51 protein-coding genes and 1 riboswitch (1 of these 52 running past the window's edge) are annotated in these 56,675 nt (G+C 75.1%); of the genes, 29 read left to right on the top strand and 22 right to left on the bottom strand.

The window, feature by feature from the left end; translation table 11 throughout:
* The 4 genes in view from G8D98_RS12185 to G8D98_RS12170 are tightly spaced (each overlapping or abutting the next) and all read left to right on the top strand, a layout consistent with a single transcriptional unit that may run on beyond the window.
* On the top strand, positions 1–824 hold the 3' portion of the coding sequence (locus G8D98_RS12185) for a nucleotide sugar dehydrogenase (RefSeq protein WP_166103653.1). 478 nt of this gene lie to the left of the window's left edge; 824 of the gene's 1,302 nt are visible here — the last part of the coding sequence; its start codon lies off the left edge, out of view; it ends in the stop codon at positions 822–824.
* Complete coding sequence (locus G8D98_RS12180; RefSeq protein ID WP_166103637.1) at positions 824–1,423, top strand: acyltransferase; 600 nt, start codon at positions 824–826, stop codon at positions 1,421–1,423. Before G8D98_RS12185 ends, G8D98_RS12180 begins: the two co-directional genes overlap by 1 nt.
* Positions 1,420–2,508 (top strand): DegT/DnrJ/EryC1/StrS family aminotransferase, encoded by a 1,089-nt coding sequence (locus G8D98_RS12175; protein WP_166103635.1) that lies wholly within the window; start codon positions 1,420–1,422, stop codon positions 2,506–2,508. The genes G8D98_RS12180 and G8D98_RS12175 overlap by 4 nt, the downstream gene beginning before the upstream one ends.
* Positions 2,508–3,503, top strand: coding sequence for a Gfo/Idh/MocA family protein (locus G8D98_RS12170; RefSeq protein WP_166103632.1), 996 nt, complete (start codon positions 2,508–2,510; stop codon positions 3,501–3,503). The genes G8D98_RS12175 and G8D98_RS12170 overlap by 1 nt, the downstream gene beginning before the upstream one ends.
* 10 nt (positions 3,504–3,513) lie before the next feature.
* On the opposite strand, the gene G8D98_RS12165 is transcribed toward G8D98_RS12170, so the two are convergent.
* A complete protein-coding gene (locus tag G8D98_RS12165; protein ID WP_166103629.1) occupies positions 3,514–3,930 on the bottom strand; it encodes a cupin domain-containing protein in 417 nt (138 codons plus the stop codon).
* Positions 3,931–4,029: 99 nt separating this feature from the next.
* Here G8D98_RS12165 and G8D98_RS12160 point away from each other — a divergent pair, with 99 nt between their 5' ends.
* Together G8D98_RS12160 and G8D98_RS12155 are read left to right on the top strand one after the other, a co-directional pair.
* Positions 4,030–4,839, top strand: coding sequence for an aquaporin (locus G8D98_RS12160; protein WP_229661771.1), 810 nt, complete (start codon positions 4,030–4,032; stop codon positions 4,837–4,839).
* A gap of 96 nt (positions 4,840–4,935) precedes the next feature.
* Positions 4,936–5,925 (top strand): malate dehydrogenase, encoded by a 990-nt coding sequence (locus G8D98_RS12155; RefSeq protein ID WP_166103626.1) that lies wholly within the window; start codon positions 4,936–4,938, stop codon positions 5,923–5,925.
* A 34-nt stretch (positions 5,926–5,959) separates the two neighbouring features.
* Here G8D98_RS12155 and G8D98_RS12150 read toward each other — a convergent pair whose 3' ends face one another.
* Positions 5,960–6,826, bottom strand: coding sequence for a bifunctional methylenetetrahydrofolate dehydrogenase/methenyltetrahydrofolate cyclohydrolase (locus G8D98_RS12150; RefSeq protein WP_166103624.1), 867 nt, complete (start codon positions 6,824–6,826; stop codon positions 5,960–5,962).
* A 112-nt stretch (positions 6,827–6,938) separates the two neighbouring features.
* Here G8D98_RS12150 and G8D98_RS12145 point away from each other — a divergent pair, with 112 nt between their 5' ends.
* Complete coding sequence (locus G8D98_RS12145) at positions 6,939–8,105, top strand: acetyltransferase domain-containing protein (RefSeq protein WP_166103621.1); 1,167 nt, start codon at positions 6,939–6,941, stop codon at positions 8,103–8,105.
* Here G8D98_RS12145 and G8D98_RS12140 read toward each other — a convergent pair.
* Genes G8D98_RS12140 through G8D98_RS12130 form a run of 3 tightly spaced genes read right to left on the bottom strand, consistent with a single transcriptional unit; the run spans position 8,041 to position 11,776 of the window.
* Positions 8,041–9,447, bottom strand: coding sequence for a YlbE family protein (locus tag G8D98_RS12140; protein ID WP_166103619.1), 1,407 nt, complete (start codon positions 9,445–9,447; stop codon positions 8,041–8,043). The genes G8D98_RS12145 and G8D98_RS12140 overlap by 65 nt on opposite strands.
* Entirely contained in the window at positions 9,444–10,931 is a 1,488-nt protein-coding gene (locus tag G8D98_RS12135; RefSeq protein ID WP_166103616.1) for an FdrA family protein, read from the bottom strand. Before G8D98_RS12135 ends, G8D98_RS12140 begins: the two co-directional genes overlap by 4 nt.
* Positions 10,928–11,776 carry an oxamate carbamoyltransferase subunit AllH family protein gene (locus tag G8D98_RS12130; RefSeq protein WP_166103613.1) on the bottom strand — a complete coding sequence of 283 codons (849 nt, stop codon included), beginning with the start codon at positions 11,774–11,776 and terminating at the stop codon, positions 10,928–10,930. Before G8D98_RS12130 ends, G8D98_RS12135 begins: the two co-directional genes overlap by 4 nt.
* A gap of 34 nt (positions 11,777–11,810) precedes the next feature.
* Here G8D98_RS12130 and G8D98_RS12125 point away from each other — a divergent pair, with 34 nt between their 5' ends.
* Positions 11,811–13,169: a PucR family transcriptional regulator gene (locus G8D98_RS12125; protein ID WP_166103611.1), complete on the top strand. Its 1,359-nt coding sequence runs from the start codon at positions 11,811–11,813 to the stop codon at positions 13,167–13,169.
* Between the two features lie 25 nt (positions 13,170–13,194).
* On the opposite strand, the gene G8D98_RS12120 is transcribed toward G8D98_RS12125, so the two are convergent.
* Positions 13,195–13,587 (bottom strand): hypothetical protein, encoded by a 393-nt coding sequence (locus G8D98_RS12120; RefSeq protein ID WP_166103607.1) that lies wholly within the window; start codon positions 13,585–13,587, stop codon positions 13,195–13,197.
* Between the two features lie 293 nt (positions 13,588–13,880).
* Here G8D98_RS12120 and G8D98_RS12115 point away from each other — a divergent pair, with 293 nt between their 5' ends.
* From G8D98_RS12115 to G8D98_RS12090, 6 genes are all read left to right on the top strand, one after another.
* Positions 13,881–15,380 carry a uracil-xanthine permease family protein gene (locus G8D98_RS12115; protein ID WP_166103604.1) on the top strand — a complete coding sequence of 500 codons (1,500 nt, stop codon included), beginning with the start codon at positions 13,881–13,883 and terminating at the stop codon, positions 15,378–15,380.
* Positions 15,381–15,447: 67 nt separating this feature from the next.
* Positions 15,448–16,320, top strand: coding sequence for an FAD binding domain-containing protein (locus G8D98_RS12110; protein WP_166103602.1), 873 nt, complete (start codon positions 15,448–15,450; stop codon positions 16,318–16,320).
* Positions 16,317–16,856, top strand: a complete 540-nt coding sequence (locus G8D98_RS12105) for a (2Fe-2S)-binding protein (protein WP_166103599.1) — start codon at positions 16,317–16,319, stop codon at positions 16,854–16,856. The genes G8D98_RS12110 and G8D98_RS12105 overlap by 4 nt, the downstream gene beginning before the upstream one ends.
* On the top strand, positions 16,853–19,258 hold the full coding sequence (gene cutA / locus G8D98_RS12100) for an aerobic carbon-monoxide dehydrogenase large subunit (RefSeq protein WP_166103596.1): 2,406 nt from the start codon (positions 16,853–16,855) through the stop codon (positions 19,256–19,258). The genes G8D98_RS12105 and cutA overlap by 4 nt, the downstream gene beginning before the upstream one ends.
* The gene (locus G8D98_RS12095) at positions 19,255–19,914 is read left to right on the top strand and encodes an SRPBCC family protein (protein ID WP_166103594.1); all 660 of its coding nucleotides are present in this window, start codon (positions 19,255–19,257) and stop codon (positions 19,912–19,914) included. Before cutA ends, G8D98_RS12095 begins: the two co-directional genes overlap by 4 nt.
* Entirely contained in the window at positions 19,911–20,813 is a 903-nt protein-coding gene (locus tag G8D98_RS12090) for a carbon-nitrogen hydrolase family protein (protein WP_229661772.1), read from the top strand. Before G8D98_RS12095 ends, G8D98_RS12090 begins: the two co-directional genes overlap by 4 nt.
* Before the next feature lie 11 nt (positions 20,814–20,824).
* On the opposite strand, the gene G8D98_RS12085 is transcribed toward G8D98_RS12090, so the two are convergent.
* Entirely contained in the window at positions 20,825–21,703 is an 879-nt protein-coding gene (locus G8D98_RS12085) for an LLM class flavin-dependent oxidoreductase (RefSeq protein WP_166103591.1), read from the bottom strand.
* Positions 21,703–22,740 (bottom strand): aldo/keto reductase, encoded by a 1,038-nt coding sequence (locus tag G8D98_RS12080; RefSeq protein ID WP_166103588.1) that lies wholly within the window; start codon positions 22,738–22,740, stop codon positions 21,703–21,705. The genes G8D98_RS12085 and G8D98_RS12080 overlap by 1 nt, the downstream gene beginning before the upstream one ends.
* Before the next feature lie 129 nt (positions 22,741–22,869).
* On the opposite strand from G8D98_RS12080, the gene G8D98_RS12075 reads away from it, so the two are divergent.
* From G8D98_RS12075 to G8D98_RS12060, 4 genes are all read left to right on the top strand, one after another.
* The gene (locus G8D98_RS12075; protein ID WP_166103585.1) at positions 22,870–23,478 is read left to right on the top strand and encodes a TetR/AcrR family transcriptional regulator; all 609 of its coding nucleotides are present in this window, start codon (positions 22,870–22,872) and stop codon (positions 23,476–23,478) included.
* A gap of 34 nt (positions 23,479–23,512) precedes the next feature.
* Positions 23,513–24,211, top strand: coding sequence for a GH25 family lysozyme (locus G8D98_RS12070; protein WP_166103582.1), 699 nt, complete (start codon positions 23,513–23,515; stop codon positions 24,209–24,211).
* 181 nt (positions 24,212–24,392) lie between these two features.
* Positions 24,393–26,726 (top strand): hydantoinase/oxoprolinase family protein, encoded by a 2,334-nt coding sequence (locus tag G8D98_RS12065; RefSeq protein WP_229661773.1) that lies wholly within the window; start codon positions 24,393–24,395, stop codon positions 26,724–26,726.
* Positions 26,723–28,705, top strand: a complete 1,983-nt coding sequence (locus G8D98_RS12060) for a hydantoinase B/oxoprolinase family protein (protein WP_166103579.1) — start codon at positions 26,723–26,725, stop codon at positions 28,703–28,705. The genes G8D98_RS12065 and G8D98_RS12060 overlap by 4 nt, the downstream gene beginning before the upstream one ends.
* Here the strand turns inward: G8D98_RS12060 and G8D98_RS12055 are convergent.
* The 3 genes from G8D98_RS12055 to G8D98_RS12045 are packed head-to-tail and all read right to left on the bottom strand — an operon-like array spanning position 28,654 to position 31,503.
* Entirely contained in the window at positions 28,654–29,328 is a 675-nt protein-coding gene (locus tag G8D98_RS12055) for a TetR/AcrR family transcriptional regulator (protein WP_166103576.1), read from the bottom strand. The genes G8D98_RS12060 and G8D98_RS12055 overlap by 52 nt on opposite strands.
* Positions 29,325–30,590 carry a methyltransferase gene (locus tag G8D98_RS12050; protein WP_166103573.1) on the bottom strand — a complete coding sequence of 422 codons (1,266 nt, stop codon included), beginning with the start codon at positions 30,588–30,590 and terminating at the stop codon, positions 29,325–29,327. The genes G8D98_RS12055 and G8D98_RS12050 overlap by 4 nt, the downstream gene beginning before the upstream one ends.
* Before the next feature lies 1 nt (position 30,591).
* Positions 30,592–31,503, bottom strand: coding sequence for a hypothetical protein (locus G8D98_RS12045; protein ID WP_166103570.1), 912 nt, complete (start codon positions 31,501–31,503; stop codon positions 30,592–30,594).
* A gap of 161 nt (positions 31,504–31,664) precedes the next feature.
* Between G8D98_RS12045 and G8D98_RS12040 the strand changes: the two genes are divergently transcribed.
* Positions 31,665–32,876, top strand: coding sequence for a CaiB/BaiF CoA transferase family protein (locus G8D98_RS12040; RefSeq protein WP_166103567.1), 1,212 nt, complete (start codon positions 31,665–31,667; stop codon positions 32,874–32,876).
* Between the two features lie 37 nt (positions 32,877–32,913).
* On the opposite strand, the gene G8D98_RS12035 is transcribed toward G8D98_RS12040, so the two are convergent.
* The gene (locus G8D98_RS12035) at positions 32,914–33,861 is read right to left on the bottom strand and encodes a DMT family transporter (RefSeq protein ID WP_166103564.1); all 948 of its coding nucleotides are present in this window, start codon (positions 33,859–33,861) and stop codon (positions 32,914–32,916) included.
* Between the two features lie 202 nt (positions 33,862–34,063).
* Here G8D98_RS12035 and G8D98_RS12030 point away from each other — a divergent pair, with 202 nt between their 5' ends.
* Entirely contained in the window at positions 34,064–34,999 is a 936-nt protein-coding gene (locus G8D98_RS12030; RefSeq protein ID WP_166103560.1) for a carbamate kinase, read from the top strand.
* Positions 35,000–35,010: 11 nt separating this feature from the next.
* Positions 35,011–36,138 carry a barbiturase gene (gene bar, locus G8D98_RS12025; RefSeq protein ID WP_166103558.1) on the top strand — a complete coding sequence of 376 codons (1,128 nt, stop codon included), beginning with the start codon at positions 35,011–35,013 and terminating at the stop codon, positions 36,136–36,138.
* Positions 36,139–36,195: 57 nt separating this feature from the next.
* Here the strand turns inward: bar and purH are convergent, their stop codons facing one another.
* From purH to G8D98_RS12000, 6 genes are all read right to left on the bottom strand, one after another.
* A complete protein-coding gene (gene purH, locus G8D98_RS12020; protein WP_166103555.1) occupies positions 36,196–37,818 on the bottom strand; it encodes a bifunctional phosphoribosylaminoimidazolecarboxamide formyltransferase/IMP cyclohydrolase in 1,623 nt (540 codons plus the stop codon).
* Positions 37,819–37,849: 31 nt separating this feature from the next.
* A riboswitch (ZMP/ZTP riboswitch) is annotated at positions 37,850–37,924 on the bottom strand.
* Positions 37,925–37,970: 46 nt separating this feature from the next.
* Positions 37,971–38,546: a phosphoribosylglycinamide formyltransferase gene (gene purN / locus G8D98_RS12015; protein WP_229661774.1), complete on the bottom strand. Its 576-nt coding sequence runs from the start codon at positions 38,544–38,546 to the stop codon at positions 37,971–37,973.
* On the bottom strand, positions 38,543–39,787 hold the full coding sequence (locus G8D98_RS15525) for a cell division protein PerM (protein ID WP_223179082.1): 1,245 nt from the start codon (positions 39,785–39,787) through the stop codon (positions 38,543–38,545). Before G8D98_RS15525 ends, purN begins: the two co-directional genes overlap by 4 nt.
* Before the next feature lie 70 nt (positions 39,788–39,857).
* Positions 39,858–40,751, bottom strand: a complete 894-nt coding sequence (gene sucD / locus G8D98_RS12010; RefSeq protein WP_166103550.1) for a succinate--CoA ligase subunit alpha — start codon at positions 40,749–40,751, stop codon at positions 39,858–39,860.
* 31 nt (positions 40,752–40,782) lie between these two features.
* Positions 40,783–41,961, bottom strand: coding sequence for an ADP-forming succinate--CoA ligase subunit beta (gene sucC, locus G8D98_RS12005; protein ID WP_166103547.1), 1,179 nt, complete (start codon positions 41,959–41,961; stop codon positions 40,783–40,785).
* 188 nt (positions 41,962–42,149) lie between these two features.
* Positions 42,150–44,222 carry a M4 family metallopeptidase gene (locus G8D98_RS12000; protein ID WP_166103544.1) on the bottom strand — a complete coding sequence of 691 codons (2,073 nt, stop codon included), beginning with the start codon at positions 44,220–44,222 and terminating at the stop codon, positions 42,150–42,152.
* Positions 44,223–44,621: 399 nt separating this feature from the next.
* Between G8D98_RS12000 and G8D98_RS11995 the strand changes: the two genes are divergently transcribed.
* Positions 44,622–45,401 (top strand): M23 family metallopeptidase, encoded by a 780-nt coding sequence (locus G8D98_RS11995; protein WP_166103541.1) that lies wholly within the window; start codon positions 44,622–44,624, stop codon positions 45,399–45,401.
* Between the two features lie 73 nt (positions 45,402–45,474).
* Here the strand turns inward: G8D98_RS11995 and pcrA are convergent, their stop codons facing one another.
* Positions 45,475–47,913 (bottom strand): DNA helicase PcrA, encoded by a 2,439-nt coding sequence (gene pcrA / locus G8D98_RS11990; protein ID WP_166103538.1) that lies wholly within the window; start codon positions 47,911–47,913, stop codon positions 45,475–45,477.
* 259 nt (positions 47,914–48,172) lie between these two features.
* Between pcrA and ligD the strand changes: the two genes are divergently transcribed.
* Genes ligD through G8D98_RS11965 form a run of 5 tightly spaced genes read left to right on the top strand, consistent with a single transcriptional unit; the run spans position 48,173 to position 52,078 of the window.
* Entirely contained in the window at positions 48,173–49,162 is a 990-nt protein-coding gene (ligD, locus tag G8D98_RS11985) for a non-homologous end-joining DNA ligase (RefSeq protein WP_166103536.1), read from the top strand.
* The gene (arfB, locus tag G8D98_RS11980) at positions 49,159–49,599 is read left to right on the top strand and encodes an alternative ribosome rescue aminoacyl-tRNA hydrolase ArfB (protein ID WP_205859773.1); all 441 of its coding nucleotides are present in this window, start codon (positions 49,159–49,161) and stop codon (positions 49,597–49,599) included. The genes ligD and arfB overlap by 4 nt, the downstream gene beginning before the upstream one ends.
* A gap of 29 nt (positions 49,600–49,628) precedes the next feature.
* Positions 49,629–50,462 (top strand): uracil-DNA glycosylase, encoded by an 834-nt coding sequence (locus G8D98_RS11975; protein ID WP_166103531.1) that lies wholly within the window; start codon positions 49,629–49,631, stop codon positions 50,460–50,462.
* A gap of 40 nt (positions 50,463–50,502) precedes the next feature.
* Positions 50,503–51,090 (top strand): GNAT family N-acetyltransferase, encoded by a 588-nt coding sequence (locus G8D98_RS11970; RefSeq protein ID WP_187566742.1) that lies wholly within the window; start codon positions 50,503–50,505, stop codon positions 51,088–51,090.
* A 4-nt stretch (positions 51,091–51,094) separates the two neighbouring features.
* Positions 51,095–52,078, top strand: a complete 984-nt coding sequence (locus G8D98_RS11965) for a quinone oxidoreductase family protein (protein ID WP_166103529.1) — start codon at positions 51,095–51,097, stop codon at positions 52,076–52,078.
* Between the two features lie 34 nt (positions 52,079–52,112).
* On the opposite strand, the gene G8D98_RS11960 is transcribed toward G8D98_RS11965, so the two are convergent.
* Complete coding sequence (locus tag G8D98_RS11960) at positions 52,113–52,469, bottom strand: hypothetical protein (protein WP_166103526.1); 357 nt, start codon at positions 52,467–52,469, stop codon at positions 52,113–52,115.
* A 113-nt stretch (positions 52,470–52,582) separates the two neighbouring features.
* Between G8D98_RS11960 and G8D98_RS11955 the strand changes: the two genes are divergently transcribed.
* Positions 52,583–53,941, top strand: coding sequence for a short-chain fatty acid transporter (locus G8D98_RS11955; RefSeq protein WP_229661775.1), 1,359 nt, complete (start codon positions 52,583–52,585; stop codon positions 53,939–53,941).
* Positions 53,942–53,952: 11 nt separating this feature from the next.
* Here G8D98_RS11955 and G8D98_RS11950 read toward each other — a convergent pair whose 3' ends face one another.
* A complete protein-coding gene (locus G8D98_RS11950; RefSeq protein ID WP_166103523.1) occupies positions 53,953–54,672 on the bottom strand; it encodes a LuxR C-terminal-related transcriptional regulator in 720 nt (239 codons plus the stop codon).
* On the bottom strand, positions 54,669–55,925 hold the full coding sequence (locus tag G8D98_RS11945) for an ATP-binding protein (RefSeq protein ID WP_229661776.1): 1,257 nt from the start codon (positions 55,923–55,925) through the stop codon (positions 54,669–54,671). Before G8D98_RS11945 ends, G8D98_RS11950 begins: the two co-directional genes overlap by 4 nt.
* A gap of 114 nt (positions 55,926–56,039) precedes the next feature.
* On the opposite strand from G8D98_RS11945, the gene G8D98_RS11940 reads away from it, so the two are divergent.
* Positions 56,040–56,675 (top strand): PspC domain-containing protein (locus G8D98_RS11940; protein WP_166103521.1); only part of this gene is annotated, 636 nt, incomplete at its 3' end.

Below are 56,675 nucleotides of genomic sequence, written 5' to 3'. Positions count from 1 at the left end.
GGCGCGTGTTCGCTGACTTGCGCCGCTACCCGAAGCTGGTCGGCGGCCTGACCCCCCGGGGCGCTGCCCGGGCGGTGGAGTTCTACGAGCGGGTGATCGAGTTCGACGACCGGCCCGACCTCGCACGGCCCAACGGCGTGTGGGACCTGGGGTCGGCCGAGGCCGCGGAGATGGCGAAGCTCGCCGAGACGACCTACCGCGACGTCAACATCGGCCTGGCCAACCAGTTCGCACGCTTCGCCGCCGCCAACGGCATCGACGTCCACGCCGTCATCGAGGCGTGCAACTCTCAGCCGTATAGCCACATCCACTCCCCGGGCATCGCCGTCGGTGGGCACTGCATCCCCGTGTACCCGCGGCTCTACCTGTGGAACGACCCCGACGCCACCGTCGTGCGCGCGGCCCGCGAGGCGAACGCGGCCATGCCGGAGTACACCGTCGGCCTCGCCACCGCCGCACTCGGCGGCGACCTCTCCGGACGCCGCGTCGCCGTGCTCGGGGCCTCGTACCGGGGAGGGGTCAAGGAGACGGCGTTCTCCGGCGTGTTCGCCACGGTCGACGCCCTGCGCGCCCAGGGGGCGCACGTGGCCGTGCACGACCCCCTCTACTCGCACGACGAGCTCCGGACCCTCGGCTGGGAGCCCTACGATCTCGGCAGCCCTGTCGACGTCGTCGTGGTGCAGGCCGACCACCACGAATACACGGCCCTCGGCGAGGACGACTTCCCCGGGGTCCGGGCAGTCGTCGACGGCCGGGGGACGGTCGACCCGGCGCGGTTCCCCACCGCGCAATACCTGCGCGTCGGGCAGGCGGTGGCCCGCTGATGTCCGTCCGTGTCGCGCCGTCCGCCGACGTCTCCCCCGACGCGGCGATCGGAGACGGCTCCGCCGTGTGGCACCTGGCCCAGGTACGCGAGGGTGCCGTGCTCGGCGCTGGGTGCGTCGTCGGCCGCGGCGCCTACGTCGGCATGGGCGTGCGGATCGGCGACAACTGCAAGCTGCAGAACTACGCCCTCGTCTACGAGCCGGCGCTGCTGGAGGACGGCGTGTTCGTCGGCCCCGCAGCGGTGTTCACCAACGACCACCGCCCGCGCGCGATCACGCCCGAGGGAAGGCTGAAGTCGTCGGAGGACTGGGACGCCGTCGGCGTCACCTGCCGTGAGGGCGCATCCATCGGTGCGCGCGCCGTGTGCGTCGCGCCCGTGGTCATCGGCCGGTGGGCCATGGTCGCCGCGGGGGCGGTCGTCATCAGGGACGTACCCGACTTCGCCCTCGTCGCCGGGACGCCTGCTCGCCGGATCCGGTGGGTCGGGCGCGCCGGGGTACCTCTCGAGCCGGCGGGCGACCCCAGGGCCTGGCGCTGCCCGCGCACGGGCGACCGGTACCTGGAGCGTGACGACATGTTGACGGAGGTCTCTCGGTGAACGACTTCATCCCTCCCGCCAAGCCGTTGATCGGTGAAGAGGAACGGGCCGCCGTGGACCGGGTGCTGCGCAGCGGAATGCTCGCGCAGGGGCCCGAGGTGGCCGCCTTCGAGGAGGAGTTCTCCAGCCACTTCGGCCTGGGCCGTCCCTGCGTCGCCGTCAACTCCGGCACCTCCGGCCAGCACCTCGGCCTGCTCGCGAGCGGCGTGGGCCCCGGTGACGAGGTGATCGTGCCGTCGTTCACCTTCGCCGCGACCGCGAACTCCGTCGCCCTCACCGGCGCCACGCCGGTGTTCGCCGACATCCACCCCGACGACTTCTGCCTCTCCGCCGAGGCGGTCGAGGCCGCGGTCACCGACCGCACGGTCGGCATAATGCCCGTCCACCTCTACGGCCACCCCGCCGAGATGGGCGCGCTGTGCGAGGTCGCGCGGCGCCACGGCCTCCAGGTCTTCGAGGACGCTGCGCAGGCGCACGGGGCCTCCCTTGACGGCGTCCCGGTGGGCTCCTTCGGGACATTCGGGATGTTCTCGCTCTACCCGACGAAGAACATGACCTCGGGCGAGGGCGGGATGGTGTCCGTCGCCGACCCCGGGGTCGAGCGGCGGGTCCGGCTCCTGCGCAACCAGGGCATGGATCGGCAGTACCACAACGAGCTCGTGGGCCTGAACAACAGGATGACCGACATCCACGCCGCCATCGGACGCGTACAGCTGACCAAGGTCGCCCGGTGGACCGCACAGCGGCAGGAGAACGCCGCCTTCTACGACGCACACCTCGACGGGGTGACGACCCCGCCCGTCGCCACCGGCGCGGTACACGTCTACCACCAGTACACGGTGCGCGTGCCAGAGGACCGTGACGGCTTCGCGGCGGCCCTGCGCGAGGAGTACGCGGTCGGCTCGGGCATGTTCTACCCGGTGCCCAACCACCGGCTCGCGCCGTTCCGCGCCGATGTCGACCTGCCCGAGACCGAACGGGCGGCGCGCGAGTGCCTGTCCCTCCCGGTGCACCCCTCGCTGTCGCCCAACGACCTCGACCGAGTGGCGTCCGCGGTGAACCAGCTGGCCAAGGCTGGTGCCTGATGTCGGCGTTGCGCGCGGGGCTCATCGGTCTGGGGATGATGGGCCGCCACCACGCGCGGGTGCTTGGGAGCCTCGAGGGCGTCGAGCTCGTCGCAGTCGCCGACCCCGGGGGTGACGTGCACGGGGTCGCCGGGGGTCGTCCAGTCGAGTCAGCCGTCGATGCCCTGCTACACCACGGCCTCGATTACTGCGTGGTCGCCGTCCCGACCATGCACCATGAGGAGATCGCCCTGCGCCTCGCCGATGCCGGCGTGCACGCGCTCGTCGAGAAACCTCTGGCCCAGGACGTGGCGTCCTCCGAGCGCATCACCGAGGCGTTCGAGACACGTGGGCTCGTGGGCGCCGTCGGGCACATCGAGCGGTACAACCCGGCTCTCCAGCAGGCCCGCTCACGCATCGAGGCCGGCGAGCTTGGCACGGTCTTTCAGGTGGTCACGCGGCGCCAGGGCCCGTTCCCCGCGAGGATCGCAGACGTCGGCGTCATCAAGGACCTCGGCACCCACGACATCGACCTCACAACCTGGGTGACCCAGCAGGAGTACACGGCCGTCGCGGCGCGCACCGCGAACCGGTCCGGCCGCGAGCACGAGGACATGGTGAGCGTCGTAGGCCAGCTCTCCGGTGGGGCGATCACGAACCACCTCGTCAACTGGCTCACCCCGTACAAGGAACGGACCACAGTCGTCACTGGTGAGAAGGGGTCGTTCATCGCCGACACGCTCTCCGCCGATCTGACCTTCCACGCGAACGGCAACGTGCGCCAGGACTGGGAGGCGGTCTCCCGCTTCCGCGGGGTGTCCGAGGGCGACATGGTGCGCTACGCCATCGCCAAGCCGGAGCCGCTGCGCACGGAGCACGAGGCGTTCCGCGACGCGCTCCTCGGCAGGGGGGCGGACATCGTCACCATGCGCGCGGGTCTGCGCACGGTGCGCGTCGCCGAGGCGGTCCTGGAGTCGGCGCGCAGCGGCGCCACGGTGAGCCTCGACGACGCGTAGAGCGCTGGTGTCAGTGGGGGTGCTCGGCCTCCGCCGCGTCGGCCTCCTCCTTGGTGGCGTGCACGGTGCCGTGCGGGTGCTCCGGCGGGGAGTAGATCGAGTACAGCTTCAGCGGCTCGGCGCCGACGTTGGTGAGGTTGTGCCACGAGCCGGCGGGCACGAAGACCGCCCAGTCCTCGCTGACGGTCTCGTCGAAGGACAGGTCGTCCTCGGCCGGCCCCATCTGCACCCGGGCGGTGCCCTCCTCGACGCGCAGGAACTGGTCGTGGTCGGGGTGCACCTCGAGGCCGATGTCGTGGCCGGGCTCGATGGCCATCACCGTGAGCTGGAGGTTGCCCCCCGTCCACAGGGTCGTGCGGTAGGTGTCGTTGCCGAGCGTCGCCGCCTCGATGTTGGTGACGAACGGGGACGGGCCGTGGTCGGTCATCTCTTCCTCCTGGGGTCGGGCTTCTCTCCCAACGTACCGAGGCCGGCCAGATCGGCGCGCTCAGGTGTGCCTCACCCCGCGGCACGGCACACTGACCCCATGACACCCCCGATGCCGCGCCGGCTCGCCGCCGAGTTCCTCGGCACCTTCGTCTCCGTCCTGGCCGGGGTGGGCACCGCCGTGCTCGCCGCCTCCGCCGTCGCCCCGAACATCGTCAGCGGGGCCGCGGTCACCGTCGGGGTCGGCTACCTCGGGGTCGCCCTCGCCTTCGGGCTCGGGGTCATGGCGATGACGTACGCGCTCGGGCACGTCTCCGGGGCGCACCTCAACCCCGCGGTCACCCTCGGCGCGGCCGTCGCCCGGCGGTTCGGCTGGGCCGAGGTGCCCGGCTATGTCGTGGCCCAGGTGCTCGGCGGGCTGCTCGCCGGGCTCACGGTCTGGTCGGTCGCCCGGGGCCGGCTCGGCGGCGCGGACGGGCCGGTCGCCCCCACCGGCTGGGGCGAGGGGTCGCCCGGCGGGTACACGCTGCTCGCCGTGCTCGTCCTCGAGGTCGTGCTCACCGCGGTGCTCGTCTACGTCGTCCTCGGGGTCACCGACACCCGCTCCCCCGACGGGTTCGAGCCGCTGGCCATCGGCGGCACCTACGTGCTCGCCTACCTCGTCGCCCTGCCGGTCTCCGGCGGCGGGCTGAACCCGGCCCGCGCCACCGGGGTGGCCTTCTTCAGCGGCGGCGACGCCCCCGCGCAGCTGTGGCTGTTCTGGCTCGCCCCGCTCGCCGGCGCGGCCATCGCCGGGGCCACCTTCCACCTCGTCACCGGGGTCGACCGGCGCGACCGCGACATCACCGGCCACGTCCGCCCCGAGGACGCCCTCGTCGCCGACGGCGTCGACCCCGACGCGCCGCGCTGACGTAACCAACCCCACCCCTGTCCGCCCGCCCCGCGGCGGCGGGCCGCTGATAGCGTCGAGACGACACGATCCACGCTCGTCCGAAGGGGTACCACCGTGAGCAGCACGCCCGTCAAGGTCGCCGTCACCGGCGCCGCCGGCCAGATCGGCTACAGCCTCCTGTTCCGCATCGCCAGCGGCGCGCTGTTCGGTCCGGACACCCCCGTCGAGCTGCGGCTGCTCGAGATCACCCCGGCCCTCAAGGCGCTCGAGGGCGTCGTCATGGAGCTCGACGACTGCGCGTTCCCGACCCTGGCGAAGGTCGAGATCGGCGACGACGCGACGAAGGTCTTCGACGGCGTCAACCACGCGCTGCTCGTCGGCGCCCGCCCGCGCGGCCCGGGGATGGAGCGCGGCGACCTGCTCGAGGCCAACGGCGGCATCTTCGCCCCGCAGGGCAAGGCGCTGGGCGAGGTGGCGGCCGACGACATCCGGGTCACCGTCACCGGCAACCCCGCGAACACCAACGCGCTCATCGCGATGAGCAACGCCCCCGACATCCCCACCGAGCGCTTCTCCGCCCTGACCCGCCTCGACCACAACCGCGCCATCAGCCAGCTCGCCGCCAAGCTCGGCGTGCCGGTCACCGAGATCCGCAAGATGACGATCTGGGGCAACCACTCCGCGACGCAGTACCCCGACCTCTTCCACGCCGAGGTCGGTGGCCGCACCGCCGCCGAGGCCGTCGGCGACCAGGACTGGCTGGAGAACACCTTCATCCCCACCGTGGCCAAGCGCGGCGCGGCGATCATCGAGGCCCGGGGCGCGTCGTCGGCCGCGTCCGCCGCCTCGGCGACGATCGACCACGTCCGCACCTGGGCCCAGGGCACGCCCGAGGGCGACTGGGTGTCGATGTCGGTCCGCTCCGACGGCTCCTACGGGGTCGAGGAGGGGCTGGTCTCCTCCTTCCCGGTCACCGTCCGCGACGGCCGCTGGGAGATCGTCCAGGGGCTGGAGATCGACGACTTCTCGCGCGGCAAGATCGACGCCTCGGTCGCCGAGCTCGCCTCCGAGCGCGACGCCGTGCGCGCCCTCGGCCTCATCTGAGGTACCACGCCGCCGGGGCACCCACCGGTCGGGGTCAACCGGCGGCGGCGTGCTCCGCGGCCTCGACGACGTTGCTCAGCAGCATCGCCCGGGTCATCGGGCCGACGCCGCCGGGGTTCGGGCTGACGAACCCCGCGACCTCCCACACGTCGTCGGCGACGTCGCCGGCCACCCGGCCCTTGCCGGTCTCCGGGTCGAGCACCCGGGAGACCCCGACGTCGAGCACCGCGGCACCGGGCTTGACCATCTCGCCGGTGACGATGCCCGGCACGCCGGCGGCCGCGATGACGATGTCGGCCTGGCGCACCTCCGCCGCGAGGTCGCGGGTCCCGGTGTGGCACAGGGTGACGGTCGCGTTCTCCGAGCGGCGGGTCAGGATGAGCCCGAGCGGCCGGCCGACGGTCAGCCCACGCCCGACGACGACGACCTTCGCCCCGGCGATCGGCACGTCGTAGCGGCGCAGCAGCTCGATGCACCCGACCGGAGTGCACGGCAGCGGCGCGGGCCGCCCGAGCACGAGCCACCCGAGGTTCGTCGGATGCAGCCCGTCGACGTCCTTGGCCGGGTCGACCGCCGAGAGGATGGCGTTCTCGTCCAGCCCGGTCGGCTGCTGGACGATGAACCCGGTGCACGCGGGGTCGGCGTTGAGCTCGCCGACGACGGCCAGCACCTCCGGCAGGCTCGAGCCGGCCGGCAGGTCGCGGCGGATCGAGTGGATGCCGACCTCGGCGCAGTCGCGGTGCTTGGCGCCGACGTACCAGCGGCTGCCGGGGTCCTCCCCGACGAGCACGGTGCCGAGCCCCGGCACGACGCCGCGCTCGGCGAGCGCCGCGACCCGCCCGCGCAGCTCCTCCTTGATCGTCGCGAGGATCGCCCTGCCGTCGAGAGTCTGCGCCGTCACGGGCGCCATCCTCCCATCCCCGCCGCAGCGGCCCGCTCGTGCCGGGGCACGACACCACCGGGCTGCCCCAACCCTCCCCCGCGCTGGCGCTGGAGTGACTAGCGTGGTTGGTGTGACGCACGAGCCCGCCTCCCGCCGCTCGGGTCGCCACCGCTCGCGCGGCCGGGTGTCGGTCCCGGCCCGGGTGGCCCCCGGCAGTACCGGGCCGCGCCTGCCCGGGCTCGACGTCGCCCGCGGCGTCGCCCTCGTACTCATGGTCCTCGGGCTCACCGCCCCGCCGGGCGAGGCCACGACCGCGGTGCGCCACCTCGCCGCCCCCCTCGTCGTGCTCTGCCTCGGCGCCGCCGCCGGGCTCACCCTCGAGCGGCACGGGATGCGGGCCGCCCGCTTCGCCGCCGACACCGCCGTCCGCGGGGTCCTCCTGCTCGTCCTCGGCGTCCTGCTCGGCGCCCTGACCGACCGGCTCGAGGACCTCCTGCCCGTGCTCGGCCTGCTCGTCCTCGTCCTGGCCCCGCTCACCGTGCTGCTGCGCCACCTCCAGGTGCTCACCGTGGGCCTGGCCACCGCCGCGGCCGTCCTCGCCCCGCTGGCCGTCGACCGGGCCCGCGAGCACCTGCTCGCCCACCCGGGCACCGGCCGCGTGGCGCGCGACCTGCTCGGCTGGCTCGCGGCCGGGGAGCCCCACCGCGTGGTCTCCCTGCTGCCGGCGGCCCTCGCCGGCCTCGTCCTCGCCCTGCTCGTCCCGCACCTGGGCGCCTGGCGGCGGGCGCTGGCGGTCTCGGCCATCCTCGTCGCGACGAGCGCGGCCGACCTCGTGCTCGCCGGCGGCGCCACCGAGGGCGGCCAGGCCGACACGAGCGCGGAGCTCGCCGCCGGCGCGTTCCTCGCCGCCGGCGTCGTCGCGGCCGCCTGCGCGCTCACCGGCCTGCTGGAGGGCCGCCGCGCGGGCCCGGCGCTGCTCTCCCCGCTGCTCGCCGGCGGCCGGCTGCCGCTCACCGGGTACACCCTCCTCGCGCTCACCCTGGCCGTCGACGGTGCCGCACGCGGGGACGGGGCGACCCGCGGCTGGGGGCTCGCCGCGGTGGCGCTCGTCGTCGTCCTCGGCGGGTGCTGGCTGCTCGACCACGCGTGGGGCACGGGGCCGCTCGAGGTGGTGCTGCGCCTGGCCAGGCTGCCCGCCGGCCGCCGTCCGCCGTCCCCGCGGCGGGCCGCCCTCAGCGGGGAACGGCCGCGGCCAGAGCCTCCAGCGCACCGACGAAGCACTCCGCCGGCGGCGTGACGAGGCCGGCGCCGACCTGCCCGGTGCCCGCGACCCGCCCGGCCATCCCGGTGTTGATCTGGGGCAGCTCGCCGGTGCGGACCACCGACGCCACGTCGATGCCCACCGGCGTCCCGCGGAAGCCGAGCACCGGCACCTGGTAGGCGGGGTGCTCCCCCACGGTGACCTCGTACATCCGCCGGGTCGCGGCCAGCGCGAACGGGACGTCACCGCCGACGAACCGCACGATGGCCGGGGCGGCAGCCATCGCGAACCCCCCGATGCCCGCGGTCTCGGTGATCGCCGAGTCGCCGATGTCCGGGTTGGCGTCCTCCGGCCCGTAGTCGCCGAGGAAGAGGCCCTCGGGCGTGTTCGCCGGGCCGGTGAACCACTGCTCGCCCGTCCCGGAGACCCGGATGCCGAAGTCGGTGCCGTTGCGCGCCATCGTCGTCACGACGCTCGAGCCCGGGATGCCCTCGGCCGCGAGCGTGGCCAGCTTGCACGCCGGCATCCCGAGGTTGAGGAAGAAGTGCTCGTTGGCCCCCGAGAAGCGCACCGCCTCGGCGACGTCGCTGCTCGGGGCGTCGGCGGTGACCATCCCCGGCAGCAGCTCGCGCAGCAGCAGCAGGCTGCCGGCCCGGTTGCGGTTGTGCCCCTCGTCGCCCATCTGGAGCATCTGCGCGATGACCGCCCGGACGTCGACCGGGCCGACGGACCGCAGCGCCTGACGCAGGATCGGCCCGAGGACCGAGCCCATCCACCGCAGCCGCTTGATGACCTCCGGGCCGTAGGCGCCGTAGCGCAGCACCTTCCCCAGGCCCTCGTTGAGGCTGCACCAGGAGAGGTTGTCGTGCACCTCGTCGCGCAGGACGTAGACCCACATCGAGGGGCTGACCACGCCGGCCATCGGCCCGACGCCGCCGTGGTGGTGGCAGGGCTCGAGGTCGACGTCACCGGCCGCGAGCCGCCGCTCGGCCTCCTCCGGGGTCTGCGCGAGGCCCTCGAGCAGCACCGCCCCGACGAGCGCGCCGCGCAGCGGTCCGGAGGCACGCTCCCAGTCGATGGGCGGCCCCGCGTGGAGGAACGTGCCCGGCCGCAGCCCGAGGACCTCCGCGGCGGGGGCGACGTCGACGAGCTCGGCACCGGCCGCGGTCATCCGGGCGACCGCCTCGGCGTTGGCGCCCGCGCGCCGCGGGTCGGCCATGACCCGGGCGAGCGGCCCCTCGGTGCCGGCCGGCGGCGGGCGCCAGGCCACCTCGGTGACGGGCACCGCCTGGGCCCGCAGGGCGTCGGCGAAGAGGGCCACCCCGGAGGTCGCGACCACCGGGTCGGTGGCCAGCAGCCCGTGCAGCGGGACGCTCATCGGGCACCCCCGAGGGCGGCCACGGCGTGCCGGGTGGCCGCGGCGTTGGACAGGAGAACCGAGGCGCCGGCGGCGGCGAGCACCTCGGCACACCGCCCGCGGTCTTGTGGGTCGGCGTCGGTGCCGGTGAGGGAGACGACGACCGGCAGCGCGCGCCCGTCGGCTCGCGCGGTGGCGCGAGCGGCCTCGACGGCCTCGGCGAGCTCGCCTGCCGGGTCCGGGTGGGCGCCGTGCCCGAGGACGAGGTCGAGCAGGAGGACCCCGCACCCGGGGTCCGCGGCCTCCGCCGCCACGCGCTCCGTCCGCAGCGTGGGGTCGATCATCGGATGGGCCCGCCCGCGGGTCAGCTCGTCGGCGCCGAAGTCGACGACGAGGTGGCCGGGGGCCCGCAGGTCGGGCCCGAGCGCGGTGCCGTGGCCGAGGTTGCTCGCGAGCGGGCCGAGCGTCTCCGCCGCGACGATCGCCGCCTCCGCGGCGAGGGTCCCGCCACAGAACAGCCCGCGCAGGGACCGGCCCTGCGCGAGGTCGGGGTCCTCGGGCGCCGCGAACGTGGCCGGCCACTGCGGGACGGCCACCCCCTCGGCGGTCAGCGCGCTCTCGAGCGCGGCCGTGAGGTCCGGCCGCCCGGCGCCCAGGGTCGCCCAGTGCACCCGCAGGCCGAGGGCGGCCGCCTCGGCGCGCATCGCCTCGAGCACCTCCTCGTCCGGTGGCTTGGCGACGACGAGGACCCAGCCGGTCGCCTCGTCGGCGGCCAGCGCCCGCAGCGCCTGCCGGGTCGAGCGGCCGGCAACCCGCGCTGAGAGGTCCCGCCCGCCGACGCCCAGGCAGTGGCTGACCCCGACGCCGGCGGCGTCGAGCAGGCACATCACCTGCTGCGCACCGGTGCCCGACGCGGCGACGATGCCGACCGGCCCGGGGCGGACGACGTCGGCGAACCCGAGGGCGACCCCGCCGACGAGGGCGGTGCCGCAGTCGGGCCCCATGACGAGCACGTCGGCGGCCGCGGCGGCGTCCTTGAGCGCGACCTCGTCCTCGACGGGGACGTTGTCGGAGTAGAGCATCACCGAGGCCCCCGCGGCGACCGCGTCGTAGGCCTCGGTGACCGCGTGCGGCCCCGGGACGGAGACCAGGGCCAGCCCGGCTCCGGCACGCCGCACGGCCGAGCCGAGGGTCGCGGGCGGGACCTCCTCGCCCGTCGTGCGGGAGGCCGTGGTCGACAGCCCGCGCAGGGCGTCCTCGAGCGCGGCGAGACCGGCGCCCAGACCCGCGTCGTCGGCCGCCCGCAGCGCGACGACGAGGTCGTTCGGGCCGGCGTCCGGCGGGACGAGGAAGCCCATGCCCGTGAGCACCTCGACGTTGAGCTCGGTCGCCATCGCCACCTGGGCCGCCTCGACCCCAGCGGCGCCCGCCACCACCCGCGAGACCTGCAGCAGGCTCACCGAGTCGTGGTAGGCACCCGGGCGCAGCTCGACGTGGACGCTCACGCGGCGCTCCTGGACGTCACGTCGAGCGCGCCGAGGGCCGCCGCGACCCCGGCGACGAGGTCGCGCCCGGAGGTGTGCCCGAGGGCGAGCACGGCCGGCAGCGCGGCCTCGACGGCGTCGAGGTCCGCCCGCGCCGCGGCGTCGACGAGCCGGACGGCCTCGGGGGTGGCCCACCCGCCGCCCGCGGCGGCGAGGAGGGAGGCGGAGACCGCCGTCGTGGCACCGAGCCGGCCACGGACCGCGTGCAGCAGGGGGTCGCCGGCGGCGAGAGCCGCTCCGCGCGCGCGACGGACGAGGAGACCGCCGGCCAGGGCGTCGTCACCGCTCGGGGTCAGGCCCGGCCCACGGCCGACGAGGGCGTGCACCGCCGCGTGCGGGTCCCCGCCCCCGAGGGCGCCCCGCACACCGCGGGCCAGCCAGCCCGGCGCCTCGGCGCTCGCCCCGTCGAGCAGCGAGCGGACCGCCCGCCCCTGCCGGGCGCCGCCGGAGACGGCCCCGGCGCGCACCCGGGCCGGCCGCCAGGTGCGCACGCCCCGCACGGTGACACCCGCCAGCCCGACCGTGCCCGCGCCGAGGACGACCCGGTCACCGGCCACGGCACCCAGGTCGAGAGCCGCCGAGGTCTCGGCGAGCCGCAGGGCGCCCGGCAGTGCGAGCCCGTCGGCGGCCAGCACCGGCAGCACCCGGCCGCCCACGCCGAGGTAGACCCCGACCCGGTAGGCGCCGAGCACGACCGCCACGCGCCGCGGGCCGTGCACGAGGTCGGCGGTGAGCGGCGAGAGGGCCCCCGGCAGCACCGGCGCAGCGGGCCCCCGCCGCGCGGTGTCGGAGCGGGAGAACGACATACGCCGACGCTAGTGACGCCGTTACAGTGGCCGGATGGTCGAAGTTGCCAACGATGGCCCGGATGGCGCACAGACCTTGCCAGGAGCGCCGGCCGGGCAGCCCGGCGCCGACCGTGCCGCGCTCGCCGAGCTCGTCGAGCACCAGCGCGCCCTGCTCGCCCGCGAGGACGAGGTGCACCGCGTCCTCGTCCGGGTGGTCCTCGACGGTGGCGGGCTGGCCGAGGTGGCGGCCGCGGTGGCCGGCATCGTCGGCGGCGCCGCCACGGTGACGACGACCGACGGCCGGGTCCTCGCGAGCGCCGGCACCCTCGAGGGCACCTCCCCGACCCAGCTGGCCTGCTTCGACCGCACCGGCCGGCTCGTCGTCGAGGACGAGCCCGTCGGGTGGCGCGACCCGGCCCGGGCGGCCGACCCCACCCGGGCGTTCGTGCGGATCGTCGCCGGCTCCTCCGACCTCGGCGTGCTCGGGGCGTTCTCCCCGGGCCCCGGGCTCACCCGCACCGACGTCCACCTGCTCGAGCGGGCGGCGACCGTCGCCGCCCTCGTGATGACCAAGGACCAGGCGGTCGCCGCGGTCGAGAGCCGCTACCGCGCGGAGTTCCTGCGCGACGCCCTCGCCGGGCGGGCGGGCGACCCGGCCGACGCCGCCTCGCACGCCAGCTCGCTCGGGTGGGACATCGACCGCCCCCTCGTCGTCGTCGCCGCGGAGACCGACGAGAACGACGCCGAGACCACGCGCACCGCCGAGGAGGTGCGCTCCCTCCAGGAGCGCTTCGTGCGCGCCTGGACCCAGGCCGTGCGTGCCCGGGACACCTCGGTCGCCGTCGCCGGCTTCAGCCAGGAGGTCGTCGTCCTGCTGCCGGTCGACCCGGCGGCCGACCCGGACACGGTGCTGCGCGCGGTCGGCGAGCTCGTCCGGGTCGTGCGGGGCGACGGCGGCGGCGGCCGGCGCACGTTCACCGCCGGCGTCTCGCGCGTGGTCACCTCGCTCGCCGAGCTGCCCCGGGCCTACGAGGAGGCCCTGACGGCCGTGCGGGTCGGGCGCCAGGTCCACGGCGGCTCGGGGCTCGCGCACTTCGACCAGCTCGGCATCGACCGGCTGCTCGCCCTCGTCCCCGACTCGGCCGACCTGCGCCGCTTCGTCACCGAGTCCCTCGGCGAGCTCGCGAGCGACGACGCCCCGGAGAACGCCGACCTGCGGCACACCCTCGCGGTGCTCATCGACACCAACCTCAACGTCGCCGAGACCGCGCGCCGGCTCTTCTTCCACTACAACACGCTGCGCTACCGGATCGCCAAGCTCGAGCGGATGCTCGGTCCGTTCACCACCGACCCCCAGCTGCGCCTCACCCTGGCCCTCGCCCTGCGCGTCCACCGGATGAAGGGCCTGTGACCACGCCGACCGCTCGGGCACCCGCTCAGGACGCGCGCTCCAGGGCGGCCCGCAGGCCGTCGACGTCGGCGACGGTGAAGGTCGCGCCGGGGTGCCGGATGAGGCCGGTCGGGTCGATGGCGCGCACCGGCGCCGCGAACCGGACGCAGACCCCGCGGTCCCCGTTCGTCGCGAACGTCACGCCCCGGTCGGTGAACGACAGGTGGGGCGGGCCGGCGGTCTTGAGGAAGCCGTAGCCGCCGGTCTCCGAGGTCTGCGTGACGTTGTCGACCGGGGTGTCGAGGTGCCAGGGCCCGAACCGGCAGCGCAGGCGGCCTTCACCCACCTCGACGCGGGCGGTCCGCGGCACCACGCCGAACGGCAGACCGGCGACCCGGTAGCGGGAGTCGAACGCGAACTCGAACTGCTGCACCGTCATGCGAGGACGCTACGTGCCCGCGCACCCGACAGGGTGCGCACGCCCCGGACGAGCGCCCAGACGGACCGGCGTGACGCCTCCAGGGCCGGCGCGACCGGTCTGCGCAACACGCTCGTCACCTTGCCGACGCCCGCCCGTGACGCACACCCCCGGCCGGGGCGACCTTGCCAACCGGCCGGGGCGGCGGCTGTCAACCATTGCCGGGGGGGTCGTGGAGCGGGGTCACTAGGTTCCCGGTATCACGGTCCCTGTGAGTGGTGCCGCCGGCACCGCCTGGCAGAAGAGGTCCCCGCATGTCCCTCGGTCTCGGTTGGAAGCTCAAGGGCGACGGTCGCTCGCTCGCCCCGGGAGAGGTGGTGGCCCCCGACGAGCGCCTCTCGTGGGGTCGCACCATCGGCCTCGGCGCCCAGCACGTCGTCGCGATGTTCGGGGCGACCTTCGTCTTCCCGCTCATCATGGGTCTCAACGCCCAGCTGGCGATCATGATGAGCGGCATCGCGACGATCGCCTTCCTCCTCATCGTCCAGGGGAAGGTCCCGAGCTACCTCGGCACGTCCGCGTCGTTCGTGGGCGGGGTCGCCGCGATCCGCGCCCAGGGCGGCGACTCCGCCGAGGTCACCGGGGCCATCCTCGTCTCCGGCGTCGTCCTCGCGCTCGTCGGTGTGGCGATCCACCTGCTCGGGTCGCGGATGCTCCACGAGGTCCTGCCGCCCGTCGTCACCGGCGCCGTCGTCATGCTCATCGGCTTCAACCTCGCCCCCGTGGTCGCCGGCACCTACTGGCCCCAGGACCAGTGGGTCGCCGTGCTCACGATGCTCTTCACCGTCGTCGTGGCCGTCGCCTTCCGCGGCTTCGTCGGCCGGATCGCGGTCTTCCTCGCGCTCGTCTTCGGCACCCTGCTGTCGTGGCTGCTCGACTCCACGCTCGGCCAGATCAACTCCGTCCTCGCCGGCGCCACCGAGGCCACCGACCACCTGCGCTGGGACACCTCCGGCATCGGCAGCGCGGCCTGGCTCGGCTTCCCGGACCAGACGACCGTGGCCGCCGACGGCCAGGAGGTCGTCGGCTGGCACGCCCCGAGCTTCTCGGTCGCCGCCGTCCTGCTCGTGCTGCCCGCGGTCATCGCGCTCATCGCCGAGAACACCGGTCACGTCAAGGCGGTCGCCGAGATGACCGGCCATGACCTCGACCCGGTCATGGGCCGGGCCATCGCCGCCGACGGTGTCGGCACCGTCCTGGCCACCTCGGTCGGCGGCTCCCCCACGACGACCTACGCCGAGAACATCGGCGTCATGGCCGCCACCCGGGTGTACTCGACGGCCGCCTACTACGTCGCCGCGGCGGTCGCGGTCCTCTTCGGGCTCTCGCCGAAGTTCGGCGCGCTCGTCGCCTCCGTCCCCGGCGGGGTGCTCGGCGGGATCACCGTCGTCCTCTACGGGATGATCGGGCTGCTCGGCGCGAAGATCTGGAAGGAGAACGGGGTCGACTTCGGCAACCCGATCAACCTCGTGCCCGTCGCGGCCGGCGTCATCATCGGCATCGGCGACGTCAGCCTCCAGTTCACCGACGACTTCTCGCTGAGCGGGATCGCGCTCGGCACCATCGTCACGGTCGCCGGCTGGCACCTCGCGCGGGCCATCGCCCCCGCGGAGATGCGCGCCCAGGCCGACGGCGCGGGCATCACCCTCGGTGACCACGTCTACGGCGACAGCGACGGCGTCGACGACCTCTACCAGGAGGGCTACCCCGGGGCGGTCGGGCCCCGTGACCCGGGGCGCGACCGGCGTCCCTGACCGCTCCCGGCAGACCCCGCCGCCCGCACCCTTCCGCGGGCCCGTCCCGAGAGGCAGGATCGAGCAGGTGAAGCCCGCGCCCTTCGTCCACCACGCGCCCCGCACCGTGCCCGAGGCGGTCGCCGTCCTCGCGCAGGTCGGGCACGACGGCAAGGTGCTCGCGGGCGGGCAGAGCCTCGTCCCGCTGCTCTCGATGCGGCTCGTGACCCCCGGCCACCTCGTCGACATCGGGGGCGTCGCCGGGCTCGACGCCGTCGAGGTCGACGAGGCCGGGGTGCGGGTCGGGGCGCTCGTGCGGCACGCCGGCCTCGAGCGGCACGCCGAGGCGGCCGACGCGCTCCCGCTGCTGCGCCAGGCGGTCCGGCACGTCGCGCACCCCGCGATCCGCACCCGGGGCACGACCGTCGGCTCGGTGGCGCACGCCGACCCGGCCGGTGAGATGCCCGCGGTGCTCGCCCTGTGCCGGGGCACCGTCGAGGTCGCCGGCCCCCGGGGCGGGCGCGAGGTCGCCGCCGCCGACCTCTTCACCGGGCCGATGGAGACCACCCTGGAGCCGGACGAGCTCGCCGTCGCCGTGCGCTTCGAGCGCTTCCCCGCCGGCACGCGCACCGCCTTCGCCGAGTCCGCGCGACGCCGGGGCGACTACGCCCTCGCCGGGGTCGCGCTCGCCGTGACGCTCGCCGGCGAGGAGGTCACCGCCGCCCGAGCCTCGTTCGTCTCGGTGACGCCCGTCCCCGACGTGCTCGACCTGACCCCGGTCCTCGCCGGGCTCGCCCTGCCCGAGCTGCCCGCCGGCGAGGTCGCCGAGCTCGTGCGCGGCCACGTCGACCCCGAGAGCGACATCCACGCCCCCGCGGAGTACCGGCGGATGCTCGCGGCCGAGCTCACGGTGCGCGCGCTGCGCGGGCTGCGCGACGAGGCGCGGGCGGGTGCGGCGTGAGCGGGCAGGCGGGCTCCGCCGCCGGGGCGCCGGGCGCCGAGGAGCTGCTCGAGGTCACCCTGCGCGTCAACGGGGTCAGCCGCACCGCCGGCGTCCCCGCCCGCCGGCTGCTCTCGGACTTCCTGCGCCACGACCTCGGCCTGACCGGCACGCACGTCGGCTGTGAGCACGGCGTCTGCGGCGCCTGCACGGTCCTGCTCGACGGCGAGCCCGCACGCGCCTGCCTCGTGTTCGCCGTGAGTGCCCAGCCCCACGAGGTGACCACGGTCGAGGGCCTCGGGTCCGACCCGGGCGCGCTCGGGCCGGTGCAGCGCGCGTTCCTCGAGTGCCACGCCCTCCAGTGCGGGTTCTGCACGCCGGGCTTCCTCACGACGGTCACGGCCTACCTCGAGGACACCCCCGACCCCACCGAGGCCGAGGCCCGCGAGGCGATCTCCGGCAACCTGTGCCGGTGCACCGGCTACCAGAACATCGTCTCCGCGGTCCTGCGGGCCGCCGAGCTGCGCCGCGGCGCCACGCCGGAGCCGACGCCGTGAGCACCCGCCAGGTCGGCGAGAAGGTCCAGCGCCGCGAGGACCCCCGGCTGCTCACCGGCAACGGCCGCTTCGTCGACGACCTCGGCCGCGGCGCCCTGCACGCCGCCTTCGTCCGCAGCCCGCACGCCCACGCCCGCATCCTCGACATCGACATCGGCGACGCCTGGGAGCTCGAGGGCGTCGAGGCGGTCTACACCTGGGAGGACCTGCCCGGCCGGGTCGCCGAGCCGCTGCCGGTGCTCATCCCCCACCCCGCGCTGACCCACCCGCGCACCGGGTACTGCCTGGCCACGCAGGAGGTCAACCACGTCGGCGAGGCGGTCGTCATGGTCGTCGCCCGCGACCGCTACCTCGCCGAGGACGCCTGCGCGCGCATCCGCGTCGACTACGAGCCGCTGCCCCCGGTCGTCGGCATCCCGGCCGCCCGGGAGGCGGCCCGGCTCGTCCACGACGACGTCCCCGGCAACGTCGCGGCCACCCTCCTGCAGGAGGTGGGCGACCTCGAGAGCGCGATGGCCGCGGCACCCCACCGGCTCACCCTCGACCTGGCCGTCGAACGCAGCGCCTCGACCCCGCTCGAGGGCCGGGGCGTCCTCGCCCGCTGGGACACCGACGACGGCTCGCTGCGGCTGTACTCCTCCACCCAGACGAGCACCGGGCTGCGGGCCGCGGTCGCCGCCAAGCTCGGCCTGCCGCTGGCCAAGGTCGAGGTCGTCACCCCGGACGTCGGGGGCGGTTTCGGGGTCAAGATCGTCCACCCCTGGCCCGAGGAGGTGCTCGTGCCCTGGGCGGCGCGCGTCCTCGGGCACGACGTGAAGTGGACCGAGGACCGCCGCGAGCACTTCGTCTCCGCGGCGCACGAGCGCGGGCAGCTCCAGGAGGTCACCGTCGGCTTCGACGACGAGGGCCACCTGCTCGCCCTCGACGTGCGGTTCTGGCACGACAACGGCGCCTACACCCCCTACGGCATCATCGTCCCGATCATCACGGCCACCCAGCTGCTCGGGCCGTACAAGCCGGGCGCCTACCGCGTCGAGTTCTGGTCGCTGTACACGAACACCGTCCTCGTGACGCCCTACCGCGGCGCCGGCCGCCCGCAGGGCTGCTTCGCGATGGAGCGCACGATGGACGCCATCGCCGCGCGCCTCGGGCTGGACCGCGCCGAGGTGCGCAGCCGCAACTTCATCCAGCCCGAGGAGATGCCCTACGACCAGGGGCTGATGTTCCAGGACGGCCGGCCGCTGAAGTACGACTCCGGGGACTTCCCCGCGTCGCTGGCGGCGCTCAAGGCGCTCGTCGGCTGGGAGGACTTCGAGGGCTACCGCGCCGAGGCCGAGCGCGCCGGGCGGCGGGTCGGGCTCGGCATCGGCTGCTACGTCGAGGGCACCGGCGTCGGGCCGTACGAGGGCGGGCACGTCCACGTCGAGACCGACGGGCGGGTCAACGTCGCGACCGGGCTGACCACCCAGGGACAGGGGCACCAGACGGTCCTGGCACAGGTCGTCGCCGACGAGCTCGGCGTCCGCCTCGAGGACGTCCACGTGACCACCGGGGACACCCGGGCGATGCCCTACGCCGTCGGCACGTTCGCCTCCCGGGGGGCGGTGATGTCCGGCAACGCCGTGGCCCTCGCGGCCCGGGTCGTGCGGGCCAAGGCGCTGCGCATCGCCGCCGACGCCCTCGAGGTCTCGCCCGACGACCTCGAGATCGCCGACGGCGTCGTCTCGGTCCGCGGCGCCCCCGGCACCGCCGTCGACCTCGGGACGGTCGCGGTCCTGGCCAACCCCCTGCGCTACGCCTTCGACACCGCGGCGCAGGCGGCCACCCAGTTCGCCGGCACCTTCGACCCGCAGCGGCCACCGGTCGCGGAGGACGACGAGCCGGGGCTCGAGGGCCGGGACTTCTACTCGCCCACCCAGGCCACCTTCGCCAACGGGATGCACGCCGCGGTCGTCGAGACCGACCCGGTCACGGCCGAGGTCCGCATCCTGCGCTACTGCGTCGTCCACGACTGCGGCGTCATGGTCAACCCGATGATCGTCGAGGGCCAGGTCCACGGCGGCGTCGCGCAGGGCGTCGGGGGCGCCCTCTACGAGCGCATGGTCTACGACGAGGGCGGCCAGCTGCTCAACGCCTCGTTCATGGACTTCCTCATGCCCTACGCCTCGGAGGTGCCGCACGTCGAGACCGACCACCTCGAGACACCCTCCCCGCTGAACCCTCTGGGGCTCAAGGGAGCCGGCGAGGCCGGCACCATCCCGGTCTCGGCGGTCATCGCCTCGGCCATCGAGGACGCCGAGGGCATCCCGATCCGCTCCATGCCGATCAGCCCGCCCGAGCTGTGGGCGCTGCGCCAGCAGCACGCCGCCGGGACCGTCACCGCGCAGGAAGGCCCGTCATGAAGATCACCGGCAGCTCGACGCTCGCCGCGCCGCCCGAGCAGGTGTGGCAGGCCCTCCTCGACCCCGCCGTGCTCGCCCGCTGCCTGCCCGGGTGCGAGTCGCTGCACACCATCGGCGAGGACCGCTACGCGATGACGGTGACCGCCGGGGTCGCGTCGGTCAAGGGCACGTACACCGGCGAGGTCGCGCTCACCGACCTCGAGGCGCCCTCGGGCCTGACCCTGCGTGCCTCGGGCGCCGGCGCGCCGGGCACCGTCGAGGCCGACGTGCGGGTCTTGCTCTCCCCCACCGAAGGTGGCGGCACCGAGCTCGCCTACGACGCCGACGCCACCGTCGGGGGGACCGTCGGCGGCGTCGGCCAGCGGATGCTCGCCGGCGTCGGCCGCAAGATGGCCGGGCAGTTCTTCGGCGCGCTCGACGCCGACCTCGCCGCGGGCGGCCCGGCCGGGGCAGCCGTGGCCGCGCCCGGGGCTCCCGAGGGCGCGGGGCTTCCCGAGGAGAGCGCGGCGACCTACCGTGGGGAGCGCCGGGCGACGGCGAACGCCAGCGCGTCGCTGAGCCTGGACTCGGGCGCGGGCTTCGCCGCCGGAGTCCTCCTCGGTGGGCTGCTCGCGCTCGCCGGCGTCGCGCTCGGCCGCAGGCTAGGAGGCCGATGATGCGCCCGTTCACCGCCGCCGCCGTCCAGGTGGCACCCGTTCCCGAGCCGCTGACGCCCGAGGTGGTCACCCGCAACATCGACCGCTGCCTCGACCTCACCCGCCGCTGCGTCGAGGCCACCGGGGCCGAGCTCGTCGTCCTGCCGGAGTCGTGCACGACGGGGTTCACGCCCGACTGCCCCACCGAGCGGCTGTGGGAGCTCGTCTCCGAGGTGCCCGGGCCGGTCATCCGGCGGCTGGCCGACCTGGCCGCCGAGCTCGGCGTCCACCTCGTCGTCGGCACCTACGAGCGCGGCCCGACCCCCGAGGTCGTCTACAACGCCTCGGTGCTGCTCGACCCCCGCGGCGAGGTCGTCGGCGTCTACCGCAAGACGCACCCGTTCTGCTCCGAGGCGGTCGACGGCGGTGGCTGGGTGACCCCCGGCGACACGGTGACCGTCGTCGACACTGCGCTCGGCCGGATCGGGATGATCATCTGCTTCGACGGCGACTACCCCGAGCTCGCCCGCATCCAGGCCGTGCAGGGCGCCGAGGTCATCGTGCGGCCCTCGGCCCTGCTGCGTTCGGCCGACGTCTGGGAGCTGACCTCCCGGGCCCGGGCCTACGACAACCACGTCTTCGTCGTCGGCGCCAACGCCACCGGCACCGACTCCGCCGGCGTGCACTACTTCGGCAACAGCCACGTCGTCACCCCCGTCGGGCACATCGTCGCCAAGGCCGCCTCGCACGAGGGGTGGGTCTCGGCGCGGCTCGACCCCGCCGAGGCCCTGGCCTCGCTGACCCCCGGCTCCAACGTCGGCCAGGGCTTCGACCACCTGCGCGACCGCAACCTCGACCTCATCCGGGGCTACCGCGAGGACCTCGAGGCTCCCGCCAAGAGCGCCTTCCCGCACGCCTGACGTCGTGCCCGTCACGCCCGGCCGAGCGCGGGCGTGACGACCTCGTCGGCAACCCACTGCGGCAGGCCCGTGGGGTAGGGGGCCGGCAGGACGAGGACGACGTGCCCGACCCCGGCCTCCGCAGAGCGCTCGAGCGTCTCGCGTGCCGCCTCGGGGCGGTCGAGGTCGACCGGCACCGGCAGGGACCGCACGACCGAGGCGGGGTCGCGGCCGAGCTCGGCGCAGAACCGGTCGAGCACCGCGCCCCGCTCGGCCAGGTCGGCAAAGTCGCCGCTCGGGAGGTTCCACACGTCGGCGTGCTCGGCCACGATGCGCAGGACCCGCGTCGAGCGGCCGCCGACGACGACGGGCGGGTGGGGCCGCTGGACGGGCTTGGGGTTGCCCCACGCGCCGACGAGCCGCACGTGCTCGCCGGCCCAGTCGAAGGGCACCGGCGCGGTCCACAGCCGCCGGATGACCGCGAGCGACTCCGCGAGCCGGGCGACGGCGTCGCCGGTGTCGACGTACGGCAGCCCGTGGCCGAGGTACTCCCGCCGTGCCGTCGGGACGTCGGGACGCGAGCCCACGCCGATCCCGAACTCCAGCCGGCCGCCGGAGACGACGTCGACCGTGGCGGCGATCTTCGCGAGCAGCGCGGGTGGGCGGATGCGGTTGCTCGTGACGAGCAGGCCGAGCCGCAGCCGCTCGGTGCGGGCCGCGAGGGCCGCCAGCAGCGTCCACCCCTCGAAGGCGGGCCCGTCGGGGTCGCCGCCGATCGGCATGAGGTGGTCGAAGAGCCAGGCCTGCCCGATCGCGGGGACCGCGTCGGCCTCGCCCCAGACGCGCAGCAGGTCCTCGTAGGCGACGTTCGTCGGCGGGGTGAGGATGCCGACGCTCGGCCGGGTCGACATCAGGCGCCTGCGCCGCGGCGGCGCAGGGCCGCGTCGGCGAGCGACGGCGGGGTGAAGTTCGCCTCGGCGGGGGCGATCTCCGTGCCGGGCGGCACGACGGCGTCGACCGCGTCGAGCACGTCGGGGGTCAGCACCGTGTCGGCCGCGGCGAGCTGGGAGCGCAGGTGCTCCAGGGTCCGCGGGCCGATGAGCGCGCTCGTCACCCCGCGGTGGGCCGTGACGAAGCCGAGGGCGAGCTCGATGAGGGTGAGCCCCGCCTGGTCCGCGACCGCGGCAAGCTGCTCGACGGCGGCGAGCTTGGCCCGGTTGACCGGCAGCGAGAGGTCGAACCGGTCGGCCAGCCAGGCGACCCCGGAGCGTCGGGTGCTCACCTCGCGGCCCTCCCGGATCGCCCCGGTCAGCCAGCCGCCGGCGAGCGGGCTGAAGCACAGCACGCCCAGGCGGTACCGCTCGGCCACGGGCAGCACGTCGGCCTCGACGCCGCGGCCGAGGAGGGAGTAGTTCGGCTGCTCGGTGACGAACCGGGTCAGGTGCCGCTCGCGGGCGGTCCACTGGGCCTCGACCATCCGGTAGGCGGGGTACTTCGAGGTGCCGACGTAGCGCACCTTGCCGGCGCGCTGGAGGTCGGTGAGCGCGGCGAGGGTCTCCTCGTCGCTCGTCAGCGGGTCCCAGCGGTGGACCTGGAAGAGGTCGACGTGGTCGGTGCCGAGCCGGCGCAGGCTGGCCTCGAGCGCGCGCGTCAGCCACCGCCGCGAGGCACCCCGGTGCAGGGGGTCCTCGCCGAACGGCAGCCCGGCCTTCGTCGCGAGGACGACGTCGTCGCGCCGGCCGGCCAGGGCGCGCCCGACCATCTCCTCGGAGACACCGGCGCCGTAGAAGTCGGCGGTGTCGACCAGGGTGACGCCCGCCTCGAGCGCGGCGTCGACGATGGCGCTCGCCTCCTCCTGCGTCGTGTCGCCGATGGGGCCGAAGTTCATCGCGCCGAGCGCCAGGCTGCTCACCCGGACACCGGTGTCGCCGAGGGTGCGGTACTGCACGGGGTCCTCCAACAGGTCGGGGTCGTGGACGGAGGCGGGCCGGTCTGGCAGGGTAGGTCCAGAAAGCGGATCGCCGTTCCGCTATGAACGTAACGGAACAGTGTTCCGGTTGTCAACGGAGGTGACCACATGCCTACGCAGGAGCCGAGCGCGCCGCCGCGCAAGCGCGCCGACGCCCGGCGCAACGAGCAGGCCCTGCTCGAGGCCGCCGCCGCCGCCTTCGTCGAGGCAGGGGTCGACGCCCCGGTTCGCGACATCGCCCGGCGCGCGGGCGTGGGCGTCGGGACCATCTACCGGCACTTCCCCACCCGAGCCGACCTCGTCGTCGCCGTGTACCGCCACCAGGTGGAGTCCTGCGCCGCGGCCGGCCCCCGGCTGCTCGCCGAGAGCCCCAGCCCGCACGCCGCTCTCACCGCGTGGATCCACCTGTTCGTCGACTTCCTCGTGACCAAGCACGGTCTCGCCGAGGCCCTGCGCTCGGACGACCCGGCCTTCGCCTCCCTCCACGAATGGTTCCTCGACCGGCTCGTCCCCGTCTGCGGTGACCTGCTGCGCGCCGCCCGCGCCGCCGGGGAGGTGGGCTCGGACGTCGACCCCCAGCACCTGATGTTCGGCGTCGGCAACCTGTGCATCGGCGCGGCCCGGATCGGGCGGGCGGAGACCCTGCGCCTCGTCGACCTGCTCGTCGCCGGCCTGCGCGTGGGCCCGGGCACCCCGCCGCCGGCGCCCTCGGCCTGACCGAGCGGCGCCCGGGGGCGTCTACCCTGCTCGCGTGCGACGACTCCTGCGCTGGACGGTGGCGGCGGCCGCCGTGGCCGCTCTCCTGGGAGCCGCCGGGTGGGTGGCCCTGACCTGGGTGCTGCCGCACCACCGGCCCGCGCTGCACGACGGCGAGCGCTACGGCATCGACGTCTCGGCCCACCAGGGCGAGGTCGACTGGTCCGCGGTGGCCGGCGACGGCATCGAGGCCACCTACCTCAAGGCGAGCGAGGGAGCCACCTTCGTCGACGACCGGTTCGCGCAGAACTGGGCCGGCGCGCAGGCGGCCGGCCTCGACGTCGGCGCGTACCACTTCTTCACCCTGTGCAAGGAGGGCACCGCGCAGGCCGAGAACCTGCTGACCCAGCTGCGCGGCGTCGACGCCGACGACACCGCCCTCCCGCCCGTCGTCGACCTGGAGCTGAGCGGCAACTGCTCGGCGCGCCCCTCGACCGAGGTCGTGGCCACCCGGCTGCTCGACCTCGTGACGGCCGTCGAGGACGAGACCGGCCAGCAGGTGCGCCTCTACGTCATCGACTCCTACGCCGAGCGCTACCCGCTCCCGGACGAGCTGGCCGACCGCGAGCGGTGGGTCCGGCGGATCCTCCTGCGCCCCAGCGAGGACGGCTGGGCGTGGTGGCAGGTGAGCAGCCGCGCTCGGGTGGAGGGCATCGACGGGCCGGTCGACCTCGACGTCGTCGCCGCCGGCTGAGCGCCCGCGCCACGGTCGCGCCGGTGGCGGGCCGCGGGGCACGGGTCGGCGGACACCAGCAGCGGGCCATGGGGCAGCGGACAGTGGTCGGCGCCACTGGCGAGGATGGCCGTCGGCCGACCCACCCGTCGGCAGCATCTGCCGGCGCGGGCCACCGGGGAGGGCCGGTTGGATCGTGCGCATGGCGCGAGCGCAGCGGCGGATCCGGGTCGGGATCGACACCGGCGGCACCTTCACGGACGTCGTCGCCGTCGACGAGGCTTCCGGGGAGGTCGTGACGACGAAGACGCCGAGTACCCCGGCCAACCCCGCCGACGGCTTCGTCACCGGGCTCGAGAAGGTCCTCGAGGCGATGGGTGCCTCGGGCGCGGACCTCGCGGCGGTCGCGCACGGGACCACGGTCGCGACGAACAAGCTGCTCGAGGGGAAGGTCGAGCGGCTCGGGTTCGTCACGACCGAGGGCTACGAGTTCATGCTCGAGATCGCCCGCCAGGCGGTGCCCGACGGCTACGGCAACTCCTACTTCTGGGTCAAGCCTCCGCGCATCGTCCCCGCGGACGCCGTCCGCACCGTCCACGGCCGGCTCGACGCCTCCGGTGCGCAGGTGCGTCCGTTCTGCGAGGAGGACGCCGTCGCGGCGGCCCGCTTCTTCCGGGACCGGGGCATCACGACCGTGGGCGTCTGCTTCCTGCACTCCTACGCCAACGACGAGCACGAGCGCGCCATGCTCGAGGTGCTGCGGCGCGAGCATCCGGATGCCGTCGTCTCGCTGAGCAGCGAGGTGCTGCGCGAGTACCGCGAGTACGAGCGGGCGATGACGACGCTCGTCGACGCCGCCGTCAAGCCCGACGTCGCGCGGTACGTGACGAACATCCGCGAGCGGCTCGAGCGGTTCGCCGGCCGGCCGGTGCCGTTCTCGGTCATGAAGTCCAACGGGGGCGTGCTCTCGGCCGCCGAGGTGGTCCACCAGCCGGTGACCACGGTGCTCTCCGGCCCGGCGGCCGGGGCGCTCGGCGCGGCGCTCGTCGCGGAGCGCTCGGGGTTCGCCAAGGTGCTCACCTGCGACGGTGGCGGCACCTCGACCGACGTCTCGGTCGTCCTCGACGGCCGCCCGACGCTGACGACCGAGGGGTCGGTCGGCGCCTACCCGAGCAAGATCCCGATGATCGACGTCGTCACCGTCGGCGCGGGTGGCGGCTCGGTCGCCTGGGTCTCACCCGAGGGGACCCTCAAGGTGGGGCCGCGCTCCGCCGGGGCCGACCCGGGGCCGCTGTGCTACGGCCGCGGCGGCACCGAGCCGACGGTGACCGACGCGCACGTCGTCCTCGGCCGCATCCCCGCCCACCTGCTCGGCGGCGAGATCGCGCTCGACGTCGAGGCGGCCCGCGCCGGGGTGGCCGCGCTCGGCCGGAGGCTCGGGCTCGACGTCGAGCACTGCGCGAGCGGCATCCTGGAGATCTCCGCGTGGAACCAGGCCAACGCCCTGCGGCAGGTGTCGGTCAAGCGCGGCCTCGACGTACGCGAGTTCGTCCTGACGACCTTCGGCGGGTCCGGCTCGCTGCTCGCCTGCCGGCTCGTCGACGTCCTCGGTCTCGCCGGCGCCGTCGTCCCGGTCAACCCCGGCAACCTCAGCGCCTTCGGGCTGCTCACCGTCGACGTGCGCATCGACGACGTCCAGACGCACGTCGCCCGCCACGACCGGCTCGACCTCGAGGCGGTGTCCGCGGTCCTCGAGGGGTTGACCGCCCGGGCGGCCGGAGCGCTCCTCGCCGAGGGGTTCGCCCCGGAGCAGCACGAGTTCGTCCGCAGCGCCGACCTGCGCTACGTCGGCCAGGCCTACGAGGTGCGGGTCCCCGCCGACCCGGGCCCGGTCGACGCGGGCTGGGCGCAGCGGGTCGCCGGCCGGTTCCACGACGAGCACCGCCAGCTGTACGGGTACGACTTCCGGGGCGACCCGAGCCAGCACGTGGAGTGGGTCAACCTGAGGGTCACCGGCGTCGGCCCGATCATCCGCCCCGAGCTCCAGCGCCTCCCCGAGCGCGCCACCCCTCCCCCCTCCGTCCCCGAATCGACCAATAGGTCACCTGAAGCACGGGGACGCGTAACCGAATCGACCAATAGGTCACCTCAGGAACACGACACCTCCCCCCACGTACCCGAATCGACCAATAGGTCACCTGAAGCACGGGGACGCGTACCCGAATCGACCTATTGGTCACCTCAGGAACACGACACCTCCCCCGACGTACCCGAATCGACCTATTGGTCGAATGGAGGACGGGGGGGCGGCGCGCTGCCGGGGCAGCGCTCGGTCCGGCCGGTGTGCTTCGACCCGGACGTCGGCTACGTCGACACCCCCGTCCTGTGGCGGCCGGAGCTGCGCGCCGGCGACCGCCTCGTCGGGCCGGCCGTCGTCGAGGAGTTCGGCTCGACCGTCCCGGTCCATCCGGGCGTCGAGATGCGCGTCGACCCCTGGGGCAACCTCGTGCTGACCCCACCGCTGGAGGCTCGATGACCACCGCGCCCGACCCGTTCACCGACCTCGAGGGCTACCTCGCGAGCCCGCCGGCCAACCCGGCCGGCCTGCCGACGAGCTATGAGCACGGCGGCCGGCTGACGCCCGAGGGCGGCACCGTCGACCCTGTGCTCGTCGAGATCGTCCAGGGCACCCTCGCGAGCGTGGAGGCGGAGGTCGAGACCGCCATCGCGCGCACGAGCCGCAGTCCGATGATCCGCGACGCCCACGACTTCCGCGCCGGCATCCACGACCGTCAGCTGCGCAAGCTCACCGGCCGCTCCTACTCCGCCCTCGTGCACCCGGTGGTCCGCGACTTCCCGCGCGAGGAGATGCGCGAGGGCGACGTCTTCTTCCACAACGACGTCTACGCCTCCGAGGGCGGCATCGGGCACCTGCCGGACCTGTGCGTCACCGTCCCGGTCTTCCACGAGGGCGAGGTCGTCGCCTTCGTCCAGGCCTTCGGGCACCACGACGACATCGGGGGCGCCGTCCCGGGGTCGATGCCGAGCGCCGCCCGCAGCGTCTACGAGGAGGGGCTCGCCGTTCCGCCGATCAAGCTGTGGGACGGGGGCGTTCCCAACCGAGCGGCGCTGCGCATCATGACCCGCAACAGCCGGATGCCCGACAGTCTCGCCGCCGACCTCGACGCCGAGTGCTCCGCGTGCCTCATGGGTGCGCGCCGCCTCGCCGAGCTCTTCGGGCGCTACGGGCGCGACACCGTCGAGGCCGCCTTCGACGCCATCCTCGACGCCACGACCGAGACCTACCGGCGCGAGGTCCTCGGGCGCATCCCCGACGGCACCTACGTCTGGGAGGACTACGCCGAGCACGACGGGGTCGACGAGCCACGCCTGCACACCCAACGGATCACGCTGACCAAGACGAGCACCGGCGGCCCCGGGCCCGGCGACGGCGGCCCCCGGCTCGTCATCGACTTCACCGGGACCGCGCCCCAGGCCAAGGGACCGATCAACCACTGCGGCGACTACGTCGGCGGCAACTTCCTCGTCAAGTGGCTCGCCCCCATCCTGCGCAACCTCGCCGACTCCCCCGAACGGATGGCCCAGCTCGACGTCAACGAGGGCGTCGTCCCCCTCATCGAGATGCGCTTCCCGCCCCCGGGCACCCTGCTGACCCCGGTGCACCCCGCGCCGACGAACGCCCGCACCTTCGTCATCCTCCGGCTGCTCGGGGTGCTCGCCGGCGCGGTGGCCAAGGCGGTCGACGGCCGGATGCCCGCGGACCAGGAGACGATCCGCTACACCGGCGTCCACGGCATCGACGACTCCGGCGCTCCCTACCTCATGCGCGAGGTCCTCGGCGGCGGGTCGGGCGGGCGCTACTACGCCGACGGTGAGGACACCATCCACGTCGTGCCCGACTCCCGGAACCTGCCGACGGAGTTCACCGAGAGCCGTTTCCCGTTCCGGGTCGAGCGCCTCGGGCTCGCCGTCGACTCCGGGGGGCCGGGCCGCCACCGCGGCGGCCTGGGGTACGAGAAGCACATCCGGATGCTGCGGGACGCTCACTTCATGTCGATCGCCGACCGCTCGATCCTCGCGTGCTGGGGGGTCAAGGGCGGCCGGGCAGGGAGGCCGTTCGAGGTGACTGTCGACCTCGGTGGCCCGCACGAGCGGGTCGTCGACGCCCTCGCGGACGCCGAGCCGGTGCGCGCGGGGGAGGTCATCCGCATCCGCACGACGGGCGGCGGAGGCTGGGGGGACCCGCTCGAGCGACCGTACGCGGAGGTCGAGCGCGACCTGCGCTGGGGCAAGGTCTCGTTCGAGGGGGCGCGGGCCGACTACGGCGTCGTCGCGAGCGGGACGCGGGAGGACCCGGTGCTCGACCGGCCGGCCTCGGACGCCCTGCGCGAGCGGCTGCGTGCCGACCGCGGCGACCGGCCGTTCTTCGACCGGGGACCGGGCTACGCGCGCCTGTCCGGCGGCGCCACCGCGGCCGAGGTCGACTGGCTCTGACCCCGGCCGGCGACCCGCGCGATGCGCCGGGCCAGGGCCCGCGGGAAGCGCGAGGCGAGCGCGTCGGCGACGCGGGGCAGCGGGTCGAGCCCGCGCATCGTCTCGCCGAGGGGCGCCCCGGGAAGCGCGTCGACGGTGACCATCCCGATGGTAGACGCCGCGAGCGCCCGGGCCAGCGCGTCGACCTCGAGGGTCCCCTCGAGCCCGTGCGCCGCCACGACCCGGTCGACCGCGTCGGCGACGACCCGGCGCCACACGCCGAGGGCATCGGCCACGGCTGAGGCCAGCAGGGCGTCGTGGTGGCTGGCGGCCATGACGTGGGTGAGCAGGGCGGCACTGCCGTCGGCCCGCGAACGCGCACCGAGCTGCTCGCCGACCGCGTAGAGGTCGGCGAAGCTCGACGCCTTCTCCAGGGCCGCCGCGTAGTCCTCGACCATCGCCCGGGTCGCGCGCTCGTAGGCGGCCCGCAGCAGCCCCTCGACCCCGTCGAAGTGGTAGAAGATCAGCGCCTGGTTCACCCCGGCCTCGGCGCCGATGGCCCGCGCGGTGAGCCCGCGCGCCCCCGCCGACGCCGTGAGCCGCACCGCCGCGTCCATGAGGTTCTCGCGCGTCGCCCGGCTCACGGCGTCACGGTACCCGCCCGGTCCGGCAGCTCCCGCGGGCCGAGGCCGCATGCGTCGGCGGCAACCTGGACGAGGAGGTCCACGCCCGGGAGCCGCAGCGCCCAGCCGACCCAGGCCCACGGCAGCGAGACCCGCTCGAGCGAGCGGGCGAGCGCCGCCACCCCGCGCTCGCAGGTGCCCACCCCCTGCCACCGCATCCGGGTGAGCCGCACCGGGGCGTCCTCGGCGGCTCGTACCACCACCCCCGACGGCCTCGCGAGCAGGACCGCCGTGCCCGTGCTGGCGCAGAGCCCGCAGGTGCGCGAGACCCACAGGGTCGCCGGGGGGGCCACGGCGGGGCGCCAGTGCGGGCACCACCCGCGCACCCGGGTCCGGTACCCCCGGTACCCCGGCCAGCGCGCGGTGAGCGACCCACGCTCGTGCGGCTCGGCGACGGCGACCGAGAACAGCCCCGCGAAGACCACGCCGAGCAGCAGGGTCACCGACCCGGCGGCGGCGGCGAGCAGGACGAGGAGGCCGACCGCGCCGGCCTGCATGGGGTTGTGCAGGTAGGCGTACGGCCCGCTGACGACGAGCCGGTCCGGCGGGTCCCAGGGGAACGGTGTCCCCCGCCCGACACGCCACAGCTCTGCCACCGCGGCCAGGGGCGGCACGGCGAGGACGACGGCTGCGGCGAGCAGCAGGACGCGCACGGCCAGGCCGTGGTCGAGCACGTCGGGCCACCCCAGACCGTTGCGGTCGAGCGCCAACGTCGGTGCGGCCCAGCCGAGCAGCCCGACGAAGGTGACCCCCTGGAGGGCCACCCGGGCGGGCAGCGCGCGGCGGGTCACCGTGAGGCTGCCGAGCGCGAGAGCAGGCGCCGCGACGAGGAGGAGAAGCACGAGCTCGCCCACCAGCCACCGCGGGCCGAGGTGGACGAGCGGGTCGAGCCGCGGGACGACGAGGACGTCGGCCCAGAGGAACCCGCACCACCACAGCCCCACGTGCCCGCCGGCGAGGACTGGGAGGGCGCCCCAGGTAAGCGCCCAGCCGAGACTGGTCTCGACGGGCACGCCGAGCACGGTCGTCGGCCCCTCGGGGAAGAGCCACCAGCCGCCACCGGCCTCGACGGCGACCAGCCCCACCCACGCGAGCCCGGTGGCGAGCGCCGCAGCGGGCACCCGCGGTCGCAGCCCGCCGACCCGCGCGCGGGCGGCGCCGGCCCCGACCACCGCGAGCAGCGGCACCACGAGGGTGAGGTTGCGCAGCAGCGCGACGGACACCTCAGTCCACCCCGGCGAGGAAGGCGGCCACCCCAGCGTCCATGAAGACGTCGGTCAGCGGGCCGAAGTACAGCGCCGGGTCGAGGTGACGCTCGTACCCGACGGTCATCGTCGCCCGGCACCCGTCCTCGTCCGGACGCCAGGACAGCCGACCCTCCCGGACCGTGACCCAACGCCCCAGCCTGCTCGAGTCGGTCTCGACGGCGAAGCCGACCGACCGGTCCGCACGGTCGGTGACCCGGGTGGTCAGCTCGCCGCCGGCGGTGGTGAGCCGCCACCGGTCACCCACGCGCAGGCCGTTGCCCTGCGCCGCCGTCGGCGTCGGGTAGGGGAAGACCCGCAGCAGGACGCCGCGGTCGGCCGCGGGGTCGATCCGCGGGCCGCGCGCCAGCGCCGCCTCGAACCCGGCACACGTCGAGGAGACGACCCGCGAGGCCGTGGCGGTCTGCTCGGGATGGATCCGGGTCCCCGGCAGGACGCCCTCGACGAGGACGATGGCGAGGACCGGCACGAGGGCCAAGGACCCGGTGACCCGGCGGGCGTGGCCCACGGCGGCGTAGACGAGCCCCGCGACCCCGTACACGAGCGGTGCCGCAAGCAGGACGCAGACAGCCGCCTCGCCGAGCAGCGCCGAGGTGAGCAGCAGCACGACGGTGACGGTCTGGACGACGCCACCCCAGCCGCCGCTCCCCGGGACCACACCGATGCCGAGCGCGAGCAGGCAGGGGATGCCGACGAACAGCACGGCGGTGTCGAGGCGGTCGGTGGCCGCCGCGCCTGCGACCCCGGCCAGCCCGGCGAGCGCGACGAGAAGGACGAGCAGCACCGTGCGGGAGCGGCGGCGTGCCGGGGGGTCCGGCGGCATCGAGGGGTCGGCAGGGTCGACGGGCGGGACACCGGAGGGCTCGGTCATGGTTTGAGCATATGCTCAAGTTGAGCAACTGCTCAACCCCCGTGCCGGCTGGCAGAAGGTGACATCCCCGCGGGCCCGGGACCGGCCGGGCACGCCGATGGCCCGGCCGAGCCGGGCCGCTAGGTTGGCGCCACCCGACCCGCACGCCTCGAGGAGCGCCCGTGCCCGGACCGCTAGACGGCATCACCGTCGTCGACCTCTCGCGCGCCCTCGCCGGCCCGCACGCCGCGATGCTCCTCGGCGACCTCGGCGCCCGGGTGGTCAAGGTGGAGTCGGGGACCGGCGACGACACCCGCCACTGGGGCCCCCCGTTCGTCGGCCCGGAGGAGGACCCGGTCTCGACCTACTTCCTCGCGTGCAACCGCAACAAGGAGTCGATCGTCCTCGACCTCAAGAGCGAGGACGGCGCCGCCACCCTGGCCCGGCTCGTCCGGCACGCCGACGTCCTCGTCGAGAACTTCCGCCCGGGCGTCCTCGACCGTCTGGGCTTCGACGTCGAGCACCTGCACACCCTCAACCCCCGCCTCGTCGTCCTCTCGATCAGCGGTTTCGGCCACGACGGCCCCGAGGGCGGGCGCGCCGGCTACGACCAGATCGCCCAGGGCGAGGCCGGCCTGATGTCGGTCACCGGCTCCGGCCCGGAGGACCCCCAGCGGGTAGGGGTGCCGATCGGCGACCTGCTCGCCGGCCTGCACGGGGCCCTCGGGGTCACCGCCGCGCTCCACGAGCGCGAGCTCACCGGGCGCGGCCGGGTCGTGCGCACCTCGCTGCTCGCCTCCGTCGTCGGGGTGCACGCCTTCCAGGGCACGGCGTACACCGTGGCCGGGCAGGTCGGCCGCGCCCGCGGCAACCACCACCCCGCACTCGCCCCGTACGGGCTCTTCCACACCGCCGACGAGCCGGTCCAGCTCGCCGTCGGCTCCCAGGGCCTGTGGGTGCGCTTCGCCGAGGCCTTCGACATCGACCCCGAGGACCCGCTGCTCGCGACGAACGCGGCGCGGGTCACCCACCACGACCATCTCCTGGCGGTCGTCGACGCCGCGTTCTCGGGGTGGTCGGCGCCCGACCTGCTCGCCCGCCTCGTCGAGCTCGGCATCCCGGCCGGCCGCGTCCGCGACATCGGTGAGGTCTACGACTGGGAGCAGACGCGCTCCCAGGGGCTCGTCGTCGACGTCGAGCACCCCGTCCTCGGGCGCATCGAGCTGCCCGGTCCGGCGCTGCGGTTCGACGACCTCCCCTATGCCGGGGGGCGACCCACCCACCTGCCCCCGCCGGGCCTCGACGAGCACGGCGCCGCGGTGCGGGCCTGGCTGGACCGGGCCGACGCGGACGAGACCGGAGGCATCGCCCAGCAGGCCGACGGCGGCGCCTGAACCGCCCGGACGGCCCGGAGGCCGGGCCGCGCCCCGGTCAGCGCGCCCCGGCGAGTGCCTCCTCGGCCCGCACGGGCGCCACGACCGCCGGCCGCCGGCTGCGCTGCTCGTGGAGCGCGAGCCCGACGACGGCCGCGAGCACGACGACGAGGCCGAGCCACTGGCTGCCCGTGGGCCGTGCCCCGAGCGCCACGACTCCGACGACCGCCGCCGAGAGCGGGAAGGCCAGCTCGGCGAGCGTCGCCCGGGAGGCCGGGGTACGCCCGAGGGCCCGGTAGTAGAGGACGAGGGCGAGCAGGCCGGGCACGAGCGCGAGCAGGAGGATGTCCAGGGCCGCGTCCCGCCCGAGGCCCAGGGGCGTCGAGGTCACGCCGGCGATGACCGTCAGGGTCACCAGGCCCACCCCGAAGCGCAGCGCCGTGAGGTCGGCGAAGCGCAGCTCGGCGCTCGCCGCCCGGCCGAACACCGTGCCCGCCGCCCACAGGGCCGCCGCGCCGACGGCGAGCAGCGCGGCCTGCGCGGTGGCCACGCTCACCCCGAGCGGGTCGGGGAAGGCGAGCAGCCAGGCACCGACGAGCGCCGGCACGGCGAACCACAGGTAGCTGCGCCGCAGCCGCTCCCCGAGCAGCGCGGCGGCGAGGGCGACCGCGATGACCGGCTGGAGCTTCTGGAGCACCTGCGGGGTGATCGGGTCCCCGTAGCGGAACGCGGCCGTGAACAGCGTCGTCGCCAGGGCCGAGGAGCCCGCCCCGATGACGAGCACGCTCACCCGGGTGCGCACCGAGGCCCGGGCCACCCGGCCCAGGGCCGGCACGAGCCACGGGAGGGTGAGCGCGACGAGGACGAGGTGCTCCCAGAAGACGACGGCGAGCGAGGGGTAGCGCTGCGCCAGCGGGTCCCGCCACAGCGAGGACAGCCCCCACAGGGAGGCGGCGAGGGCGACGAGCCACGTGCGGTCGGCTCGGACGGCGGGGGAAGCGCTCACGGGTGCTCCTCGAGGTCGGGGTCGCGCCGCGGGAGCGGCAGGGCCCAGGCTAGGTCCCGGCCGGCGCCGGGGCCGCAGCGGGGCGCCCGCCAACGGGGCCCGTCCGGTTGGGCAGAACCTGACGACGCGGGAGCGCGCGCCACGTCCCTAGGGTCGAGGTCCGGGCACCGGGTGCGCCGGGCGACGGCGGAGCGAGGTGACGATGCGGGTGCTGCTGGCCCTCGGGGGCAACGCGATGACCGGGCCGGACGGCAGTGCCACCCCGGCGGCCCAGATCGCCGCGGTCACCGCCGCCGCGCGGGAGGCGGCCCGGCTCGTCGCCGCCGGTCACGACCTGGTCCTCACCCACGGCAACGGGCCCCAGGTGGGCAACCTCCTCGTGAAGAACGAGCTCGCCGCGCACGTCGTCCCCCCGGTCCCCCTCGACTGGTGCGGCGCCCAGACCCAGGGGACCCTCGGGGTCGCCCTGCTCGACGCCCTCGACGGCGCCCTCACCGCCGTCGGGGCGCCCCGCCCGCTCGCGGCGCTCGTGACCCGCACGCTCGTCGACCGGGGCGACCCGGCCTTCGCCACCCCGAGCAAGCCGGTCGGCCGGTACGTCGACGCCGCGACCGCGCAGCGGATGGCCGAGCACGGCCAGGTGTGGCAGGAACGCGGCGAGCGGGGGTGGCGCCGGGTCGTCGCGAGCCCGGAGCCGGTCGAGGTCCTCGACCTGGCGCCTGCCCGCACGCTGCTCGAGGCCGGCTTCGTCGTCGTCACCGCCGGCGGAGGCGGCGTTCCCGTGGCCCGCTCCCCCGACGGCCGGCTGGGCGGCGTGGAGGCGGTGGTCGACAAGGACCTCACCGCCGCGCTGCTCGCGAGGGCCCTTGGGGTCGACGTCCTCGTCGTCGCCACCGACGTCGACCACGTGGCGACCGGCTGGGGCACCCCGGCCCGGCGCGACCTGCGGCACGTCACCCTCGCCGAGCTGCGCGCCCTGGCGGCCGCCGGGGAGTTCGCCGCCGGCTCGATGGCGCCCAAGGTCGAGGCCGTCACCCGGTTCGTCGGTGCCGGGGGCTCCTGCGGCGTCGTCACCTCGCTCACCCACATCGCCGAGGCCGTCGAGGGCGGCTACGGCACCGTCGTCGAACCCGACTGAGAGGAACACCCGTGCCCGACGCCATCGAGGTCCGCAAGGTCCCCCTGCACTCCGTGTCCGACGCCTCCGAGCTCGGCCGGCTCATCGACGACGGTGTCGTCGAGGCCGACCGGGTGGTCGCCGTCATCGGCAAGACCGAGGGCAACGGCGGGGTCAACGACTACACCCGCATCATCGCCGACCGTGCCTTCCGCGAGCTGCTCGTCGCCAAGGGCGCCGACCCGCAGCGCGTCCGGGAGATCCCCATCGTCTGGTCCGGTGGCACCGACGGGGTGATCAGCCCGCATGCGACCGTCTTCGCGACCGTCCCGCCCGAGCGCGTCGAGCCGAGCGACGAGCCGCGGCTCACCGTCGGGTTCGCCATGAGCGAGCAGCTGCTGCCCGAGGACATCGGGCGCCAGGCGATGGTGACCAAGGTCGCCGAGGCCGTCCGCGTCGCGATGGGGCGCGCGGGCATCACCGACGCGGCCGACGTCCACTACGTGCAGACCAAGACGCCGCTGCTCACGATCGACACCATCCGCGACGCCAAGAGCCGCGGCCACGACGTCTTCACCGAGGACACCCTGACCTCGATGGACGTCTCGAACGGCGGCACGGCGCTCGGCGTCGCCTACGCCCTCGGCGAGATCGACCTGCCACGGGACGAGGACGTCCTGCGCGACAGGTCGCTGTACTCCTCGGTCGCCTCGTGCTCCTCGGGCGTCGAGCTCGACCGGGCGCAGGTGGTCGTCGTGGGCAACGCCCGTGGGGTCGGCGGGCGCTACCGGATCGGCCACGCGGTCATGGCCGACGCCCTCGACCAGGACGGCATCTGGGCCGCGATCCGCGACGCCGGCCTCGAGCTGCCGCAGCGGCCACACCCCAGCGACCTCGACGGCCGGCTCGTCAACGTCTTCCTCAAGTGCGAGGCCAGCCAGGACGGCAGGGTGCACGGCCGGCGCAACGCAATGCTCGACGACTCCGACGTGCACTGGCACCGGCAGATCAAGGCCGCCGTCGGCGGGGTGACCGCGGCGGTCACCGGCGACCCGGCGGTGTTCGTCTCGGTCTCGGCCGCCCACCAGGGGCCCGACGGGGGCGGCCCGGTCGCCGCGGTCGTCGACCTCGGCCCGGACCCCACCGGCTACCGCCCCTGAGCGGGCGCTTCCGACCGGCCCGGCGTCGGCGCAGGCGGGCGCCGGGAGCCCGCGCTCTCAGTGGAAGAAGTGCCGGGTCCCGGTGAAGTACATCGTCACGCCCGCGGCGGTGGCCGCCTCGACCACCTCGGCGTCGCGCATCGAGCCCCCGGGGGCGACGACCGCACGTACCCCGGCGTCGAGGAGGACCTGGAGGCCGTCGGCGAACGGGAAGAAGGCGTCCGAGGCGGCGACGGCTCCCCGGGCCCGCTCCTGCCCCGCGCGCGAGACCGCGAGGTGGCAGGAGTCGACCCGGTTGACCTGCCCCATGCCGATCCCGACGGACGCACCGTCGTGGGCCAGCAGGATGGCGTTGGACTTCGTCGCCCGCACCGCACGCCAGGCGAACTGGAGGTCGGCGAGGGTCGCGTCGTCGGCGGCCTCGCCCGAGACGAGGCGCCAGTGGGCCGCGTCGTCGCCGCCGGTCACCGCACCGTCCTCGTCCCGGACGACCGCGTCGACCAGGTCGCGCTCCTGCAGGAGCATCCCGCCGGTGACCGGGCGGGTCTCCAGGCCGCCGCGCACGGGTGCCGCGCACTCCAGGAGCCGGACGTTCTTCTTGCGGGTGAGGATCTCCAGCGCCTCCGGCTCGAACGCCGGGGCGAGGACGACCTCGGTGAAGATCTCCGCGACGGTCTCGGCCATCTGCGCGGTCACCGGGCGGTTGGCCGCGACGATGCCGCCGAAGGCCGAGACCGGGTCGCAGGCGTGCGCCTTGCGGTGGGCCTCGGCGATGTCGGCCCCGACGGCGATCCCGCACGGGTTGGCGTGCTTGACCACCGCGACCGTCGGCTGGTCGCCGTGGTCGTGGGCGGCGCGCATCGCGGCGTCGGCGTCGACGTAGTTGTTGTAGGACATCTCCTTGCCGTGCAGCTGGCGGGCCTGCGCCAGCCCCGGCTGCCCGGCCGACCCGGCGGTGTAGAGCGCGGCCCGCTGGTGCGGGTTCTCCCCGTAGCGCAGCACCGCCGCGCGCTGCCACGTCGCGCCGGCCCACGCCGGGAAGCCGGTGCCGTCGCTGGTGTCGGCGTGGACGGTCGTGATCCACGACGCGACGGCGACGTCGTAGGTCGCCGTGTGCACGAACGCCTCCGCCGCGAGGAGCGTGCGCTGCTCGAGGGTGAAGCCGCCGGCGCGCACGGCCTCGAGGGTCTGCGGGTAGGTGGCGGGGTCGGTGACGACGGCGACGCTCGGGTGGTTCTTCGCGGCCGCCCGCAGCATCGAGGGCCCGCCGATGTCGATCTGCTCGACGCACTCGTCGGGGCTCGCGCCGGAGGCGACGGTCTCGGCGAACGGGTAGAGGTTGACGACCACGAGCTCGAACGGGGCGACCCCGAGCTCCTCGAGCTGCGCGAGGTGCTCGGGCTTGCGGGTGTCGGCGAGCAGCCCCGCGTGCACCCGGGGATGGAGGGTCTTCACCCGCCCCTCGAGGCACTCCGGGAAGCCGGTGAGGTCCTCGACGCGGGTGACCGGGAGGTCGAGGGAGGCGATGAGCGCGGCGCTGCCGCCGGTCGAGACGAGCTCGACGCCCGCCTCGTGCAGGCCACGGACGAGGTCCTCGAGACCGGTCTTGTCGTAGACGGAGACGAGGGCCCGCCGGACGGGGCGGACGTCTTCGGAGGGGCCGGGGGCGGTGACGGGCACGGGGTGCTCCTCGGGGTGACGACGGTGGGTCCCGGGGCACCCAGGCGGGCGATGCCCCGACTGCAGACTTCCCGGTGGTGACCCACCCTCGCCAGTCGTCGTGCCCGAGTCTAGCGACCCGCGGTCGCCCGGCGACGCGCGCCGCCGGGGGCTCAGCGCCAGGAACGGTCGCTCGCGAGCCGGGTGAGCACCTCGACGAGCATCGCGCGCTCCTGCACCTTGATCCGCTCGTGCAGCGTCTCGACGGTGTCGCCGTCCTCGACCCGCACGGCGCGCTGGTCGATGACCGGCCCGGTGTCCACACCGGCGTCGACCCAGTGGCACGTGCAGCCGGTGACCCGCACCCCGTGGGCCAGCGCGTCCCGCACCCCGTGTGCGCCGGGGAAGCTCGGGAGCAGCGCCGGGTGGGTGTTGACGACCCGGTGGGCGGCGAGCACCTGCGGCCCGAGGACCTTCATGAAGCCGGCGGAGACGACGAGGTCGACGTCGTGCGTGGCCAGGGACCGCGCGAGGGCGGCGTCCCAGCCGGCCCGGTCGGGGTGGTCGGCGACTCGGCAGACGAACGTCGGGATGCCCCGCGCGCGGGCCCGCTCCACACCGCCGGTGTCCTCGCGGTCCGCCCCGACGACGACGACCTCGAAGGGGGCGGCCGGCGCGTCGAGCAGCGCCTGCAGGTTGGTGCCCGAACCGGAGACGAGCACCGCGAGCCGCAGCGGACCTCCGCTCACCGGCGCAGCCTCCACGCGTCGCGCAGGACGTAGCAGACCGCGCCGAGGGCGAGCTCGGCGAACACCGCGAGCACGAGGCGCCCCGCGGGGGCGCCGACCGAGGAGAGCCGGAACTGGCCGAGGGAGCCACCGCCGAGGACGTCGAGCGCCCCGAGTGCGAGGGCCGCGGTGGCGCATGCCGAGAGCGCGACGGCGAGCTTGGAGCGCAGCCGCGCCAGCCGGGCCAGGCGGCGCACCGCCCGGTGGCCGACCCAGGCACCACAGGCCACGACGACCAGGACGCAGGCGAGCGCGACGAGGCCGGGGAAGCGACCCGGCTGCGGCAGGGCGGCGAGCACGGGCAGCATCGGCAGCAGCCCGCTCTCGACGCCGTCCCACGTCACGCTGGCGCCCTGGACCACGGAGAACCCCGGCCCGGCGACGAACGAGACGACCCACAGGCCGAGGTTGGCCAACCCCGCGGCCTGCCCGCCGAAGAGCACGGCCGCTCCGGCCCCCTCGGCGCCGAGCTCGGCCTGGACGGCGGAGACCCGTGGCCACTGCAGGACGACGGCGCCGGCGACGACGAGCGCGCCGAGGAGCACGAGCAGGCCCGCCCCCGCGAGCCCCGGGCCGACGGCGCGGCGCACGAGGTCCGGCAGCGGCAGCCGGGCCCGCGGGCCGAGGACGTCGGGGTCCTCGCGGGCAACCGGCCGCAGGGCCAGCACGAGGCCCGCGACGGGCACGACGAGGCCGGGGAGAAGGAGGGTGGCCGGGTGCGGCGGCAGCACCCCGTCGCGCGCCAGCAGCCAGGCCACGGCGACGACCGCGGCGTAGCCGGCCCACCAGGAGGCGGCGGCCGTGGCGAGCGGGCGCGGGACCAGACCGGCCCAGTACGGGCCGTCGGTGCTCACCCGCACCATGCCCTCGCGCGCCCCGACCCGGGCGAGCAGGACGAGCACCCCGGTCGCGAGCAGCGGGGTGAGCGCGATGGTCGCGGCGCCGCTGCCGAGCCGGGCGCCGCCGGCGAGCAGCCACAGCGACGACCCGACGTCGAGGGCGCCGCCGAGGCCGGCGCTCGTGCGGGAGTCGCCGTTCCAGGCCAGGAGGACGGGCACCAGCACGAGGAGCAGCGAGACCGTACCGGTCGCCACGCCGAGGAGGGCCGAGCGCCGCCAGCCGGGCGCCCAGAAGGACGGCCCACCCTCGTCCGCGGTCGTGGCACCCGGGAGCGCGGAGCGGAGGCGGTCGACGACGGTCATCGTGGTCAGTCTGCGCCACCGGCCGCCCCGGCCGCGGGTGCCGCGCCGCATCCCCCGCCGAGTGGGCGGGTCAGGCGGAGAGGGCCTGCATGATCTCGCGCATGAGCTGCGCGGTCTCGGACGGGGTCTTGCCCACCTTGACGCCGGCGGCCTCGAGGGCCTCCTTCTTGGCCTGGGCGGTCCCGGAGGAGCCGGAGACGATGGCGCCCGCGTGGCCCATCGTCTTGCCCTCGGGGGCGGTGAAGCCGGCGACGTAGCCGACGACCGGCTTGGTCACGTGCTCCTGGATGTAGGCGGCCGCCCGCTCCTCGGCGTCACCGCCGATCTCGCCGATCATGACGATGGCGTCGGTCTCGGGGTCGTTCTGGAAGGCCTCGAGGCAGTCGATGTGCGTCGTGCCGATGACGGGGTCGCCGCCGATGCCCACGGCGGAGGAGAAGCCGAAGTCCCGCAGCTCGTACATCATCTGGTAGGTCAGGGTGCCCGACTTGGAGACCAGCCCGATGCGCCCTCCCCCGGAGATGTCGGCCGGGATGATGCCGGCGTTCGAGGCGCCGGGGCTGATCAGGCCCGGGCAGTTCGGGCCGACGATCCGGGTGGTGCCCCTGGCCGCGGCGTAGCTGTAGAACTCGGCGGTGTCCTTGACCGCGACGCCCTCGGTGATGACGACGAGCAGGGGGATGCCCGCGTCGATCGCCTCGACGGCGGCGGCCTTGGTGAACGCGGCGGGCACGAAGACGACGCTGACGTCGGCCCCGGTGGCCGCCATCGCCTCGGCGACGGTGCCGAACACGGGGACGGTGACGCCGCCCTCGAACTCGACGTCGGTGCCGGCCTTGCGCGGGTTGACGCCGCCGACGATCGCGGTGCCGGAGCGCAGCATCCGCTGGGTGTGCTTCATGCCCTCGGAGCCGGTCATGCCCTGGACGATGACCTTGGAGTCGGCGGTGAGGAAGATGGCCATGGGTGTCTGTTCTCTCTTCTCGCTCGCTCGGTCAGTTCTGGGAGGCCAGCTCGGCGGCCCGGCGCGCGGCGCCGTCCATCGTGTCCTCGATGATGACGCGCGGGTGGTTGCGCTCGGCGAGGATCCGCCGGCCCTCCTCGACGTTGTTGCCGTCGAGCCGGACGACGAGCGCGCGGTCCTCCTCGTCGCCGAGGGCGTCGAGCGCGCCGACGATGCCGTTGGCGACGGCGTCGCACGCCGTGATGCCGCCGAACACGTTGACGAACACCGCCTTGACCTGCTCGTCGGACAGGATGATGTGCAGCCCGTTGGCCATCACCTCGGCGCTCGCGCCGCCGCCGATGTCGAGGAAGTTCGCCGGCTTCTGGCCGCCGAACTCCTCCCCGGCGTAGGCGACGACGTCGAGGGTGCTCATGACCAGGCCCGCGCCGTTGCCGATGATGCCGACCGAGCCGTCGAGCTTGACGTAGTTGAGGTTCTTCTCCTTGGCCGCCGCCTCGAGCGGGTCGGTGGCCGCGGTGTCCTCGAGCTCGGCGTGCTCCGGGTGGCGGAAGTCGGCGTTGGCGTCGAGGGTCACCTTGCCGTCGAGGGCGATGATCGCGCCCTCCTCGGTCTTCACCAGCGGGTTGACCTCGACGAGCGTGGCGTCCTCGTCGCGGTAGACCTCCCACAGGGAGACGAGCACCGGCTCGAGCGCGGCGACGGTGTCGGCGTCGAAGCCGGCCGCCTCGGCGATCTCGCGCGCCGTGGCGGCGTCGATGCCGGCGTTCGGGTCGACGGCCACCCGGGCGAGCGCCTCGGGCCGCTCGACGGCGAGCTGCTCGATCTCGACCCCGCCCTCCTTGGAGCACATCGCGAGGTAGCTGCGGTTGGCCCGGTCGAGCAGGACGGAGAAGTAGTACTCCTCGGCGATCCGGGCGCCCTGGGCGACCATGACCCGCTGCACGGTGTGCCCCTTGATGTCCATGCCGAGGATGGCGCGCGCGTGCTCCTCGGCCTCCTCGGGGCTGCGGGCCACCTTGACCCCGCCGGCCTTGCCGCGCCCCCCGGTCTTGACCTGGGCCTTGACGACGGTGACGCCGCCGCTCGCGGCACCGATCCGCTCGGCCGCGGCCCGGGCCTCCTGCGGGGTCGTCGCGACGGCCCCCGCGAGCACGGGGACGCCGTGCTTCTCGAACATGTCACGGGCCTGGTACTCGAAGAGGTCCACGGGGCGATCCGTCCTCACTGTCGGCGAAGGTGGTCCGTGGCAGCGTATCCGCGCGGTCTGCGCGGGCCGAACCCGAGGTGCCCGATGGGGGCAATCTCACCCCCGAACGGCCGAGCGGCGCGGCGAGCGGCATCCCGGCACGCGCGACGGCGGCGCGACCGGGTGGTCGCGCCGCCGTCGCCCCGGCCTCAGGAGGTGGCCAGCGAGGTGTCGTCGACGACGAAGGAGGTCTGCAGCGTGACGTCCTCGGACAGGAGGAACTTCACGGTCACGGACCGGCCCGCGTAGGACGAGACGTCGAAGGACTTCTTGACGTAGGTGCCCGTCGCGTCGAGGTTGCTGTACGTCGCGAGCGTGCTCGTCGAGCCGCCGGAGACGACCTGGGCCTTCATCGTGTCGTAGGCCCGCGAGCTCGTCGTCTCGGAGGTGTCCACCCGCATCCAGAAGCTCAGCGTGGCCGCGCTCGCCGAGGACGGGATGGTCACCGTCTGGCTCTCGGTCTCGGTGGTCGTCCGCCCGTTGCCGCCGAGCCACATCTTCCAGCTGCCGGTCCGGGCCGGGCGGCCGGTGTTGCTCGTGATCGGCCCGCTCGTGCCGGTCCACACCGTCGCGCCCGACTCGAAGCCCGGGTTCTGCAGCAGGTTGCCCGAGGTGGGCGGCGGCTCGGTGGAGCCACCGCCACACGCCTCGCTGCCGGCGGCGACGTTGATGGCGGAGAACGCGGCGGCGACCGCGGTGCACTCGCTCGAGTCCGCGCCGTAGAGCTCCTTCGCCGAGGCGATGGCGCCGTTGCGGGCGGCCGCGTAGGTCGCGGACGAGGTGAGCTTGGTCGCCAGCGTGCGGTACCAGATCTTCTCGACCTTCTCCCGGCCCGTCCCGGTCACCGTGGAGCCGTTGCACGTCGGGCTGTTGTAGGAGACGCCGTTGATCGTCTTGGCGCCGCTGCCCTCGGAGGCGAGGTAGAACCAGTGGTTGAGCGGCCCCGAGGAGTAGTGCGGGTCGAGGTTCTTCGTGCTCGAGCTCCAGCAGTCCTGGCTCGCGCCGTCCTTGGAGGGCTTGTCCATGTAGCGCAGGGGGCTGCCGTCGCCGTTGATGTCGATCTTCTCGCCGATGAGGTAGTCGCCCGTGTCGGTCGCGTTGTTCGCGTAGAACTCCACGGCCGTCCCGAAGATGTCCGAGGTCGCCTCGTTGAGGCCGCCGGCCTCACCCGAGTAGGCCAGCCCGGCGGTGTTCTCGGTGACGCCGTGGCTCATCTCGTGGGCGGCCACGTCGAGCGAGGTGAGCGGGTGGGTGTTGCCGCTGCCGTCGCCGTAGGTCATCTGGCTGCCGTCCCAGAAGGCGTTGACGTAGCTGTTGCCGTAGTGGACCCGGCTGCGCGCGCCCTGCCCGTTGTCCCAGATGCCGGCGCGCCCGAGGACGGTGTCGTAGAAGTCGTAGGTCATCTCCGCGCCGTACTGCGCGTCGACCCCGGCGGTCTGCCGGCTCGAGGCCGAGCCGGTGCCCCAGACGTTGTCCGCGTCGGTGAACAGCGTCCCGGAGGCGGTCGAGCTCGTCGACCCGTTGAGGTCGGTCGTGTAGTTGCCGTGGCTGTCCTTGAGCTGCCAGGTCGACCCGCTCTGGACCGTGTGCAGGGTCACCGTGCCCGAGTACATCGAGTTGCCGGTGCCCGTGACGATCTCGTCCCAGCTGGTGACGACCGCGCCGGAGCCGGCGTCGACGATGGTGTGCAGGCGGCTCGGGGTCTGGTCGGCCTTGACCCCGGTCGTCACGACGTCGTAGGCGAGCCGCGGCGTGCCCGAGCCGGCCCAGACGACCAGCTCGCCGCGGCTCTTCTCGGCGGTGGCCTTCGAGCGCTGCTGGGCGGCGCTCTCGGCGGCGGAGCGGGCGACCTTCGGGGTCGTCGTCGCGGCCCCCACGCCCCTGTGCCCGGCGTTGAACCGGACCTGCCGGAGCGCACCGGCGGGGCTCTTCTCCAGGACGAGGTCACCGCCGACGACGCGCAGGCCCTTCCAGGTGCGCTCGTAGCGCACGAAGCGGGTGCCGTCGGGGTCGGTGACCACCGACCTCGGCACGAGCGTCTGGGCAGCGGGCAGGCCGAGGGCGTCGTGGTCCGCACCCGGTGAGGACGCGGGCAGGGCCGTCGGGGCGGTGGCGCCGGCGGCCTGGGGGGCTGCGGCGGCGGCCGCCGCGGCGACGGGGACGCCGGCGACGATGGTCGCGGCGGCCGCGCCGAGGGCGAGGCCGGGGGTGAGTCGTCTCACGGTGGTGGTTCTCCTCGAGCTGGGGCGACGCCCGGTTCCGGGCACGAGGGGAAACCTGCTCCGCGACCCCGGGGAGGACAACACTTCTTGCCAAGAATTGACCCGATGACCGGAACTCTTTACCGCTGCGCGGGGGCCGGCTTACCTCGGCGGTGCGTTCTCCAGGGGCGGCGCACACCGCCCGCCGAGCACCCCGGCCACCCCGCTCCTGAGGCGTCTCTCAGGTGCGTGGCGGCCACATCGGGCGGCATCCGCGCAGGTCACGCGGGCCACGGCGGGATCACCCGCGAGCGCCCGGCTCGGTGGCCGGACCGTGGCCTGCGCGTCACGGAACGGTCACGGTACGGTGTACCGGCCCCGCCAGGTCCCTGCCCCCGTCCCGTCAAGGTTCCCGCCGCCGTGAGTTCCCGGAGCTACACCGGGCGTCACTACGCCGGACGCCACCGCGTCCAGCAGCGTCGCGCCCGCCTTCCCCGAGCGCTGAGCTCGGGGTTCGTCCTCCCCACCGCCGCCGCCGGGGCGCTCGTCGTCACCGCAGCGGGCGCCACGATGGCCGAGTCGGCCCCCCAGAGCTTCGACCTCACCGGTCGGCAGACGGCGATGGTGCGCACCCAGGAGGCCGCCGACGAGCAGGCCGCGAGCGACATCGCCACCCGGCGCCAGGACGCCAACATCGAGGCCGCCGCCTTCCAGGGCCGGGCCGAGGAGAAGGCGCGGGCCGCGCGCGCCGCCCGCCGGGAGGCCCGCGCCAGGGCGGCGGCCGAGGCGGAGGCCGAGCGGCTGGCCAAGAAGTGGGTCCGCCCGGTCGACGTCTGGAACGTCACTTCCGGCTTCGGCTACCGCTGGGGGCGCCTGCACGCCGGCATCGACCTCGCCGCGGCCACCGGGACGCCGCTGCACGCGATGTCCAAGGGGACGGTCCTCAGCGCCGGGTACACGAGCGGTTTCGGCTACAAGGTCGAGATCCTCTACTGGGACGGCAGCACCTCCTGGTACGGGCACATGAGCCGGATCGACGTCGTCGCGGGCCAGGAGGTCCTGCCCGGCGACCAGGTCGGCCTCGTCGGCAACACCGGGCACTCCTTCGGCCCGCACCTGCACCTGCAGATGCAGAGCGCCCCCGAGGACGGGACCCCGATCGACCCCGTCCCGTGGCTCCAGGACCACGGCCTGTGGTGACCGCCCCGGCCTGACCGGCCCGGGGGTGCGCTCACCGCGGCGACTCCGGCCGACACGGGGTCCGGCCGCGGGCTCAGATCTTCTCGAGCGGAGCGAAGCGCAGCACGAACCGCTTGACGCCCAGCTCTCCCCCGAAGTCGACCTCGGCCTGGGTCCGCTCGCCCTCCCCGAGCGTGCGCACGACGGTGCCGAGCCCGTAGGTGTCGTGGGTGACCCGGTCGCCCGGCTCGAGCGGGATGACCGGGCGGTTGCCCGGCGAGCGCACCCCTGGGCGGGCCGCGAGCGTCGCCACCGCGGGCCGCTGGTCGTGCCGGCCGACCGCCGCCGCCCCGGAGAGCTCGCGCTCCCACTCGAGCAGCTCGGCCGGAATCTCGTCGAGGAAGCGCGAGGGCGGGTTGTACTGCGGCGCGCCCCAGGCCGAACGGACCGCTGCCCGCGACAGGTGGAGCCGCTCGCGGGCCCGGGTGATGCCGACGTAGGCCAGCCGGCGCTCCTCCTCGAGCTCCTTGGCGTCGCCGAGGCTGCGCAGGTGGGGGAAGGTGCCGTCCTCCATCCCGGTGAGGAAGACGACGGGGAACTCCAGCCCCTTGGCGGTGTGCAGCGTCATCAGGGTGACCACACCCTGCTCCTGCGCCTCGTCGTTCTCGGGGATCTCGTCGGCGTCGGCGACGAGCGAGACCCGCTCGAGGAACTCCTCGAGGCTGACGACCTCCCCGGTCTCGCGGCGGGCCTGGTCGAACTCGCGGGCCACCGCGACGAGCTCGGCGAGGTTCTCGATGCGCGTCTCGTCCTGCGGGTCGCGGCTCTCGCGCAGCTCGGCGAGGTAGCCGGTGCGGTCGAGGACGGCCTCGAGAAGGTCGGCGACGCCGGTGTCCTCGTCGTCCCGGACCCGACCGAGGTCCTCGAGGATCGCGGTGAACCCGCCGATCGCCGAGACCGAGCGGGTGGCGATGCCGGGGGCGTCCTCGGCCCGGCCGAGGGCGGCGACGAACGGGATGCGCTCGCGCTCGGCGAGCGCCGCGACGCACGCCTGGGCACGCTCGCCGATGCCACGCTTGGGGACGTTGAGGATGCGCCGAAGGTTGACGGTGTCCGCGGGGTTGGACAGCACCCGCAGGTAGGCCAGGGCGTCCTTGACCTCCCGGCGCTCGTAGAAGCGGGTGCCGCCCACGACCTTGTAGGGCAGGCCGACCCGGACGAGGACCTCCTCGAGGGCCCGGGACTGGGCGTTGGTCCGGTAGAACACGGCGACGTCGCCGGGCCGCACCCCGTGCTCGTCGGCGAGCGCGTCGATGCGCCGGGCGACGAAGCTCGCCTCGTCGTGCTCGTTGTCGGCGACGTACCCGACGATCCGGGCGCCGTCGCCGCTGTCGGTCCACAGGTTCTTGGCTCGCCGCCCCTCGTTGCGGGCGATGACGGCGTTCGCGGCCCGCAGGATCGTCTGGGTGGAGCGGTAGTTCTGCTCCAGGAGGATGGTGCGCGCCGCGGGGTAGTCCTGCTCGAACTCCTCGATGTTGCGGATCGTCGCCCCCCGGAAGGCGTAGATCGACTGGTCGGCGTCGCCGACGACGACGAGCTCGCTCGGGGCGACGCCGTGCGCCCGCCCGCGGGCCTCCTCGGACCCGACGAGCTCCTTGACCAGCTGGTACTGGGCGTGGTTGGTGTCCTGGTACTCGTCGACCATGACGTGCCGGAAGCGGCGCCGGTAGTGCTCCGCGACGTCCGGGAATGCCTGGAGCATGTGGACCGTCGTCATGATGAGGTCGTCGAAGTCGAGGGCGTTGGCCTGGCGCAGCCGGCGCTGGTACTCGCGGTAGGCCTCGGCGAGCACCTGCTCCTGGTGGGTGCCCTCCTGGGCGACCCGGCTCGCGAAGGTCTCCTCGTCGACGAGCTCGTTCTTGAGGTTGCTCACCTGGTGGCCGAAGGCGCGCGGGTTGTACCGCTTGGGGTCCAGGTCGAGGTCGCGCACGACCATCGACATCAGGCGCTGGCTGTCGGCGGCGTCGTAGATCGAGAAGCTCGAGCGCATGCCGACCTTGTCGGCCTCGCGGCGCAGGATGCGCACGCAGGCGCTGTGGAAGGTCATCACCCACATCGCCCGGGCCCGGGGGCCGACGAGCGCCGCCACCCGCTCGCGCATCTCGGCGGCGGCCTTGTTGGTGAAGGTGATCGCGAGCACCTGGCCCGGCTGGACCCCGCGGTCGGCGAGCAGGTGGGCGATCCGGTGGGTCAGGACCCGGGTCTTGCCCGAGCCCGCGCCGGCGACGATGAGCAGCGGCGGGCCCTCGTGGAGGACGGCCTCCCGCTGCGGTGGGTTGAGCCCCCGCAGCAGCGCCTCGGGGTCGGGCCGCCCGGGCGGGCTGCCCGCGCTCCCCTCGGCCGCCGCCTCGGCCCACGTCGGGACCCCGGCGGCGTTGACCAGGGCCGCCTGTGCACTGTCGTGCGTCGCCGGGTCGACGTGGGGGGTGGACCGGGCGCCGCCGAAGTCGAGGCCGTCGAAGAGGGTGCTCATCTCGCGGACCAGCCTACGTGGCCCCGGTGACCGCCCGGGACGCGCGGACCCCCGCGGCGCGAGGCCGGTGCAGGGGTTCCGGCCCGCCAAGCCGCGGGGGTCTCGAGATCCAGAGTAGGGGTATCAGAACGATTCGTCGAGGGTTTGTCTAAAAAAGACACGCCGGTGACGCCAACGGGACGCCGGCGGCTCGGGCCCGGGCCCGAAGGGCACGGCACCGCAGGCTCGCGGGAGTGGCGCGAACCCCTACCGTGGGCCCGTGGCCTCACGCGCGGGCGGGTACGGGGAGCCGGTCGTCCTCGACGTCGGCGGCTTCGACGTGCGCATCTCCAACCCGGAGCGGGTCTACTTCCCCGCGCGGGGCGAGACCAAGCTCGACCTCGTGCGCTACTACCTCGCCGTCGGCGAGGGCATCGTGCGGGCCCTGCGCGAGCGCCCGTGCATGCTCCACCGCTTCCCCGACGGCGTCGCCGGCGAGAAGGTGCACCAGAAGCGTCTCCCGCGCGGTGCACCACCGTGGGTCGAGACGGTGCGGCTGCACTTCCCGCGCTACGGCCTGCACGCCGACGAGCTGTGCGTCACCCGGCTGGCCGACGTCGCCTGGGCCTGCCAGATGAGCACCGTCGAGTTCCACCCGTGGAACAGCCGGCGGGCCGACCCCGAGACGCCCGACGAGTGGCGGATCGACCTCGACCCGATGCCGGAGGCCTCCTTCGACACCGTCCGCCGGGTGGCCCACACCGCCCACGAGGTCCTCGAGGAGCTGGGGGCGGTCGGCTGGCCGAAGACGAGCGGCGGCCACGGGCTGCACGTCTACGTCCGGATCGTGCCCGAGCACGGGTTCACCGACGTCCGCCGGGCGGCGCTCGCCTTCGCCCGCGAGGTCGAGCGCCGGCTGCCGGGCGAGGTGACGACGGCGTGGTGGCGGCGCGAGCGCGACCCGGCCGCGGTCTTCGTCGACTACAACCAGAACGCCCGCGACCACACCCTGGCCGCCGCGTACTCCGTGCGCGGCAACGACCTCGGCACGGTGTCGGCCCCCCTGCGCTGGGCCGAGGTCGACGCCGCCGAGCCGGGCGACCTGACCATCGCGACGATGCCGCAGCGGTACGCCGAGCTCGGCGACGTGCACGCCGGCATCGATGACGCGGCGTTCGACCTCGCCCCGCTCCTGGAGTGGGCCGAGCGCGACGAGGCCGAGGGTGCGGCGCCCCCGCCGGAGCCCGAGGACCAGCCCGAGGAGGGGTGATGGACCTCGTCGTGCCTGCGGGCCCCGGCCTGCCGGACGGCCTCGTCATCCCCGCCTCCGCGCTCACCGAACGCTTCTCCCGCTCCTCCGGGCCGGGCGGGCAGGGCGTCAACACCGCCGACAGCCGGGTCGAGCTCGAGCTCGACGTGCGCACCCTCGAGGGGCTGACCGACACCCAGCGCCGGCGCGCCCTGGCACGCACCGACGGGGGGCGGCTGCTCGTCACCGCCTCCGAGCACCGCCAGCAGCGGCGCAACCGGGTGGCGGCCCGGGAGCGGATGGCCGGGCTGCTGCGCGAGGCGCTCGCGCCGCCACCGCCGTCACGCCGGGCGACCCGCCCCACCCGCGGCTCCGTCGAGCGGCGGCTGCGGGCCAAGAGGCAGCGGGCCGAGACCAAGGCATCCCGCGGCCGCCCGGGCCCGCGGGGCGAGGACTGACCGGGCCGGGCCGCCGTAGGGTCGGCCTCGTGGACCGCCTCGACCCGCACCCGGTGACGGGCACCCCGCTGCCCTCCCCCGCACCGCCGGGCGCCGGCTGGCCGGGTGACCCCGCGCGCCCCGGGACGCCGGTGGCGGGCACCCCGGCCCGGGTCCGCCGGCTCGCCTCGAGCGCGGGCGACCTGGGCGCCCTCCAGGCGAGGATCTCGGTGTGCCGGGCCTGCCCGCGGCTCGTGCGCTGGCGGGAGGAGGTGGCCCGCACCGGTCGGCGGGCCGCGTTCGCCGACCAGCCGTACTGGGGCCGACCCGGCCCCTCCTTCGGCGACCCACAGGCCGAGGCGCTCCTCGTCGGGCTGGCCCCGGCGGCCAACGGCACCAACCGCACCGGTCGGATGTTCACCGGCGACTCCTCCGGCGACTTCCTCTGGGCCGCGCTGTACCGCACCGGGTTCGCCGCCCGGCCGACCTCGTTCGCGGCGGGCGACGGCCAGGCCCTGACCGGGCTGCGGATCGTCGCCGCCGTCCGCTGCGCCCCACCGGCGAACCGGCCCACCCCGGCCGAGCGCGCCACGTGCGCCCCCTGGCTGCAGCGCGAGCTGGAGCTGGCCGCACCTCGGCTGCGCACCGTGCTGTGCCTGGGCTCGATCGGCTGGGACGGCGCGCTGGCGGCCGCCCGGGCGGTGGGGTGGGGCGTCCCCCGCCCCAAGCCCCGCTTCGGGCACGCGGCCGAGGCGACGCTCGGGCTGCCGGACGGACGGAGCGTCCGCCTCGTCGGCTCGTACCACGTGAGCCCCCACAACACCTACACCAAGCGGCTCACCCCGGACATGCTCGACGAGGTGCTGCTCTCCCTGCGCGGGTAAGTCGTTCGCCCGCCGGCCCCGTACGGGCTACCGTCGCGCCGTGATCGTGCTCGCCCGACCCGATGCCCGGATGCGAGAGTCCTACCTCGCCGCCCACGACGAGTTCGTCGCGATCGGCGAGGGACACCGCGACGGCGACGGCGTCTGGGTCGAGGAACCGGACGACTCCGGGTTCGCGGGCGTCGCCTTCACCCGGGCCGAGCTGGAGACCCCCGCCGGGTTCGAGCGGTTCGCCGCCCGGCGCCGGGACCAGGCCCGCGAGGACGCACCGCGACCCGGCGGGCACGTGCCCTGCACGTTCTTCTGGGTCGTCGACGACGGAGACCCCGACACCTACCTCGGGTCGATCTCGGTCCGGCACCGGCTCACGCCGTTCCTGCTCGAGCTCGGCGGCCATGTCGGGTACTCGGTGCGCCCGTCGGCCCGGCGCCGGGGGGTCGCCACCGCCGCCCTGCGAGCCTCGTTCCCCGTGTGCACCGCGCTCGGCATCGACCCGGCGCTCGTCACGTGCGACGAGGACAACCTCGGTTCGGCCCGCGTCATCGAGACCAACGGCGGCGTCCTCGAGGACGTCCGCCGGGGCAAGCGTCGCTACTGGGTCGCCACGACCGCGCCCGACCTAGGCTGACGGCATGAGCGACCTCACCGGCCCGGCCCTGCTCGTCCCCCGCAGCGGCGGCACCGACGTCCTCGTCGTCGAGGAGCGACCCGCGCCGGAGCCCGGGCCGGGCGAGGTGCTGGTCGAGGTGGCGGCCGTCGGGGTCAACTTCGTCGACGTCTACCAGCGCGAGGGCGTCTACCCGATGGAGACGCCGTTCGTCGCCGGCAACGAGGCGGCCGGCACGGTCCTGGCCACCGGCGAGGGCGTCACCGGCCTCGAGCCGGGGGCCCGCGTCGCGTGGGCGATGACCGTCGGCAGCGCCGCCCGCCACGTCGCCGTCCCCGCCGACCAGGTCGTCCCCGTACCGGACGAGGTCGGCCTGGAGACGGCGGCGGCCGTGATGCTGCAAGGGATGACGGCGCACTACCTCACGGCGAGCACCTACCCCGTGACGCCCGGGACGCTCGCGCTCGTCCACGCGGCCGCGGGAGGGGTCGGCCAGCTGCTCGTGCAGCTGGTCCGGGCCCGGGGCGGTGTCGTCGTCGCGACGGCCGGCGGGCCCGACAAGTGCGCCACCGCCGCCCGGATGGGGGCCGACCACGTCATCGACTACCGCGCCGTCGACGACCCGGCAGCGGCCGTGCGCGACGCCGCGGGCCGCGGGGTCGACGTCGCCTACGACGGCGTCGGCAGGGACACCTTCGACGCCTCGCTCGCCGCCCTGCGCCCCCGGGGTGTGCTCGCCCTCTTCGGTGCGGCGAGCGGGCAGGTGCCGCCGCTGGACCTCCAGCGCCTCAACACCGGCGGCTCGCTGTTCGTGACGCGGCCCAGCCTGGCCCACTACCTCGCCAGCCGTGAGGAGCTGCTCTGGCGGGCGGGTGAGGTCCTCGGCGCGGTGGCCGACGGGTCCCTCGAGGTCGCCGTCGGGGGCCGCTACCCGCTCCGGGACGCGCCGCAGGCCTACGCCGACCTCGAAAGCCGGCGCACCCAGGGCAAGCTGCTCCTGCTGCCCTGAGCCGGCCGACCGCGCCGGTGACCGGTGGGCGCCGTCAGGACGCGGTGGTCCACAGGACGGCGACGGCGGCGTTGAGCACCGCGAGCCAGCCGGCCACGGTGACGAGCGTCGGGCGCTCCCCCTGCCCCCGGCGCACCGACGCCGCGGCGATCTCCGAGCACGCGACGACGGCGAGCGCCACGACGAGCTTGACGCCGACCTTGGCGTGGTCGACGGGGCCCTCGCCCGCCTCGAGCAGACCGACGAGGAGCAGCCCGGTGACGAGCTGGGCGCGGGCGCCCCAAAGCAGCGCGGGAGTGGCGACGCCCCGGGCGACGAGGACGGCGCTGCCGACGACCGCCGCCATGCCGAGCAGGTGCAGCAGGACGAGGACGTGCTCGAGGAGGTCCATGGCCCCAGGGTAGGCGGCGGCCCCGGACGTCCGTCGCGCCCCCGTGCACACCCGGCCGGGCGTCGCTAGCCTCGACGGGCCACATCGTCGTGCCCTCAGTGCCAGGAGACGTCATGCCCGACCAGCCCCCACCTCGCACCGTCGACCGGGTCATGCGCCCGGTCAACACCGTCGTCGAGCGGTTCATCCCCTCGGCTCTCGTCTTCGCCGTGGCCCTCACGGCGGTCGTCGCCGTCCTCGCCCTCGTGCTCACCGACGCGGGGCCGCGTGAGGTGGTCGTCGGCTGGGGCGACGGGCTGGCGGGGCTGCTCGCGTTCATCACCCAGATGGCCCTGATCCTCCTGCTCGGGCACACCCTGGCCCACACCGGCCCGGTCCGCCGCCTGCTGCGGGCCCTCGGCTCGGTGCCGTCCACCCCCGCGGTCGCGTACGTCTTCGTCTTCGTCGTCGCCGCGGTCGCCTCCCTCGTCACCTGGGGGCTGGGGCTCGTCGTCGGCGCCCTGCTCGCCAAGGAGGTGGCCGCCCAGGGCCGGGAGAAGGGGATGCGGCTGCACTTCCCGATGCTCGTCGCCGCCGGGTTCTCCGGCTTCGTCGTCTGGCACATGGGCTACTCGGGCAGTGCGCCGCTCACCGCGGCCACCCCGGACTCCTTCGTCTCCGAGCAGCTCGGCAGCCCCCTGCCGCTCTCCGAGACGACGTTCGCCGGGTGGAACATCCTCGCCGCCGTGCTCGTCGTCCTCGTCGTCGCCGGCGCCCTGTGGCTGGTCTCCCCCCGGCAGGCGGACCGGGTGGTGCAGCTCGAGGTGGACGCCCGCGAGCAGGACCCGGACCTCGACGAGGAGGTGGTCACCCCGGCCGACCGGGTGGACGCCAGCCGGGTGCCGACGCTGGCCCTCGGGCTTCTCCTCGTGGCCTACCTCGTCCTGCACTTCGCCGACGGCGGCAGCCTGACCCTCGACGTCGTCAACTGGACCTTCCTCGCCCTCGTCCTGCTCCTGGTCCGCCACCCGTTCGAGCTCATCGCGCTGACGAAGAACGCGGCCTCGAACGTCGGCGAGATCCTCCTGCAGTTCCCCCTCTACGCCGGGATCCTCGGCATCATGACGAGCTCCGGGCTGATCCAGGTGCTCTCGGACACGATCACCGACGTCGCCTCACCCCGCACCTTCGGGGTGCTCGCCTTCCTCTCGGCCGGCGTCGTGAACTTCTTCGTCCCCTCCGGGGGCGGGCAGCTCGCCGTCCAGGGGCCGGTGCTCCTCGACGCCGCCCACCAGCTCGGCGTGGACCCCTCGGTGGCGGTCATGGCCGTCGCCTACGGCGACCAGTGGACCAACATGGTCCAGCCGTTCTGGGCGCTGCCGCTGCTGGCCATCGCCGGGCTGAAGATGCGCGACATCCTCGGCTACACGACGGTCACCCTGCTCGCCTCCGGCGTGGTCCTCGCAGGGACCCTGCTCGTCGTCTCCGGCTGAGCGCCGGACGCTCAGACCAGCCGGCGGCCCATCGCCCAGGCGGTCAGCTCGTGCCGGGAGGAGAGCTGGAGCTTGCGCAGCACCGAGGAGACGTGGGTCTCGACGGTCTTGACGGAGATGAACAGCTCCTTGGCGACCTCCTTGTACTGGTAGCCGCGGGCGATGAGGCGCATCACCTCGCGCTCGCGGGCGGAGAGCCGGTCGAGCTCCTCGTCGACCTCGGCGATCTCACCGGCCGCGGCGCCGAAGGCGTCGAGGACGAACCCGGCCAGCCGGGGCGAGAAGACCGCGTCGCCGTCGGCGACCCGGCGGACGGCCGTGAGCAGGTCGCGCGCGCCGATCGTCTTGGTCACGTACCCCCGTGCCCCGGCCCGGATGACGGCGATGACGTCCTCGGCGGCGTCCGAGACCGACAGGGCGAGGAAGCGCACCGGCCGGCCCTGGAGGGTCTCGACGCCGGCACAGCCGCGGATGACGTCGACGCCGCCGTTGCCCGAGCCGCCGGGCAGGTGGACGTCGAGCAGGACGACGTCGGGCGCCTCCGCCCGGACGACGGCGACGGCGGCGTCGACGTCGGCGGCCTCGCCGACGAACTCGCACACCGGCTCGGCGCCGGCCATGGCGTCGGTGAGCTCGGCCCGCACGCCGGTGCGGAACATCCGGTGGTCGTCGACGAGGACGACGCGGACGGCCACCCCCGAGGGGGTCGGGTCGGGACGGGAGCTGGTCATGACTCTTCTCCTTCGATCGGCGGCAGCCGCAGCTCGACCTCGGTGCCGTCCTCGCGGCGGCGCACCCGGGCGGTGCCGCCGTGCCGCTCCATGCGGGCCAGGATCGAACGGCGCACGCCGAGGCGGTCCTCGGGGACGCTCTCGAGGTCGAACCCGTCACCCCGGTCCCGGACGAAGGCCTCGACCCCGCCGGGACCGATCTCGACGTAGGCGGTCACCGGCGGGCGGCCGTGCCGGACGGCGTTGAGCAGCGCCTCGCGCATCGCGCGGGTCAGGGCGCCCCCGTCCTGCTCGAACGGGCGGTCGCCGGTGACCACGAGGTCGACCGGCACGCCGTGCTCGTCCTCGACCTCGTGCGCGACCTCGGTGACGGCCGCGGCGAGGGACTCCTGGGAGCCCAGCGGGCCGTCGTAGAGCCAGCTGCGCAGCTCGCGCTCCTGGGCGCGAGCCAACCGGGTCACGGCCGCCGGGTCGGCGGACCGGCGCTGGATGAGCGCCAGCGTCTGGAGCACCGAGTCGTGCAGGTGGGCGGCGATGTCGGCGCGCTCGGTGGCCCGCACCGCCGCGTCCTGCTCCCGCCGGAAGTCCCCCCACAGCCGCAGCGCCCACGGCGCGGCGAGGATGAGCGCCCCGACGAGCACGGCCAGCGCCGCCAGCACGGCGTCCCAGAGGTCGTTCACCGAGCGCCCCCGGGTGACGAGCACGAGGATGCCGGCGAGCGTCAGGCCCGCACCGAGGACCACGCGCACCCAGCCCATGCCGTCCGGCCCACCCGCGAGCCACCGCGACCGCTGGGTCGCGTCGAGGTTGGACCACGCGACGACGGCCCCGACCCCGATGACGAAGGTGGGCACGAGCACCGACCCCCGCACCGAGACCCCGACGGCGGGCACGAGCAGCGCGAACCCGGTGACGACGAGGGCCAGGCCCGCGACGAGCAGGACACCCCAGCGGCGCCGCTCCGAGCGGGCCGGCGGCGGGGGCGCCCAGGTGGCGCCCTCCACCTCGGGGGTCAGCGCCCACAGGAAGAGGTAGGCCGCCACCCCCGCCCCGCCGGAGAAGGCGAGGACGACGACGGCGATCCGCACGAGCCGCCGGGAGACCCCGAGATGGCGGGCCACCGCGGCGCACACCCCCGGGGTCGGCCCGTCCGCCCGGTCCCGCAGGAGCGGCGGCCGCGCCGGGACACCCTCGGACGCGGCGCCGGGGGTGGCGCGCATCCGGGTCGCGGCGGGCTCGTACGGGGTGGGCACGACACCATCCTGACGCACCGTGGGCCCGTTTCCCCAGGGCCTCGGGGTGGGGTCAGGGGGTGCTCAGGGTCGACCCTCATGGCGGCGGCACCGGCCCGGCGGGAGAGTGAGGGCATGACGCAGAGCAGCACCACCTCGACACCCCCCGGCGGGTCGGGCCCCGGCGTCCTCGACGACGGCCTCGCCCGGCTGCGCGGCTCCGGCATCCGCAGGGACGCCGACCGCCGCTGGTTCGGCGGCGTCTGCGCCGGCCTCGCCGCCCACTACGGGGTCGACCCCCTCCTGATCCGGGCGGCCGCGATCGTGCTGACCATCGCCGGCGGCATCGGCGTGCCCGTCTACCTCCTCCTGTGGCTGCTGCTGCCCGACGCCCGCGGTGAGGTCATCGCCGAACGGGCCCTGCGCCACGGCGACGCCTGGGCGGTCGTCCTCGCCCTGGTCACCGGGGTCGTCGTCCTCGGCGTCCTCCTCTCCTTCCTCCACGACGGCAGCGCCTGGGGGGCGCCCCTGTGGCTCCTCGTGCCGGTCGGGCTCGTCGGGTGGTTCCTCGCCACCCGCAGCCGGGGCACCTCCTCCCCCACGGGCACCGTCCCGCCCCCGCCGCCGGCCGGCTCGGCCCAGAGCGTCCCGCCCCCCGGCACCGAGCGTGCGGCGGCGTCGCCTGCCGCCCCCGGCTACCCCGCGCCGCCGGCCACCGGCGCGCCCTACGCCGGCATGCCCTACGCCACCGCGCCCGGCCACGGCGCGAGC

Source organism: Phycicoccus endophyticus, assembly GCF_011326735.1.
In the GTDB taxonomy this organism is placed as follows: Bacteria; Actinomycetota; Actinomycetes; order Actinomycetales; family Dermatophilaceae; genus Phycicoccus; species Phycicoccus endophyticus.
This window is presented reverse-complemented; position numbering and strand designations above follow the sequence as displayed.

Bases quoted from the DNA above. Each gene is read 5' to 3' on its own strand.
- sucD (WP_166103550.1), bottom strand. From the start codon at position 40,751: ATGGCCATCTTCCTCACCGCCGACTCCAAGGTCATCGTCCAGGGCATG.
- G8D98_RS12125 (WP_166103611.1), top strand. From the start codon at position 11,811: ATGGTCGAAGTTGCCAACGATGGCCCGGATGGCGCACAGACCTTGCCA.
- G8D98_RS11950 (WP_166103523.1), bottom strand. From the start codon at position 54,672: ATGACCAGCTCCCGTCCCGACCCGACCCCCTCGGGGGTGGCCGTCCGC.
- G8D98_RS12180 (WP_166103637.1), top strand. From the start codon at position 824: ATGTCCGTCCGTGTCGCGCCGTCCGCCGACGTCTCCCCCGACGCGGCG.
- G8D98_RS12030 (WP_166103560.1), top strand. From the start codon at position 34,064: ATGCGGGTGCTGCTGGCCCTCGGGGGCAACGCGATGACCGGGCCGGAC.
- G8D98_RS12165 (WP_166103629.1), bottom strand. From the start codon at position 3,930: ATGACCGACCACGGCCCGTCCCCGTTCGTCACCAACATCGAGGCGGCG.
- G8D98_RS12130 (WP_166103613.1), bottom strand. From the start codon at position 11,776: ATGTCGTTCTCCCGCTCCGACACCGCGCGGCGGGGGCCCGCTGCGCCG.
- G8D98_RS12120 (WP_166103607.1), bottom strand. From the start codon at position 13,587: ATGACGGTGCAGCAGTTCGAGTTCGCGTTCGACTCCCGCTACCGGGTC.
- G8D98_RS12075 (WP_166103585.1), top strand. From the start codon at position 22,870: ATGCCTACGCAGGAGCCGAGCGCGCCGCCGCGCAAGCGCGCCGACGCC.
- G8D98_RS12085 (WP_166103591.1), bottom strand. From the start codon at position 21,703: ATGTCGACCCGGCCGAGCGTCGGCATCCTCACCCCGCCGACGAACGTC.
- G8D98_RS12160 (WP_229661771.1), top strand. From the start codon at position 4,030: ATGACACCCCCGATGCCGCGCCGGCTCGCCGCCGAGTTCCTCGGCACC.
- G8D98_RS12095 (WP_166103594.1), top strand. From the start codon at position 19,255: ATGAAGATCACCGGCAGCTCGACGCTCGCCGCGCCGCCCGAGCAGGTG.
- G8D98_RS11965 (WP_166103529.1), top strand. From the start codon at position 51,095: ATGAGCGACCTCACCGGCCCGGCCCTGCTCGTCCCCCGCAGCGGCGGC.
- G8D98_RS11960 (WP_166103526.1), bottom strand. From the start codon at position 52,469: ATGGACCTCCTCGAGCACGTCCTCGTCCTGCTGCACCTGCTCGGCATG.
- pcrA (WP_166103538.1), bottom strand. From the start codon at position 47,913: ATGAGCACCCTCTTCGACGGCCTCGACTTCGGCGGCGCCCGGTCCACC.
- G8D98_RS12090 (WP_229661772.1), top strand. From the start codon at position 19,911: ATGATGCGCCCGTTCACCGCCGCCGCCGTCCAGGTGGCACCCGTTCCC.
- G8D98_RS12170 (WP_166103632.1), top strand. From the start codon at position 2,508: ATGTCGGCGTTGCGCGCGGGGCTCATCGGTCTGGGGATGATGGGCCGC.
- G8D98_RS12115 (WP_166103604.1), top strand. From the start codon at position 13,881: ATGTCCCTCGGTCTCGGTTGGAAGCTCAAGGGCGACGGTCGCTCGCTC.
- G8D98_RS15525 (WP_223179082.1), bottom strand. From the start codon at position 39,787: ATGACCGTCGTCGACCGCCTCCGCTCCGCGCTCCCGGGTGCCACGACC.
- G8D98_RS12060 (WP_166103579.1), top strand. From the start codon at position 26,723: ATGACCACCGCGCCCGACCCGTTCACCGACCTCGAGGGCTACCTCGCG.
- G8D98_RS12065 (WP_229661773.1), top strand. From the start codon at position 24,393: ATGGCGCGAGCGCAGCGGCGGATCCGGGTCGGGATCGACACCGGCGGC.
- G8D98_RS11955 (WP_229661775.1), top strand. From the start codon at position 52,583: ATGCCCGACCAGCCCCCACCTCGCACCGTCGACCGGGTCATGCGCCCG.
- G8D98_RS12045 (WP_166103570.1), bottom strand. From the start codon at position 31,503: ATGACCGAGCCCTCCGGTGTCCCGCCCGTCGACCCTGCCGACCCCTCG.
- G8D98_RS12140 (WP_166103619.1), bottom strand. From the start codon at position 9,447: ATGAGCGTCCCGCTGCACGGGCTGCTGGCCACCGACCCGGTGGTCGCG.